The sequence below is a fragment of the Gordonia sp. (in: high G+C Gram-positive bacteria) genome, from assembly GCF_047602025.1.
Lineage (GTDB): Bacteria > Actinomycetota > Actinomycetes > Mycobacteriales > Mycobacteriaceae > Gordonia.
In genome coordinates this window covers 1,584,907-1,640,784 of record NZ_JASGII010000001.1, presented here as the reverse complement: position 1 = coordinate 1,640,784, position 55,878 = coordinate 1,584,907, and the positions used below count along the sequence as shown (strand labels likewise).

The following is a 55,878-nucleotide window of genomic DNA, read 5'->3' as shown; positions in this document are numbered from 1 at the left end:
ACGGCGATTGCGCGTCGAGATCGGATTCGCTCGGAGCCGGGCGGACTGCGGACTTGGTCGACATGTGGCCTCCTGGGATCGGGTGCGTACAACCCGTTCAACGCCGGCGGTGCCCGGAATAGTTCCCCGGGTGTCTGAGAAGTGGCTGAGGACTTCGGTCAGTCGCCGGGGAGTTCGTGCGGCTCGTCGGCCGTGGCGTCGATGACCTTCGCCGGCGCCGGGATCGACGGTGCCGACTGCGCGCGGTGGGCGTACTTGTACTCGGCCACCTCGCCGCGTTTGCGGGCCGGACGGTCGTTGGCGATCAGCACGGCCACCCAGGGCAACGGGATCGACAGGGCCACGACGGCGAGTGCGAGCAGGCCGTTCTGCGTGGCGCCGTAGACGATGCACGCCAGGATCAGCGCCGGAACGCGGAAGGCCATCAGCGTCAGGTAGCGGCGCACGCGGGCCCGGTGCTGATCCTCCGGGCTGTTCTCGGCCCGGGTGATGAGGAAGGCCTCCTCGGCGGAGTGTGCGCGCATGACTCCACTCTGGCACTGAACGGCCGCCGATGCACCCTCGGGGCGGGCGACCGCGCTCGTCCACTTGGCGTCGCCGCGCCGGAGGGCCACAATGGTGGGCATGGCTACCGAGACGATTGAGCGGCCCGACGTCGACGAGCGGACCGACGAGGGCACCGACATCCCCAAGGTCTTCCACTATGTGAAGAAGGACAAGATCGCCGAGAGCGCGGTCATGGGCAACCACGTCGTCGCCCTCTGCGGCGAGGTCTTCCCGGTTACCGCGGCGCCGAAGCCGGGCTCGCCGGTGTGCGAGAAGTGCAAGAAGATCTACGACCGGATGCGCAAGGGCGACTAGCTAGTCACTCGACTCCGACGGCTGCGCGGTGCGGCCGCGCCGCGAGATCGGGCCGGTGCCCAATTTGCCGGGCAGCGCCTTGATGCCGTCGGTGATTCCCTCGGTGAGGTCGGCGCGCTGCTCGTCGATCCACAACCGCACTTTCGCGGTCCGCGACGGCGACGACGGCCAGAGCTGTTCGATGCTCGCGTTGAGTTCGGCGCCCAGCACGATGGCGAAGCCGAGGAAGAACGCGAAGAGCAGGAACGCGATCGGCGTTGCCAGGGCGCCGTAGGTGTAGCCGCTGCGGGTGAGCGCCGTCAGGTACAGGCGGAGCCCGAACGTCGCGATCCAGAAGACCGTCGCGGCGAGCGCCGCGCCGGGAAACAGCCGGTGCCACGGCAGCGGTCGGCGCAGCGCGATGTGGTACAGCGTGGTCAGCATCAGGACCAGCACGAATCCGACGAACGGGAAGTACCCGACGTTGATCGCCTGCGTCACCAGCGGGCTCCACGACGCCGGAACCAGTCGCCGCAGCAGATTCGGCCCGATCGCGACCAGCGGCAGCACGACGACCGCGGTGGCGAGGAAGCCCATGTTGACGAAGAGGGCGAAGAAGCGCTGCCACACCGGGTTGCGCTCGCCGCGCTGGCCGTGCGCGGTCATGATCGCGTCGACGTAGCACGACATCGCCGACGACCCGGCCCACAGCGAGATCACGAACGCGACCGACAGGATGCCGGCCTGCCCGCGGCTGAGCATGCTGTCCACCGTCGGCCCCACCAGGTCCTTCACGACGTCGGGGGTGAAGGTGCGTTCGGCCAGGCCGAGGAAGCGGTCGTGGATGATCGTCGTGATGTCCGGGTTCAGCCGACCGAGGAAGTACCCGATGCTGCCCAGCACCGCCAGCAACAGGGGTGCGAACGACAGCGCCTGCCAGAAGGCCGCCTGTGCCGACCAGCCGATGATGCCGTGGTCCCACGCTCCGACGGTCGTCCGCCAGGCCAAGGCGGGCATCGAGCGCAGCACGCCGCGCGGCGTCGCCCCGGGGGCGTTGCCGTCGGTGTGGGAGGGCGCGTCGACGGTCTCGTCGACGCCCGCAGCGGTGCTGTCGGTCATCGCGCCATCCACCTTTCCCGATCGGCACACCGTGGCGTGGGCAACGCGCCGCGCGGCGATGCCGCTAGTAGACTCGGACGGGTTGTCCGGTCGGGCGGCAAGTCCGGTGAGGAGTGTATTCGCGAGTGACGTCTGATGCCGTCTCGGCTATGCCGTTGCGCGCGTGGCAGCGCCGTGCGCTCACCAAATACCTGACCGCGGGGCCGCGGGACTTCCTGGCCGTCGCCACTCCCGGGGCCGGCAAGACCGCCTTCGGATTGCGCATCGCCGCCGAACTGTTGGCGGACCGGACGGTCGAGGCCGTCACCGTCGTGGCGCCCACCGAACACCTCAAGCACCAGTGGGCCGCGGCCGCCGCGCGCGTCGGCATCTCACTCGACTCAAACTTCTCCAACTCCGCCGGGGCGACCAGCTCCGACTACGACGGCGTCGTGGTCACCTACGCGCAGGTCGCCTCCCATCCGGCGCGACACCGCGTCCGCACCGAGAACCGGCGCACCCTGGTGATCCTCGACGAGGTCCACCACGCCGGCGACGCGAAGTCGTGGGGTGACGCGATCCGGGAGGCCTTCGACGACGCGGTCCGGCGGCTCGCGTTGACCGGTACGCCGTTCCGCTCCGACGACTCGCCGATCCCGTTCGTCGCCTACGAGCCGGAGCCGGGCGGTGGGGCGCGGTCGAAGGCCGACCACACCTACGGCTACGCCGATGCACTCGCCGACGGCGTCGTCCGCCCGGTCGTCTTCATGGCCTATTCGGGCCAGGCGAGCTGGCGCACGAGCGCCGGCGAGGAGTACACCGCGCGGCTGGGCGAGCCGCTGTCGGCCGAGCAGACCTCCCGTGCCTGGCGCACCGCGCTGGACCCGCACGGCGACTGGATCCCGGCGGTCCTGCGCGCCGCCCACACCCGGCTGATGCAGTTGCGGGCGTCGGGGGTGCACGACGCCGGCGGGTTGGTGATCGCCACCGATCAGACCGTCGCGCGCGACTACGCCGAGTTGCTGTCGGCGATCTCGGGGACGAAGGTCGCGCTGGTGCTCTCCGACGACCCGGGATCGTCCGCGCGCATCGCCCAGTTCGCCGAATCCGAGGACGAGTGGATGGTCGCAGTCCGCATGGTGTCCGAGGGCGTCGACGTCCCACGCCTGTCGGTCGGGGTCTATGCCACCAGCGCGGCGACGCCGCTGTACTTCGCGCAGGCGATCGGGCGGTTCGTGCGGTCCCGCCGGCTGGGGGAGACCGCCAGCGTGTTCCTGCCCTCCGTTCCGATCCTGCTCCAGCTGGCCAGCCAGCTCGAGGCCGAGCGGGACCACGTGCTCGGCAAGCCGCACCGCGACGACGGCTTCGACGATCAGGCGCTGATCGAGGCCAATGCGGTGCAGGACGAGGATGGCGAGGAGGAGGCCGCCTTCCACTCGCTGCACGCCGACGCGGAGCTGGACCAGGTGATCTTCGACGGATCGTCGTTCGGCACCGCGACCTATGCGGGCAGCGAGGAGGAGTCGGACTATCTGGGTCTGCCCGGCCTCCTCGACGCGGAGCAGGTGCGCGAGCTGCTGTCCCGTCGCCAGGAGGAACAACTCACCAAACGCGCCGCGGCGGGCGGCAACCCGCGGGCCGGTGCCGCGGAGACGGCGACGGCGGCGGCCACGCTCGCGTCGCTGCGCAAGGAGCTCAACTCGCTGGTGGCCCTGCACCACCACCGCACCGGGAAGCCGCACGGCGTGGTGCACCGCGAACTGCGCGAGCGACTCGGCGGCCCGCCGACGGCGATGGCGTCGGCCGATCAGCTCACCGAGCGCATCAGGGCGCTGCGCGAGTGGCGCTGACCCCCGGTTAGACCAAAGCGACGGCGCCGCGAGTCATCGACTCGCGGCGCCGTCGCCGTGTCTGGGTCCTCGCCTCGGTCAGACGAGCTCTGCGGTGGGCTCGGTAATCGTCGCCCCGCTCTTGACCAAGCCTGCTTCGTGCTCGGCGAAGTGGTGCTTGCAGAAGAGCAGCTCGCTGCCGGAGGGGAGCACCGCGATCACCTTGGCGGCCGCGCTGCAGCGGTCGCAGCGGTCAGCGGCGGTCAGGGTGGTAGTGGCACTCGTAGCGGTGGTGGTCATGGATCCTCCGTCCCGGGCAAGCAATCGTCCCTGTGAGCGTAGGCGAGGAATTTCCGCCTAGTCACACTCTGTCAGACGTTTGGGGCATCCGGTTTGTTCCCGGGTCCCGGTGTGTCGGATCCCACTGCGGGAAAATCCGACCGGCGCATGCCTAATCCAGGTAGTCGCGCAGGACCTGCGAGCGCGACGGGTGGCGCAGCTTGCTCATCGTCTTCGACTCGATCTGGCGGATGCGCTCGCGCGTCACGCCGTAGACCTGGCCGATCTCGTCGAGCGTGCGCGGCTGGCCGTCGGTGAGGCCGAACCGCAGTCGGACGACGCCGGCCTCGCGCTCGGAGAGCGTCTCCAGCACCGATTGCAGCTGGTCCTGCAGCAGCGTGAAGCTGACCGCATCGACTGCGACGATCGCCTCGGAGTCCTCGATGAAGTCGCCGAGCTGGCTGTCGCCCTCGTCGCCGATGGTCTGGTCCAGCGAGATCGGCTCACGCGCGTACTGCTGGATCTCCAGCACCTTCTCCGGCGTGATGTCCATCTCCTTGGCCAACTCCTCCGGCGTCGGCTCGCGGCCGAGGTCCTGGAGCAGTTCACGCTGGATGCGGCCGAGCTTGTTGATGACCTCGACCATGTGCACCGGGATGCGGATGGTGCGGGCCTGGTCGGCCATGGCGCGGGTGATGGCCTGACGGATCCACCAGGTCGCGTACGTCGAGAACTTGTAGCCCTTGGTGTAGTCGAACTTCTCGACCGCGCGGATCAGGCCCAGGTTCCCCTCCTGGATCAGGTCCAGGAAGGCCATGCCGCGGCCGGTGTAGCGCTTGGCCAGCGACACGACCAGGCGCAGGTTGGCCTCGAGCAGGTGGTTCTTGGCGCGGGTGCCGTCGTAGGCGACCTCGCGCAGCGCGCGGCGCTGGGCCATCGGCACCTTCTGGCCCGACGACTGCAGGCGCGTCAGCAGCTCGGCGGCGTACAGGCCGGCCTCGATGCGTTTGGCGAGGGCGACTTCCTCCTCGGCGTTGAGGAGGGCGACCTTGCCGATCTGCTTGAGGTAGGCGCGGACCGAGTCGGCCGACGCGGTGAGTTCGGCGTCCTTGCGGGCCTGGCGCAGCTGCTCGGACTCTTCCTCGTCCCAGACGAAGTCGCCGGACTCCTTGGCGTCCTTCTCGTCGTCCTTCGCGCCCTTGCCGTCCTTCGCCGGGGCATCGGCGTCGGCGATCTCGGCTTCGACGTCCTTCAGGTCGACCTCGGCGGCGATCTCCTCGATCGACTCGGGGCCGTCGAGCTCGGTCTCGTCCTCGGCGGGCTTCGTCGCATCCTTGGCCGCGGCCTTGGCGGGTGCCTTCTTCGCAGTGGTCTTCTTGGCGGGGGCCGCCTTCTTCGCGGCGGCCTTCTTCGCCGGTGCCGCCTTGTCGTCGTCCTTGGCCGCAGCCTTGGCGGGTGCCTTCTTGGCAGCGGTCGTCTTGCCGGTGGCCTTCTTGGCGGGGGCCGCCTTCTTCGCCGTGGCCTTCTTGGCGGGCTCAGCGGCCTTGGCGGGCGCCTTCGCGGCGGTTGCCGGCTCGGCCTCGGCCGCCTCCTCCGCCTTGCGCGGGGACGCCTTCTTGGCGGCGGCCGCGGCACGCGCGGTCAACTTCTTGGCCGTGCTCGCCGCCTTGCCGGCCGCGGTCTGGGCGGTCTTCGCGGAGGTCTTGCTGGCAGCCACGGACAACCTTTCGCAATCAAAGAGTGGTGTCGCGTCGCGGGCGGGCTGCTGCCGATCGGGCGGAGCTGCCTGCGGGCGTGCGCGGCGCGTGTGGTGGGTCTGGGGGTGGCGGCGGAGTCTGGCGTCCGTCGCAACGCGTTCCATTGTAACGAAACACTCAGGATTGAGTGGTAACCGCCTGGTCAGAGCCGGTGCGCCGTGGAGCGCGAAACACGTTCGGCGGTGTTCAGGGCCGCAACCCCTGCTCGGCGGCCATGGCCGCGCCCACGATCCCCGCGGTGTTGCGCAGCACGGCCGGTACCGCGGGCGTGGCGATGTCGAGCAGGTGGAGCCACTTGTCGGTCTTGCGGCTGATGCCGCCGCCGAGCACGAACAGCTTGGGGGTGAACAACTTCTCGTATTCGCGGAGCACCCGGGACAGTTCCTCGGCCCACTTCGCGTAGCTCCAGTCGTTCGCCTCCTTGATGCTGGCGGCTGCGCGCTTCTCCGCGATGGTCTTCCCGACCTGCAGGTGGCCGAGCTCGGTGTTCGGCAAGAGGTGCCCGCCGTCGAGCAGGACGGCAGAGCCGATGCCGGTGCCCAGCGTCAGCAGGATCACGACCCCCGCCAACTGTTCCGTCGACAAGCCGTAGCGCGCCTCGGCGAGACCGGCGGCGTCGGCGTCGTTGAGCACGGACATCGCCGGCGCCCGTACGTGCTGGGCGAACAGGGCGTAGGGGTCGGTGCCGATCCATGCCTGGTCGATGTTGGACGCGGTGCGCACGGTGCCCTCGGCGACGACGGCCGGGACGGTGCAGCCCACCTTCCCGGTCCACCCGAAATGGTCGACGATCGTGCCGACGGTCTCGGACACCGCCGCCGGGGTCGCCGGTTGCGGCGTCAGGATCTTGAGCCGGTCGCCGACGAGTTCGCCGGTGGACAGGTCGACGATCGCGCCCTTGACGCCGGAACCGCCGATGTCGACGCCGAATCCGTAGCGCGGGTCGGCGGGATCGATGTCGAGCTGGGCTGCTGTGGGAGGTGCGTCCGGCATGCCTTGAGGCTATCGGGGACAATGGAATCGTGACGACTTCTCCCGCGGGGCTGCCCGCCGAACTCGCCGAGGTCGCCGTTGCGGTGGCCGAGCGCGCCGCGGCGCACGTCCGCGCCCGCCGCCCAGAGATCTTCGGCGCGTCATCGTCGGCCGCCGACGACGCGGTGCGCACGAAGTCGGCGCCGACCGACCCGGTGACCGTCGCCGACACCGAGGCCGAGGAAGTGATCCGGTCCGAGTTGGCGCGCTTGCGGCCCGACGACGACATCCTGGGGGAAGAAGGCGGCGGTGAGCGGGAGGCGCCCGCCGGGATCCGCTGGGTAGTCGACCCCATCGACGGCACCGTGAACTTCCTCTACGGCATCCCCGCGTACGCGGTGTCGGTCGCCGCGCAGCTCGACGGCCGGTCGATCGCCGGCGCCGTCGTCGACGTGGCGCGCGGCGCCACCTATCACGCCTCGCTCGGGGGCGGCGCGTACCGGACCGACGGCGGCGGCACGACGCGGCTGTCGGCCAGCGCGGCGACCGACCCGGCACTCTCGCTGGTGGCGACCGGCTTCGCCTACGCCGCGGAGCGCCGCCGCGAGCAGGCCGCGATCCTGGTGGATCTGTTGCCGCGGGTGCGCGACATCCGGCGGATCGGCGCCGCCGCCATCGACCTGTGCCTGGTCGCCGAGGGTGCGGTCGACGCGCACTACGAACACGGCCTGTCGCCGTGGGACTGGGCGGCCGGCGCGCTCATCGCCGCGGAGGCGGGCGCCGTGGTGATCATCCCGGCGCCGTCGTCGCGGGCCGACGCCGGCGACGTCACCGCCGCGATGGCGCCCGGTGTGGCCGAACCGATGCGCGCGCTGCTCGCCGAGGTCGGCGCCCTCGGGGCGCTGCCGCTGTCGCGCGGCGCCGACTGCTAGTCGAACACCTAGCAGTGACCGTCGTGGACGGCCTTGATGAGGGTCGGGTCCACGCCGGTCTTCGGGTTGCGCGGGTCGGCGGACCGGAGGGCCTCCAGTGCGGCCTGGGCATCGGCGGATTGCTCGGTGCCGGTGAAGTACTGGCCGATGGCGAGGTCGACGTCGGTGCCCGAGCGGCCGTCCATCACCAGTTGGGCGCACGGGATCGCCAGCCACAATGCGGCGGCGCTCGCCTTGCCGGCCTGGCCGAAGCGGATCTGGCCGACGCAGTTCAGGTCGCGGTTCGGGTAGACGGCGTCGTCGCCGTACGGGTTCTCCTGAACGGGGGAGAAGCCCTGGGCGACGAGGTCGTCGGAGACGGATTGGGCCTTGCCGCGCTGGTTTGAGGCGTTGACCACGCGGACGCCGAACGTCGGCAGTGCGGCGGGCGACACCTCGAGCATCTCGCTGCGGTTCATGGCGGTGAGCTTGGTGGTGTGGTCCTTCGAATCCGACGCCTTCTTGTCGGCGGGCGGGGCGGACGGGTCGGCACTCGCCGCTGACGGCTGGTTGCAGTCGACCGGGACCTGGGTCGAGTCCCCGCGCGTCAGGGCGATGGTCCAGGCAAGGACGCCGCACGCCGCGAGGATGGCGACCGCGATGACGGCCGGGGTGGGGACGCGGCGCCGGAACGGACGCCCGTGATGGTCCTTGGAATAGCCGTTGGTGATGGAGGCGACCACGCTGGCCCACCCTTCCTGTTCCTCGTCGACACGGTCGGTGCGCCGGCCCCGCGGGGGGCTCGGCCGGTTCTGCGATCACTCTAGTCGCGCGCGGCCCGCATCCGCGGTGACGCGCCCGCGCGGTCACGATTGACTTCCCCTCGGGGGCGCGCTAGATTGCGGGCGCCTCACACAGCCGGATACTGCGCGCAGAACAGTCCAAATGTGACCAACATCACACCGGAAGCGCTCAGGGGGCAGGCACAAATCCGGGCGGTGTCCCGTTGAACATCGACACAGGCACCACAGACGCAAGGCCCAGCGTTCGACGCACGGATACCGGGGCAGAACAGGGGAGAGGGACGCGAGCATGGCAACCGACTACGACGCACCGCGGCGGACGGAATCCGACGACTTGGGCGAGGACTCGCTCGAGGAGTTGAAGGCGCGCCGCAGCGAGGCGCAGGCCGCGTCGGTGGACGTCGACGAGGCGGAGACCGCGGAGTCCTTCGAATTGCCCGGTGCCGACCTTTCCGGTGAGGAGCTGTCGGTCCGCGTCGTGCCCAAGCAGGACGACGAGTTCACCTGCAGCCGCTGTTTCCTGGTCTACCACCGCAGCCGCCTGGCCCGCGAAAAGGGCAATGAGCGCATCTGCGTCGACTGCGACTAGGCGTATTCGGTCGACGGTCCCGACCGCGGCCTGGTCCGAGTCCGCTTGCGCCGCAACAGCACCTTGCGGGACCCGTCCGGATAGAGGCGGGTCCGCTTCAACTCCCAGCCGCCGAACTCGGCCTGAATGGCCAGGCGCATCGTCGCATTGATGCGCGTCACCTCCGGCGGCAGCCGCAACAGCAGCGATTCGACGTCGTCGGCGAGCGTTTCCATTTCCCAGCCCGGCGGCAGTTGGCGCAGGCGCCGCACCCCGTCGAGCGGGTGCCCGCCGCTATCGGGCAACACGCTGCAGCCCGTCCCCGGTGGCCGACAGCACCACGACCGCGCCGGAGGTCGGATCCACGACGACCGAATCCGGCTGGCGGACCGAGGCGAACCGGGCGCGCTCGCGCGGCTCGCCCGACGAGAGGTCGTACGCGACGACTTGGTTCGCGGCGGTCTCGGTGACCCACAGCAGGTTCGCACGGTCGTCATAGGCCAGCCCCTGCGGTCCGTCGGGGATGGGGAAGCGGAACTTCATGATCAGCGGGTCGCCGTAGAACCCCAGGAGCTGCCCGTCGCGCGGGTTGGCCACGACGAGCCGGCCGTAGTGATCGGCCGCCAGCGCCGTGGCGCCGTTGCCCGCGCGCAGCGCCGCACCCCGCCCACCGGTGTCCGGCTCGACGGTGGTGATCAGCGACTGCGCCTTGTCGAGCACGGCGATCTGCCGCTTCCCGTCGTGGCGCGCGACCGCCACGGCGTCGACCGCGACGAAGCCGCCGGCCTCGGCTGTCCGCTTCAACGTCTCGTCGAGCGCGAGGAGACGGCCGTCGCCGGTGCCGACGAAGACCTCTCGGTCATCGGTGGCCACCGAGACTCCCGGCCCGTCGAGCGGGGCCGAGGCGACCGCGCCGTCGAGTCCGACGCGGACCACGGACTCGCGCCCGACCGCGACGAAACCCGTGCGGTCGGCCGCGATCGCCCCGACCTCGGGGACGACGACGACCTGCGGAGCACGCGCGAGGTCGCTCGCGCTGTAGAGGGCGATGGACTTGCCGTCGCGCGCGACGGCGGCGAGCCGGTCGTGCCCGATCGCCAGGGCGCGGCCCACCCCGGCTGCCGGAACCACGGTGCCCTCGGGGCCGGCGGTGAGCGGCGGCGCCGACAGCGGCGTCTGGGGCGTCACCGTCGGCACGTCGGGACCGTTGTCCTTATCGCTGGTGCCGCAGCCGGCGAGTCCGGTGACGAGGACCGCGGCAAGCGCGACGGACAGGACGGGCAGGCGCAGCGACATGCGGACCATCTTGCCACCGCGTCGGGAGGGCAGCCGGTCGGCCGTGAGTAGGATGGCCCGTCGTGGTGGACATGACATGGCTGCAGTTGATCGTGCTGAGCATCGTGCAGGGCTTGACCGAATTCCTGCCGATCTCCTCGTCGGGCCATATCTTCATCGTGTCGCGACTGTTCTGGAACGCCGACGCCGGCGCCTCCTTCACCGCGGTGACCCAGCTGGGCACCGAGGCGGCCGTGCTGGTCTACTTCGGCCGCGACATCTTCCGCATCATCCGCGCGTGGTTCGCCGGGCTGCGGAACCCGCGGGCGCGGGGGATGGACTACCGCATCGGGTGGGCCGTCATCGTCGCGACCATCCCCATCGGCATCATCGGACTGCTGTTCGCGTCGACGATCCGCGACGGCCTGCGCAACCTCTGGATCACCGCCATCGTGCTGATCGGGTTCTCCGGCGTGTTCTGGCTCGCCGAGCGCGTCGCCACCCAGCGGCGCACCCTCGAGGACGTGACCATGCGCGACGCGGTGGTCGTCGGCCTCGCGCAGTCGCTGGCGCTCATCCCGGGCGTGTCCCGATCCGGCTCCTCGGCCAGCGCGGGGTTGTTCCTCGGCCTGAACCGCGAGGCCGCCTTCCGCCTGTCCTTCCTACTGGCGGTGCCGGCCGTGTTGGCCTCCGGCTTCGAGGAGTTGCCCAAGGCCCTCGGCCCGAGCACCAAGGTCGGCGAGACGGTGCCGCTGATGACGGCGAGCGGGGCCCAGCTGCTGGCGTCGGTGGTCATCACGTTCCTGATCGGCTACGCGGCGATCGCCTGGTTGCTCAAGTTCGTCGAGCACCACTCGCTGAACTGGTTCGGCGCCTACCGCGTCGCACTGGGCGTGTTCCTGATCGTCCTGCTCGCGACCAATACGATCCCGGCACGCTGATCGTCGCGCCCGTAAGCTGAATCCATGGCGGTCATCCTGGTGCGGCACGGGCGCTCGACGGCGAACACGGCGTCGATCCTCGCCGGGCGCACCCCCGGCGTCGGCCTCGACGACACCGGTCGGAAGCAGGCGGCCGAGCTCCCGGCGCGCCTGGGCGATCGCGGCGCCGAGCTGGTCGCCGTGGCTCGCTCGCCGTTGCAGCGCTGCGCCGAGACCGTCGCGCCGCTGGTCGCCGAATGGGATCTCCCCGAGATCGTCGTCGATGACCTCGCCGAGGTCGACTACGGCCAGTGGACCAACCGTCCGCTGGCCGAACTCGCCAAGGAACCGCTGTGGCAGACCGTGCAGCGCCAGCCGTCGGCCGCCGTCTTCCCCGGCGGGGAGGCGATGGCCGCGATGGCGGCCCGGGCGGTTGGCGCGATCCGCGACCTCGACGCCCGCCACGGCGGCGAGGACGGCTCCCGGCTGTGGGTCGCGTGCACCCACGGCGACATCATCAAGGCGGTCATCGCCGATGCGATGGGCCTGCACCTCGACGGCTTCCAGCGCATTGTCGTCGAACCGGCGTCGCTGTCGGTGGTGCGCTATCACCCGCGGCAGACCGTGGTGCACACCGTGAACAACACCGCGAAGCTCTCGCTGCCGGCGCCCGGCGCCGAGCTGGCCGGCACCGCCGTCGGCGGCGCCACCGGAACCGACGACGAGCGGGGGGCGTAGATGTCGCGCGCCATCCACGTCTTCCGCAGCCCGGACCGCTTCGTGTCCGGCACCGTCGGCGAGCCGGGGGACCGGACCTTCTACGTCCAGGCCGTGCACGACGGCCGTATCGTCTCGGTCCTCGTCGAGAAGCAGCAGGTGGCCATCCTCGCGGACCGGATCGACGCCCTGCTCGACGAGGTCGGCCGACGGTTCGGCACCCCGATCCCGCCCGCCACCGGCGAGGTCGACGACCTGCAACCGTTGACGACGCCCATCGACGCGGAGTTCCGGGTCGGCACGATGGGCCTGGGCTGGGACGCGGGGGAGAACTCCGTCGTCGTCGAACTGCTCGCCGCGACCGAGGAGGCCCTCGACGAGAGCATCGTCCTCGACGACCGGGAGGACGGGCCCGACGCGCTGCGGGTGTTCCTGTCCACCGAGGACGCGCGACGGTTCGCCGCGCGCGCCGAGGCGATCGTGTCGGCCGGACGGCCGCCCTGCCCGCTGTGCACGGAGCCGCTGGACGCCGACGGCCACCTGTGCGTCCGAACCAACGGCTACAAGCGCGAGCCGGTGGACCTGGCGCCGTACGAGTTCGACGGGCAGGAAGCGTTCGGCGACGACGCCGGGGAATTCGACGCCGGCGACTCCGACTCCGACGATCCGAGCTGATCGGGCGTGGCCGACCAGACATCCGCGGTCCTGGCCCACGGCGACCTGACCATCGTCGGCCGCATCCCGCACGCGAGCAATGTGACCCTGGTGGCGACCGTCGACGCCGGGGCGGGCGAGCGACTGCGCTGCGTCTACAAACCGGTCCGCGGGGAGGTCCCGCTGTGGGACTTCCCGGACGGCACGCTCGCCGGCCGGGAGACCGCGTCGTACGCGATCTGCGCCGATCTCGGGTGGGACACCGTCCCGCACACGGTGCTCCGCGACGACGGGCCGATGGGGCCGGGCATGGTCCAGCGCTGGATCGACATCGCCGACCCGGCCGACCACCCGGTCGAGCCGGACCTGGTCGACCTGTGCGCTCCCGACGCGGTGCCCGCCGGCTACCGCACCGTCCTCACTGGCTTCGACGGTCGTGGGGAGGAAGTCGTCCTGGTGCACGCGGACGATCCGCGGCTGCAGCGAATGGCGGTCCTCGACGTCCTGCTCAACAACGCCGACCGCAAGGGCGGGCACATCCTGCCCGGCCTTGACGGCGTCGTCTACGGCATCGACCACGGCATCTGCCTGCACGCCCACGACAAGCTGCGCACCGTGCTGTGGGGGTGGGCCGGCACCCCCATCCCGGGCGCGCTGGTCGCCGACCTCGACGCCTTCGCCGCCCGTCTCGCCGACACCGACGGCCGGCTGGCGGCGGCGCTGTCCGACCTGATCACCGCGGAGGAGACCGGCGCGCTGCTGCGGCGCGCCCGCAACCTCGTCGACGATCCGGTCTTCCCCGAGCCACCGGCGAGTCGGGCGATTCCCTGGCCGCCGTTCTGAGGCCGCCCGTTGCGAGGCCGCCCGGGGACTGACCGCCGCGGCCGCCTAAGCTGGCGGCATGCAGTCGTGGTCCTTCCCGGCGGTGCCCGAGATCGCGGGGAAACCGCCCGCCCTCCGCCTCTACGACACCTCGGCGCGCCAGGTGCTGCCGGTCGCGCCCGGGCCCACCGCGACGATGTACGTCTGCGGCATCACCCCGTACGATGCGACCCACCTCGGACACGCGTCGACCTACGTGACCTTCGACTTGATCAACCGCCAACTCCGCGACGCCGGCCACGACGTCGCCTACGTGCAGAACGTCACCGACGTCGACGACCCGCTGTTCGAGCGGGCCGAGCGCGACGGCGTCGACTGGCGCGACCTCGGCGATCGCGAGATCCAGCTGTTCCGCGACGACATGACCGGATTGCGCGTGCTGCCGCCCAAGGAGTACGTCGGCGCCATTGAATCCGTCGACGAGGTCGTCGCGATGGTCGGCCGCCTCTTGGAGTCGGGGGCCGCCTACATCGTCGACGATCCCGAGTTCCCCGACGTGTACTACCGGATCGGCGCGACCGAGCAGTTCGGCTACGAATCCGGGTACGACCGGTCGACCATGGAGCGGTTCTTCGCCGAACGCGGCGGCGACCCCGACCGCCCCGGCAAGCGCGACAAGCTCGACGCCCTGCTGTGGCGCGCGCACCGTGCGGGCGAGCCGTCGTGGCCGGCCCCGTTCGGCGAGGGGCGCCCCGGGTGGCACATCGAGTGCTCGGCGATCGCCCTGAACCGGCTGGGTGCCGGCTTCGACATCCAGGGCGGCGGCAACGACCTGACCTTCCCGCACCACGAGTTCTCGGCGGCACACGCCGAGGCCGTCACCGGTGCCCGCCGTTTCGCGCGGCACTACGTGCACACCGGGATGATGGGGCTCGACGGCGAGAAGATGTCCAAGAGCCTGGGCAACCTGGTCTTCGTCCACAAGCTGCGCGAGGCCGGCGTCGACCCGGGAGCGGTGCGCCTGGCCCTCGCCGCCGAGCACTACCGGGCCGACCGGATGTGGACCGACGCCGTCCTCGACGAGGCCGTCGCCCGCCTCGGACGCTGGCGCACGGCGGCCGCCGCCGACCGCGGACCCGACCCGGCGCCGGTCGTCGACCGGGTGCGCGCCCACCTGGCCGATGACCTCGACACGGGCAAAGCCCTCGCCGCGCTGGACGCGTGGGCCGCGGACGTCGCGCTCGGCCTGGGGCAAACGGCGGGCGCGGGAGCCGAGATCATCGCCGCCGTCGACGCGCTGCTCGGCGTCGACCTGCGCTAAGGTGCTGCCGTGGCACAGGTGAGCAAGATCCCGTCGGACACCGACGAGGGCGTGTGGACGGTCGTGACCAGCACGTCGACCTACCTCTTGGACTTCGGTGAGATGACGCTGTTGCGCGCCCCGGGCGTCGGCGGCAGCGGCACCGGGACCTGGGAGGTCAGCGAGCTGCGCCGCGATTCCGAGGACATCCCGCTGCTGGGCGTCAAGGTGTGCGAGGTCGGCCACTCGGCCCAGTTCTGGGTGCGCGCCGTCGACGACCCGGACGTGCGCACCTGGCGGATCACCACCCCGGTCGTGTCGATCGAGCGGATCGGCTAGTCCGACCCGGGATTCCGGCGCCGCAGGTAGCGCTCGAAGTCGGCGGCCAATTGTTCGCCGTCGATCTCCGGCAGCGCATCCGGATCGGTCGACGTCGCATCGTCGGTCGCCTCGAGTTCCCGGATGTACTCGGCCATGTCCGCATCGTCGGCGGTCATCTCGTCGACGGTCCGCTCCCAGGCGTCCGCGCGCGTGGGCAACTGGTCCATCGGGATCTCCAGGTCGAGGATCTCCTCCAGCCGGCGCAGCAGCGCGAGCGTGGCCTTCGGATTCGGGGTGGACGACAGGTAGTGCGGCACCGAGGCCCACAGCGAGACCGACGGGATCCCGTCGGACGTCAGGCGGTCCTGCAGCACCCCGGTGATCCCGGTCGGTCCCTGGTATTGCGACTCGGCTAGGCGGTAGCGCTTGGCCGCCTCGGCGCTGTAGGCGGACCCGGTCACCGGCACCGGGCGCGTGTGCGGGGTGTCGGCCATCATCGAGCCCAGCATCACCGCCGACACCACGCCGGCCGCCTCGGCGATTTCGGCGATCTCCGCCGCGAAGGCGCGCCACCGCAGGTTCGGCTCGACGCCGCGGACCAGCAGCAGGTCGTGGTCGGATCCCGGCGGCGAGCACACGGCGAACGTGGTCGTCGGCCATTCGGTGCGCCGACTCACCCCGTCGACCAGGCGGATCGTCGGGCGGTTCACCTGGAAGTCGTAGTAGTCGTCGGGCTCCATCTCGTAGAGCTGCTGGGCGTCCCAGAACAGCTCGAGGTGCTCCACGCTGCCGGTCGCCGACTCGCCCGCGTCGTTCCAGCCCTCGAACGCTGCCACGAGCACCGGCTTGCGCAAGTCGGAGAGGCGGGGCGGAAGGGCGTCGGTCATGGGCCCAGCCTAGTCAAGCCCAGTTGGGCGCGCGGCGGTCCACGGTGCGATGATCGGGCGGTGAGCAGCGCACCGGCCCCCGCCGCCATCCTGTGGGACATGGACGGCACCCTCATCGATTCGGAGCCGATCTGGGACGTCGCCGTCGCCGACTTCTCCACCCGCAACGGATTGGTGATGGATGCCGAACTGCGCGAGGCGACGCTCGGCAACTCGCTGCCCGACGCGATGGGCAAGGTCTATGACGCGGCCGGCATCGCCGCGGCCGACCGGGACGCCGCCGCCGACTCGCGCTGGCTGATCGACCACGTCGCCGACCTGTTCGAGAGTGGTTTGCCGTGGCGACCGGGTGCCCGCGAGGCCCTCGACGCCGTCACCGACGCCGGGGTCGCCATGGTGCTGGTCACCAACACGGTGCGCGAGCTCACCGAAGTCGCCCTGGCCACGATCGGGCGCAGCCGCTTCACCGCCACCGTGTGCGGCGACGAGGTGCCGATGGGCAAGCCCGCGCCCTTCCCGTACCTGCGAGCCGCCGAACTGCTCGGCTACGAACCGCGGACCTGCCTGGTGGTCGAGGATTCGCCGACCGGGGTCGCGGCGGCGACTGCCGCCGGGTGCCCGACGCTGGTGGTGCCGTCGGCGGTGCCGATCGACGAGGGGCCCGGTCGGGTGTTCCGCGATTCGCTGGTCGGCGTCGGTGCCGACGATCTCGCGCAGGCGTGGCGCGCGGCGTTGGCGCAGAGTTAACCTTCCCGACGCCCGGCTTCGCCATAGTCGATGGGGTGAACCCCTTCGACGTCACCGGATTCCTCGGCACGGCCGGCCTCGTCGGCCTGCTGGTCCTGCTCTTCGTGGAGACCGGAATCCTGGTCGGCTTCATCTTCCCGGGGGACTCGGTCCTGTTCACCGCGGGACTCTTCGCCGCCCAACCCGACCCGTTCGCCCCGCTCTGGCTGCTGCTGATCGCCCTCCCGATCGCGGCCGCGGCCGGCGACCAGTGCGGGTACAGCATCGGCAAGCACTTCGGCCCGCGCGTGATGCGCGGTCGGTTGGCCCGCTTCATCGGCGACGAGCCGGTGGCGAAGACCGTCGAGTACTTCGACCGGTACGGCCCGGTGACGGTCGTATTCGCCCGGTTCATCGGCATCGTGCGCACCCTGGTGCCGCTGCTCGCGGGACTGTCGGGCATGAACCGGCTCCGATTCACCGCCTATTCGGTCGTCGGATCGGTGTTCTGGTGCGGGTCGCTGGTGACGGCCGGCTACTTCCTGGGCGGCATCGCGGTGCTGCGGGAGAACCTCGAGCTGTTGTTCATCGGTTCGGCGCTGACCGTCGTCGTCCCGATGGTCATCACGCTCGCGCGGCGGCGGCGCGCGGCGGCCCGAGCACGGTCGGCCCGGCTAGGCTCGGGGCCGACATGCGACGACTCCTCCTCATCGGCGCCCTTGCCGCGCTGATCGCGCCGATGGGCGCGCCGCCGCCGTCGGCCGGGGCGCTGCCCGGCCCGTGCTCGGCGGCGGTGGCCGCCATCGGCTACTCCGACGCCCTCGACAAGCAGTCGCGCCACGGCGAGCGTCTCGGCGGACTGTCCGCACTGGCCCACGACCCCCGCGGGCGGCGCTACCTGGCCCTGCCCGACCACGTCGCCGCCACGGCGCTGATCTGGCCGCTCACCGGACTCGACGACCTGCCCGCACTCCGGCCGCGGGTTGCCGCACCGCCGATCCGCCTCACCGACCGCGGCGGCCGTCCGGTGCCCGGTCGCGCCGACCACGAGGGGCTGGCGGTCCTGTCCGACGGCTCCGTGGTGGTCAGTTCCGAGCGGGGGCCGACGGTCACCGTCTACGGCCGTGACGGTCGCTGGCGCGATGACCTGCGCGTCCCGCCGCGCTACTCGGCGGGCGCCGAGGCCAACGGCTCTTTTGAGGGACTGGCGGCGACGCCGTCGGGCCGCCGACTGCTCGTGGCGATGGAGCGCCCGCTGCGCGGCGAGGACCCGCGGCTGCGCCGCATCATCGACTACCGGCCCGGCCCCGACGGCCGGCTGCGCCCGGTCGGCGAGCTCGCCTACCGCGTCCGTCCGGGAATGCGGATCGCCGAGATCGCTGCCTACGACGAGGACCGACTGCTCGTCCTGGAGACCGCGTACCGGCGCGACCGGGGATCGTCGGCGGTGCTGACCGCGGCGCGCATCGTCGGCCGGCGGGTGCTGCGCACCCCCGTCGCCGACCTGGCCGCCTGCCCGACGCTGGGCGCGCCCAGCCGCGAGGTGCAGCGCAATCCGCTGCTCGACAACTACGAGGGCATGACCGTCTCCCGCCGGGGCGTCGGGCACGTCATCCACCTGGTGTCGGACGACAACTACTCGCCCCGCCAGACCACCCGCGTGCTGACCCTGTGGGCGCGCCTGCCCTGATCCGCCCGCCCGGCCCGGCACATGGGAAGATGGACAACCGTGAAGACCTTCGAGGAACTGTTCGCCGAGCTGAGCGACAAAGCCGCCACCCGTCCGGCGGGCAGCGGCACCGTCGCCGCACTGGACTCGGGCATCCACACCCTCGGCAAGAAGATCATCGAGGAGGCCGGCGAGGTCTGGCTGGCCGCCGAGCACGAGTCCGACGAGTCGCTGGGCGAGGAGATTTCTCAGTTGCTCTATTGGCTGCAGGTGATGATGATCAAACGCGGGCTGTCGCTCGACGACGTGTACCGCCACCTGTGACCACGGCCCCCACCCCGACCCGAATCCGATAGGACCCGACAACGATGCTGCGCGTGGCAGTCCCCAACAAGGGCGCCCTCTCCGAGGCGGCCGGTGCCGTGCTGGCCGAGGCCGGCTACCGAAAGCGGTCGGACGCGAAGGATCTGACGGTCCTCGACACCGCCAACGACGTCGAGTTCTTCTTCCTGCGCCCCAAGGACATCGCGATCTACGTCGGCCAGGGCACCCTCGACCTGGGCATCACCGGCCGCGACCTCGCCGCGGACTCGGGCGCCCGCGTCGACGAGCAACTGGCCATGGGCTTCGGCGCGTCGACCTTCCGCTACGCCGCCCCGGCGGGACGGGAGTGGACGGTCGCCGACCTCGCGGGCAAGCGCATCGCCACGTCGTACGCGAACCTGGTGCGGGCCGACCTCGAGCAGCGGGGCATCGAGGCCGAACTCATCCGCCTCGACGGTGCCGTCGAGATCTCCATCCAACTGGGGGTGGCCGACGCGATCGCCGACGTCGTCGGCTCCGGCCGCACGCTGCGACAGCACGGGCTGGTGGCCTTCGGCGAGTCGCTCTGCGACTCCGAGGGCGTACTGGTGTCACGGTCCGGCGCCGAACTCGACAAGGCCGCGCGGCAGTTCGTCGCCCGTGTGCAGGGCGTCGTGTTCGGCCAGAAGTACGTGATGATGGACTACGACTGCCCGCGGGCCCTGCTCGATGCGGCCTCGAAGCTGACCCCCGGCCTGGAGTCGCCGACGGTGGCGCCGATGGCCGATCCGGACTGGGTCGCGGTGCGCGCCATGGTGCCGCGCAAGGGCCACCAGAACCTGATGGACGAGCTCGCCGAACTCGGCGCGAAGGCGATTCTCGCCACCGACATCCGGTCCTGCCGGTTCTAACGCCCGGCTACCCGGCGTCGACGGCCGCGAGCAGCGAGGTCTGCGCGGACCGGCCCACGAAGCCGGACGTGTCGTACAGATCGGCGAACGATGCGGCGTACCCGTCGGCGCCGGCCGCCATCTTCGCGTCGATGCCCACCCAGCCGCCGGTCGGTTGCCGCACCAGGTGCACGGTCGTGTCGGTGTTCATCCACGACCACCGCGTCGGATCGAGGTCACCGGCGCCCAAACCGTTGGCCACGTCGATGACGGTGAACGCCCGGGCGAGATCGCTCGTTTCCTCGCCGGCCACCAGCGGCAAGCGGGGGCGCAGCCAGACGGCGGTCGAGTCGCCGAGCCGGCCGGGCTGGGCCGCCACCGTGACGGTTCCGATGAAGCCCATGTGCCGCCAGGCCTCCGGGATCTCGACGGATTCGGGGAAGCCGGTGTTCTGCGGCAGGTCGTCGGGCAGCTCCGGCAACGGCGGCCGCGGGAGATCCTGGATCGCCGACGAGTCGCTGGACCGTAGTCGCCAGGCCGTCGTGCGGGCGACGCTGCGGTAGGTCCCGTCGGCGCCGCGGACCTCGAGTTCGGCGCACACCTGGGAGATCTGCCGGCCGGGCCGGGGGATCCAGGTGCGCACGCGGTTCACCCCGAGGCCGATGGCGCCGAGGATCTCCATCGTCACGCGGGAGAATTGCTGCCCGTCGCCGGGGTCGACCGCCTTCTCCATCGCCCGCACCAACAGCCCCGTCGGCGGTCCGCCGTGCTGGATCTGCGGCGACCACACGCTCACCACGGCGACCGTCGGCTGGAAGTACGCGTACTCCGGATCGTCGCCCGCGGGCGGCGCGATCGGCTCGAAGTAGGCGGTGAACTCCGACTCGCGCGGCGGATCGGTTACCTGGCTGGACGTCATACCCCCACGTTATGACAGAGTTGACGACACCCGATCGGCACCCGTGCCGGGCGCTGTTACGAAAGAGGAACCACACCACGATGGCGACCACCGGCCCCTTCGCCGAGGGCGACCGCGTCCAGCTCACCGACGCGAAGTCGCGCAAGTTCACCGTCGTCCTCGAAGCGGGCAAACAGTTCCACACGCACCGCGGCGCCATCGCCCACGACGACCTCATCGGCTCTCCGGAGGGCTGCGTCGTCGCCGCCACGTCCGGCACCGAATACCTGGCCCTGCGGCCGCTGCTCACCGACTTCGTGCTGTCGATGCCGCGCGGCGCGCAGGTGATCTACCCGAAGGACTCGGCGCAGATCATCGCCGAGGGCGACATCCACCCGGGCTGCCGGGTCATCGAGGCCGGCGCGGGATCGGGGGCGCTGAGCTGTTCGTTGCTGCGGGCGGTCGGCGACGGCTCGGTCCTCTCCTACGAAATCCGTGACGACCACGCGGACTACGCCCGCAAGAACGTCGAGACCTTCTTCGGCGGCGCGCCCGACAACTGGGAACTGCGCGTCGGCGACCTCGCCGACCACGACCCGGCCGACCAGGCCGACCGCATGATCCTGGACATGGTGGCGCCGTGGGAGCCCCTCGACACGGTGAAACAGACGCTGCGGCCGGGCGGGGTGCTCGTCGTCTACGTCGCGACCGTCACGCAGCTGTCCCGGATCGTCGAGGCGCTGCGCGATCAGGAGTGCTGGACCGAACCGCGGGCGTGGGAGTCGTTGCTGCGCGAATGGAGCGCCGTCGGATTGGCCGTGCGGCCCGAACACCGGATGCAGGGCCACACCGCCTTCCTGGTCACCGCGCGCCGCCTGGCCGACGGGCAGACCACCCTGCGGCCACACCGGCGCCCCACCGGACGGGCGAACAAGCCCGATTCCGGTAGCGTGGAAGGTGCGCAGCAGAAGGAGCAGTCGTGACCGAGGATCAGACCGGGACGGGCGGGTCGCGCCCCACGGGGACGGCCGAGCAGTTGCAGGAGCGCGTCGACAACCTCTCCGAGCGCAACGCAAAACTCCTCGACACCCTCAAAGAGGCACGTCAGCAGCTCGTCGCCCTGCGGGAAGAGGTCGACCGCCTGGGCCAGCCGCCGAGCGGCTACGGCATCCTGCAGTCGGTCTATGAAGACGATGCGACCGTCGACGTGTTCACCTCCGGCCGCAAGATGCGCCTGACCGTGTCGCCCAACCTCGACGTCACCGAGATGCGCGTCGGCCAGACGCTGCGCCTCAACGAGGCGCTGACGGTCGTCGAGGCCGGTGAGTTCGACGTCGCCGGCGAGATCGCCACGCTGCGCGAGGTCCTCGCCGACGGCACGCGCGCCCTGGTCGTCGGTCATGCCGACGAGGAGCGCGTCATCGTCCTCGCCGAGCCGTTGCGCGCCGTCGATGACGATTCGACCGAGAATCGGCGCAAGCTGCGCCCGGGTGATTCGCTGCTGATCGACAACAAGGCGGGCGTCGCCTTCGAACGCATCCCCAAGGCCGAGGTCGAGGACCTGGTCCTGGAGGAGGTGCCCGACGTCGACTACTCCGACATCGGCGGCCTGGGCCGGCAGATCGAGCAGATCCGCGACGCCGTCGAGCTCCCGTTCCTGCACAAGGAACTGTTCCGCGAGTACTCGCTGCGCCCGCCCAAGGGCGTGCTGCTCTACGGGCCGCCCGGCTGCGGCAAGACGCTCATCGCCAAGGCGGTCGCCAACTCGCTGGCCCGCAAGATGGCGGAGGCGCGCGGCGACAACGCCCACGAGGCGAAGTCGTACTTCCTCAACATCAAGGGTCCCGAACTGCTCAACAAGTTCGTCGGCGAGACCGAGCGGCACATCCGCCTGATCTTCCAGCGCGCACGGGAGAAGGCCTCCGACGGCACGCCGGTGATCGTGTTCTTCGACGAGATGGACTCGATCTTCCGCACCCGCGGCTCGGGCGTTTCCTCCGACGTCGAGACCACGGTCGTGCCGCAGCTGCTCAGCGAGATCGACGGCGTCGAGGGGCTGGAGAACGTCATCGTCATTGGCGCCTCCAACCGCGAGGACATGATCGACCCGGCCATCCTGCGCCCCGGGCGCCTGGACGTGAAGATCAAGATCGAGCGCCCCGACGCCGAGTCGGCCATCGACATCTTCAGCAAGTACCTCACCGAGGACCTGCCGATCCACCCCGACGACGTCGCCGAGTTCGGCGGCGACCGGGCGGCCTGTGTCCGCGCCATGATCGAGCGCGTCGTCGACCGGATGTACGCCGAGAGCGACGACAACCGCTTCCTCGAGGTGACCTACGCCAACGGCGACAAAGAGGTCATGTACTTCAAGGACTTCAACTCCGGTGCGATGATCCAGAACGTCGTGGACCGTGCCAAGAAGTACGCCATCAAGGCGCAGTTGGACACCGGGCAGCCGGGTCTGCGGATCGGGCACCTCCTCGACTCGATCCTCGACGAGTTCGCCGAGAACGAAGACCTGCCCAACACCACGAACCCGGACGACTGGGCGCGCATCTCCGGCAAGAAGGGCGAGCGGATCGTCTACATCCGCACGCTGGTCACCGGCAAGAGCAGCGGTGCCAGCCGGGCCATCGACACCGAGACGTCGACCGGCCAATACCTGTAGCCGGCGGGTCACTACGCTGGTCGACATGCAGCGAATCATCGGGATCGAGGTCGAGTACGGGATTTCCGCACCGGATGATCCGACGGCGAACCCGATCATGACGTCCACCCAGGCGGTGCTCGCGTATGCGGCCGCCGCCGGGGTGCCGCGCGCCAAGCGCACCCGCTGGGACTACGAGGTCGAGTCGCCGATGCGCGACGCCCGCGGCTACGACCTGGGCCGCGGCGGCGGGCCGGCGCCGATCATCGACGCCGACGAGATCGGCGCCGCCAACATGATCCTCACCAACGGCGCCCGGCTCTACGTCGACCACGCCCACCCGGAGTACTCCGCGCCCGAGGTGATCGACCCGATGGACGCGGTGATCTGGGACAAGGCCGGTGAGCGCGTCATGGAGGCAGCCGCGCGCCACGTCGCGAGCGTCCCCGGCGCCCCCCGGCTGCAGCTCTACAAGAACAACATCGACGGGAAGGGCGCCTCCTACGGCACCCACGAGAACTACCTGATGGAGCGCGACACCCCGTTCGCCGACGTCGTGACCGGGCTGACCCCGTTCTTCGCCTCCCGCCAGGTGATCTGCGGCTCGGGCCGCGTCGGCATCGGCCAGTCCGGCGACGAGGTCGGCTTCCAGCTGTCCCAGCGCGCCGACTACATCGAGGTCGAGGTCGGCCTGGAGACGACGCTCAAGCGCGGCATCATCAACACCCGCGACGAACCGCACGCCGACCCCGAGCGCTACCGCCGCCTGCACGTCATCATCGGCGACGCCAACCTCGCGGAGACGTCGACCTACTTGAAGGTCGGCACCACCGCCCTGGTCCTCGACCTGATCGAGGCCGGCGTCGACCTGTCCGACCTGGAGTTGGCCCGCCCGGTCGAGGCGGTGCACGCGATCAGCCACGATCCGACGCTCGCCGCGGCGGTCGCCCTCGCCGACGGGCGCGAGCTCACCGGACTCGCGCTGCAGCGCGAATATCTCGCCCGCTGCCAGCAGTTCCACGATCTGCACCACTCCGACGACGACCGGGCCGCGCACGTGCTGGCCACCTGGGCCGACGTGCTCGACAAGCTGGAGCGCGACCCCGCCGAGTGCGCCGACATCCTCGACTGGCCGGCGAAGCTGCGGCTGCTCGACGGCTTCCGCCAGCGCGAGGGGCTCGGCTGGTCGGCCCCGCGCCTGGCGCTGATCGACTTGCAGTACAGCGACGTCCGCCTCGACAAGGGGCTCTACAACCGCCTGGTGGCGCGCGGATCGATGAAGCGGCTGGTCGACGAGGCACAGGTGCTCGAGGCGATCACGACGCCGCCGCCGGACACGCGCGCCTACTTCCGCGGCGAGTGTCTGCGCAGGTTCGGCGCCGACATCGCCGCGGCCAGCTGGGACTCGGTCATCTTCGACCTGGGCGGGGATTCGCTCATCCGGATCCCGACGCTGGAACCGTTGCGCGGCAGCCGTTCCCACGTGGGCGAACTGCTCGACTCGGTGGAGTCGGCCGCACAACTCGTCGACGAGCTCACCGCCAAGTAGCCGAGAGCCGACGGGCAGGTTTCCGATAGGGTGGGAACCAATTCGCGTGAATGGGAGACGGCATGGCGCAGGAACAGAAGCGATCCGGTGGCGGGGGCGACGACGGCGACCTCGGTCCCGACGGCTCGGCCGGTCAGGAGCGCCGCGAGAAGCTCGCCGAGGACACCGACGATCTGCTGGACGAGATCGACGACGTGCTGGAGGAGAACGCCGAGGACTTCGTGCGCGCCTATGTGCAGAAGGGCGGCCAGTGAACCGGTCGCAGGGCCCGGACATCTCCTCGTTCACCGAGTACCTAGCCACCAACGCTCCCGAACTGCTGCCGGGCCGCCGGGTCGAGCGGCACGGGGTGGCCCCCGGTTCCGCCGACTCGGTGCCGCACGGCACCACGATCGTCGCGGTGTCGTACCCGGGCGGCGTCGTCATCGCCGGTGACCGGCGCGCCACCGCGGGCAACCTGATCGCCACCCGCGACATCCAGAAGGTCTTCATCACCGACGACTATTCGGCCGCCGGCATCGCCGGCACCGCGGGGATCGCGGTGGAGATGGTGAAGCTGTTCACCGTCGAACTCGAGCACTACGAGAAGATCGAGGGCGTGCCGCTGACCCTCGACGGCAAGGTGTCGCGAATGGCGGCGATGGTCCGCGGGAACCTCGGCGCGGCGTTGCAGGGCCTGGCGGCGATCCCGCTGCTCGTCGGATTCGACTACGACGCCGAGCCGACCGCGCGCGGCCGGATCTTCTCCTTCGACGTCGCCGGCGACCGCCACGAGGAATTCGGCGGCTACCAGGCCATCGGTTCGGGCTCGGTGTTCGCCAAGTCCTCGCTTAAGAAGCTCTACCGCGGCGACCTGACCGCCGACGAGGCCCTCGCCATCGCGATCGAGGCGCTCTACGACGCGGCCGACGACGACTCGGCGACCGCCGGCCCGGACACCGTCCGCAAGATCTTCCCGACGGCCGTGACCGTCGGGCCCGACGGCGCCGACGAGGTGTCCGACGAGAAGATCGCGGCGGCGGCGCGCGAGATCATCAGCAGCCGTGAGCAGCAGTACACGCGCGACGGATCGGGGGAGTAGCGATGACCTTCCCGTATTACGCCAGCGCCGAGCAGATCATGCGCGACCGGTCCGAACTGGCGCGCAAGGGCATCGCGCGCGGCCGCAGCGTCGTCGCGCTGACCTACGCCGACGGCGTCCTGTTCGTCGCCGAGAACCCGTCGAACACGCTGCGCAAGGTCTCCGAGATCTACGACCGCATCGGCTTCGCCGCCGTCGGCAAGTACAACGAGTTCGAGAGCCTGCGCCGTGCGGGCATCCAGCTCGCCGACCTGCGCGGCTACAGCTATGACCGCGCCGACGTCAGCGGACTGTCGCTGGCCAACGCCTACGCGACGACGCTGGGCACGGTGTTCACCGAGCAGCCCAAGCCCTACGAGGTCGAGCTGTGCGTCGCCGAGGTCGCCAAGCCGGGCAAGGACACCCCGTCGCAGCTCTATCGGATCGGCTACGACGGCTCGGTCGTCGACGAGACCCGCTTCCTGGTGATGGGCGGGCACACCGACGCCATCTCGGCCGCGCTCGGCGAGTCCTTCCAGCCCGATCTGACGCTGGCCAAGGCCGTGCAGACCGCGGTGGCCGCGCTGGCCACGCCGGTCACGGGCGGCGACGGCAACGGCGAGGCGGCCGCGACCGGACCGCGCGAACTGGCCGCCGCCGACCTCGAGGTCGCCGTCCTCGACCGCACCCGGCCGCGCCGTGCCTTCCGCCGGTTGAGTCACGACGAAGTCGCCGGTCTCCTCGGCGGCGCCAAGAAGAAGGGCTGATCGTGCAGCGCCGGATCATGGGCATCGAGACGGAGTTCGGGGTCACCTGCACCTTCAAGGGGCATCGTCGACTCAGCCCCGACGAGGTCGCCCGCTACCTGTTCCGCCGTGTTGTGTCGTGGGGTCGCTCGTCCAACGTCTTCCTGGACAACGGGTCCCGGCTCTACCTCGACGTCGGCTCGCACCCGGAGTACGCGACGGCCGAGTGCGACGACCTGCTGACCCTGATCAACCACGACCGCGCCGGTGAGCGGATCCTCGTCGACCTGCTGGTGGACGCGCAGAACCGGCTCGCCGACGAGGGCATCGGCGGGGACATCTACCTGTTCAAGAACAACACCGACTCGGCCGGCAACTCCTACGGCTGCCACGAGAACTTCCTGGTGGTCCGGTCCGGCGAGTTCTCCCGCATCTCGGACGTGCTGCTGCCGTTCCTGGTGACCCGCCAGCTCATCTGCGGCGCCGGCAAGGTGCTGGCCACGCCGAGTTCGGCGCAGTTCTGCCTGTCCCAACGCGCCGAGCACATCTGGGAGGGCGTCTCCAGCGCGACGACCCGCTCGCGGCCGATCATCAACACCCGCGACGAACCGCACGCCGACGCCGAGAAGTACCGCCGCCTGCACGTCATCGTCGGCGACTCCAACATGGCCGAGCCCACCACCATGCTGAAGGTCGGCTCGGCGCTGCTGGTGCTGGAGATGATCGAGGCCGGCGTCAGCTTCCGCGACTTCGCCCTCGACAACCCGATCCGGGCGATCCGCGAGATCAGCCACGACCCGAGCGGCCGGCGCACCGTCCGCCTCGCCGGCGGTCGCGAGGCCAGCGCGCTGGACATCCAGCGCGAGTACTACGCGCGGGCCGTCGCCCACCTGGCCAACCGCCACCCGGATCCGCTGATGGACAAGGTCGTCGACCTGTGGGGCCGGATGCTCGACGCCGTCGAGTCGGACGACTTCTCGTCGGTCGACACCGAGGTCGACTGGGTCATCAAGCGCAAACTGTTCAACCGCTACCTGGACCGCTACGACATCGAGCTCGGTGACCCGAAGATCGCCCAACTCGACCTCGCGTACCACGACATCCTGCCCGGCCGCGGCGTCGCCGACGTGCTGACGCGCAAGGGCCTGATCTCGCGGGTGACGACCGACGACGCGATCGACGAGGCCGTGCACACGCCGCCGCAGACGACGCGGGCCAAGCTGCGCGGCGAGTTCATCAGTGCCGCGCAGGCAGCCGGCCGCGATTTCACCGTCGACTGGGTGCATTTGAAGCTGAACGACCAGGCCCAGCGGACCGTGCTGTGCAAGGACCCGTTCCGGTCGGTCGACGAGCGCGTCGATCGTCTGATCGCCTCGATGTGAGCCGTACCCTGTAGTCCGTGCCCAAACGCGAAAAGGTTGAGCGCCAACTCAACCTCGTCATCTGCCTGTTGTCGACGCGGCAGTACCTGTCCGCCGACTACATCCGCAAGAACGTGGGCGGCTACTACGAGAACGACAGCAGCGACGAAGCCTTCTTCCGCATGTTCGAGCGCGACAAGGCCGATCTGCGCGACCTGGGCATCCCGCTGATCACCGGTCCGGCCTCCGGGTACGGCGAGGCCGAGGACGGCTATCGCATCGATCGCGAGCGCTATGAACTCCCCGACATCCACCTGGAGTCCGACGAGGCGGCCGCCGTCGCGCTGGCCACCGCCCTGTGGGATAGCGCCGAGGTCGCGGCCATCGCCCAGAGCGCGACGCTGAAGCTGCGCGCCGCCGGCATCGACGTCTCCGCCGATCAGGAGTGGGAGGTCAGTCCGGCCGCCGGCGGGCGCGGCATGGGCGACGAGCAGGTGCTCCGCGACCTGTTGGAGGCGAGTCAGCGGCGCCAGGCCGTCGAGATGACCTACCGGCGCCCGGGCGGTCGGCCGGCCCGGCGCCTGCTGGAACCGTGGGGCGTGGTGACCCACCGCGGCCGCTGGTACGTCGTCGGCCACGATCGCGACCGCGACGAGCGGCGCACGTTCCGCCTCTCCCGGATCACCGCGGTGGCGCCGATCGGCGAGACCGAGGCCTTCACCGTCGACGCCGAGCCCGGCTCCCTGCGTGACCTGGTCGCCGAGTCGGTCGACTCGGCGTTCCGCGAGGAGATCGGCCGGGCGACGATCTGGGTCGCGGATGGGCGCGCCGCGGGGCTGCGGCGCCTCGCGATGTCGTCGTCGGCGAAGGACTTCGCCGGCGAGGCCGGTGACGAGCTGATCATCGAATACGACTCGACCCCCGCGCTGGTGCGCGCCGTGCTGGGCGCGGGACCGGACGCGGTGGTCCTCGAGCCGGCACCGCTGCGCGAGGCGGTCATCGCCGCCCTCGACGGATTGGCGGTGTCGTAGATGGCGGGCGCGTCGGTCTCCCGGTTCTCCAGGCTCCTGGCGATGGTGCCGTACCTGGCGGCGCGTCAGGGCATCGCCGTCAGCGAGGCGGCCGCCGAGCTCGGGATCTCCGAGTCGCAGCTGACGAAGGACATCGAGCAGCTGTTCGTGTGCGGCTACCGCCAGAACGGCTTCGAAGACCTCATCGACGTCCAGTACGACTCGGGCTACGTCCGCGTCGCCTTCACCGCCGGCATGGACCGGCCGCTGCGCCTGACCGGTGCCGAGGCGGCGCTCCTGCAGACCGCGCTGGCGACGCTGGCCGACATCCCCGGCGTCGACGCCGATGCGACCCGTCGCGCCATCGCCAAGATCGAGGCGGCCATGGCCGCGCCGGTCCGGGCGAAGAAGAAGGGGCTGCGGGCCCGGGGCAAGGAACTCGAGCGGGCCGCCGCCGAACGCGCCGCCGCCGGAGACGAGACCGGGGCAGCGGCGCCCAGCAACGGGCGCGAGGCCGTCTACGACACGGTGCGGGACGCGGTGCGCGACCACCGGGCGCTGCGCCTGCGGTACTACACGCCGGCGCGGGACGCGGTCGGCGAGCGCGTCGTGGACCCGATCGCGGTCCAACTGATCGACGGCAAGGCCTATCTGCAGGCGTGGTGCCGCCTGTCCGAGGGCACCCGGCTGTTCCGGTTCGACCGGATCGAGGCGGCCGAGCAGCTCGACGAGCCCGCCGCCCCGCCGGAGCGGGCGGTGGCGGCCAGCGCCCCCGCCGGGTGGGCCGCGCAGAACCTGCTCACCGCCGAGTTGGCGATCGACCGGTCGGCGCTCTGGGTCGTCGAGAACTACCTCGTCGACCTGGTCGACGATCCGCCGGCGGACGGATCGGACCCGGTGCGGGCCCGGGTGCACTACGGGTCGCCGGAGTGGCTGGTGCGCTTCCTGTCCGGCTTCGGCGGCGCCATCCGGGTCGTCGATCAGCCTGACATCGCCGATCAGGTCCGCGAGCTGGCCGCCGCGGCGCGGCGCCGGTACGCGTAGCCGGTACGCGTAGCCGCCGCTATCCGTCGCTGCTGCCGAGCTCCGGAATCGGGCCGCGGTCGCCGACCACCCGGTCCAGCGAGACGAACTCCCAGCCGGCCGCTCGCATCCGCGGGAGGATGACCGCCAGGGCGGCCGCCGTGCCGGAGCCGGGCCGGTTCATGTGTGCCAGGACGATCGACCCGGGGCGCGCGGCCCGCAACTTCGCCTCGACGCCGGCGACGGACTCGGTGCCGCCGGCATCGGCGTTGACGGTGAACCCGACCGGCGTCTCGCCGTGTTCGGCCACGATGCGCACGGCGACGTCGTCATAGTGCGCGGTGCCGGTGCGGAACCAGCGCGGCGCCCGCCCGGTGAGCCGTGCGATCTTGGTGTGGTTGCGGCTGACCTCGGTGGCGGCCCCGGCGGGGGAGGCGGTGCCGGCGATGCCGTACGCGCTGCGGCCGGTGACCGACAGTGGCACGTGCCTGGTGCCGTGGTTGCCGATGGTGAACAACGGGTCGCGGGCGAGCGCCCGCGTCTCGCGCGGATGTGCGTCGATCCAGTGCGCGTTGAGGAACAGCACCGCGGGAATCCGGTGGCGGCGCAGCACGGCGATCAGGGCGCGGTCGTAGCCGCCGGCGCAGGCGTCGAAGGTGAGCGCGATCTGGCGGCCGCGCGCCGGGAACGCGGTCACGATGCCGGGCATCGCCGTGCCCCACCGGCGGGGCTGCGGGTAGCCGGTGCGGCGGGCCTCGGCCGGGGCCTCGCCGACCAGGACGGGGCCGAGGAGGCCGCCGAGCAGTGCGGCCGCGCCGAGGCGCACCATGTCTCGTCGGGTGTGCATAGCCGAATCGTAGGGCGCCGCCGCCGCGGATCCGCGGAGGTGGTCGCGTAGACTTTCCGGTGAGTCCTTCCGAACGAGCAGGAGTTGTTTCTCATGGGAGCTTTGAGCCCGTGGCACTGGGCGGTTGTCGCCATCATCGTCGTGGTGCTGTTCGGCGCCGGGAAGCTGCCCGCGGCGGCCCGCAGCCTCGGCCAGTCGCTGCGCATCCTGAAGAGTGAGATCGGCGAGATGGGCAAGGACGGCAAGGACGACGGCCAGCGCGAGCTGCCGCCGGGCGAGCAGGCCGACACCAAGGCCGCCGACTCCTCGTCGGAGAAGAAGTCGGCCTAGCCGCGCCGCCTCCACGTGCGCATCACCCTCGACCCGCGCCGCCGCCGCAGCAAGGTCAACCCCGACGGCACCATGCCGCTGGTGGACCACCTGCGCGAGCTGCGCACCCGCCTGATCATCGCGCTGATCGCGATCGGCCTCACCACGATCATCGGCTTCCTCTGGTACTCCTACGGACCGGGCCGGCTCCCGTCGCTCGGCGAGCTGCTGCGCGGGCCGTACTGCCAACTGCCCGACGACTTGCGCGCGTCGATCACCGCCGACGGCCAGTGCCGACTGCTGGCGACGGGTCCGTTCGACCAGTTCATGCTGCGTCTCAAGGTCGGTCTGACCGCGGGTGTCGTACTGGCCGCGCCGGTGTGGTTCTACCAGCTGTGGCGGTTCATCACGCCGGCGCTGCACCAGGGCGAGCGACGCTATGCCGTCGGTTTCGTCGTCACCGCGAGCGTGCTGTTCGTCGCCGGTGCCGCGCTGGCCTACCTCGTCGTCGCCAAGGCCTTCAAGTTCCTGCTCAGCGTCGGCGGCGACGTGCAGACGACCGCGCTGGCCGGCGACAAGTACTTCTCGTTCATCATCAACCTGCTGGTCATCTTCGGCATCAGTTTCGAACTCCCGGTGCTGCTGATCGCGCTCAACCTGATCGGCGTGCTGACCTATGCGCGCCTCAAGCAGTGGCGCCGCGGCCTCATCTTCGCGATGTTCGTGTTCGCGGCCGTCGTGACGCCGGGGCAAGACCCCTTCACGATGACCGCCCTCGCGCTCGCGCTCACGGTCCTGCTGGAGGCGTCGATCCAGTTCGCCCGCATCCACGACAAGCGGCGCAACCGCAAGCGGGCCTCCGTCGACGAGGTGCCCGCGGACCAGGCGTCCCCGCTGGCCGAACCGGGACCCATCCCGGCGCCGACGAACCGGGAATCGGTTCGCCAGCCCGAGGGCTTCGATGACATCCTGTAGCCGATGACGACCGGATCGCCCCCGAGCAGTGCCGACGTCGCGGGTGCCCTCTCCGATTTCACCGCGCGGCTCGACTTCTCGCTAGACGACTTCCAGCGGCGCGCCTGCGAGGCGCTGGCCGCCGGCCACGGCGTGCTCGTGTGCGCTCCCACCGGCGCCGGCAAGACCATCGTCGGCGAGTTCGCGGTGCACCAGGCGCTGGCCAGCGGAACCAAGTGCTTCTACACCACGCCGATCAAAGCGCTGAGCAACCAGAAGTTCCACGACCTCGTGGAGGTCCACGGCGCGGGCAACGTCGGCCTGCTCACCGGGGACAACTCGATCAATGCGGACGCGCCCGTCGTGGTGATGACGACCGAGGTCGTGCGCAACATGATCTACGCGGAGAGTCCGGCCCTGGACGGCCTGGCCTACGTCGTGATGGACGAGGTGCACTTCCTCGCCGATCGGTTCCGCGGTGCCGTCTGGGAAGAGGTGATCCTGCACCTGGACCCGTCGGTCCGCGTCGTGAGCCTGTCGGCGACGGTGTCGAACTCCGAGGAGTTCGGAGCGTGGATCCAGACGGTGCGCGGCGACACCACGGTCATCGTCGACGAGGTTCGCCCGGTGCCGCTCTGGCAGCACATGCTCGTCGGAAACCGGATCTTCGACCTGTACGACCGCAACTCGCTGGCCGCGGGTAAGTCCCAGGTCAATCCGGAGCTGACCCGCTACATCGCGCACCGCGACCTGCACACCACCGACGACCGCGACGATCGACGGGGTCGCGGTCGCGGCGGTCGGCAGCGGGGCCGCGGCGGCTCCGGCCGCCAGCGCAGTCGGGGCGGCCGGCCGCTCTCGCGCCCGGACATGGTCGTCCGCCTCGAGCGCGAGGGCCTCCTGCCGGCCATCGACTTCATCTTCTCCCGCGCCGGATGCGACGGCGCGCTGGCGCAGTGCATCCGGTCGGGCATCAACCTGCTCGACGACGAGCAGCGCGCGGCCGCGCTCGTCATCGCCGACCGGCACCTGGCCGAACTCTCCCCGGTCGACGCCGACGTGTTGGGCGCGGACCAATGGCGGCTCGGCATCAGCCGCGGCTTCGCCGCGCACCACGCGGGACTGCTGCCGACGTTCCGCCACGCGGTCGAAGAACTGTTCGCCGCCGGGTTGGTCCGCATGGTGTTCGCCACCGAGACGCTGGCGCTGGGCATCAACATGCCGGCCCGGTCGGTCGTGCTCGAGCGACTGGTCAAGTACAACGGCGAGGCGCACGTCGACCTCACCCCGGGCGAGTTCACCCAGCTGACCGGGCGCGCCGGCCGACGGGGCATCGACACCGAGGGGCACGCGGTCGTGGTGTGGACGCCCCAGCTGCAGGTGAACGAGGTCGCCGGCCTGGCCGGCGCGCGGACCTTCGCGCTGCGCAGCTCGTTCGCACCCGAATACAACATGGCGGTCAACCTGATCGAGCGCCTTGGCCAGGACGGTGCGCGCGAGTTGCTGTTGCGGTCGTTCGCCCAGTTCCAGGCCGACCGATCGGTTGTCGGGCGGGCGCGCAAACTCGACGCGCGGCGCCATGAACTGCGCAAGACCGATGGCGAACTGTCCCGCGCCGCGGCCGAGCGCGGCATCGACAACGCCGATGCCGACGGCGACTACTCGGGGTTCGTCGGCTACATGGAGCTGCGCGAAGACATCCGGCGGCGCGAGCGGGAACTCAAGTTCGCCCGTCGCGGGGACGTCCAGGTCGAGGTCGCCGAAGACCTGGCCGCCCTCAAGCGCGGGCAGATCATCGGGCTGTACGGCAACCGTCACCGCGGGGTCGCGGTCGTCGTCGAGGTCGCGGGCGACATCGTCGACCCGAAGCCCATGGTGCTGGCCGAGGACGGCTGGTGCGGCCGCGTCGGGGTCCGCGACTTCCTCAACCCGCCCGCGGTGCTGGGCAACATGCGCCTGGCCAAACAGATCGACCGACGGACCGGGCGCGGCCGGCGCGACCTCGCCAACGCGCTGCGCGCCACCGGCGTAAGTCTGCCCAAGGGCAAGCAGCGCAAGCGCGCCGCGGCCGCCGACGACCCGGAGCTGACCGCGCTGCGGGTGCGGTTGCGCGAGCACCCGGCACACAGCGCCACCGACGTCGACGACCTGGTCCGCCTGGCGCAGAAGCGCAACCGGCTGCTCCGCGAGGTGCGCGGACTGGAGGCCGAGATCGCTGAGCGGACCTCGGAGCTGAGCACCACCTTCGACCGGGTCGTCGCGGTCCTCGTCGAACTCGGCTACCTCGCCCGCTCCGCCGATGGCGAGGTGACCGTCACAGACGTCGGCCTGCGGTTGCGCTCGATCTACAGCGAGAGCGACCTCCTCGTCAGCGAGTGCCTGCGCGAGGGGGTGTGGGAGGACCTGTCCTTCGACGAACTGGCGGCCGTCGTGGCCAGCCTCGTCTACGCCTCGCGCCGGGACTCGGCCGCCGCCGCGGACCGCATGCCCGGTTCGGCGGCGCTGCGCGGCGCCCTCGCCGACACCACCAGGATCTGGCGCGACCTCGTCGGCGTCGAGACGCGGCACCGGGTGACGCCGACGCGCGAACCGGACACCGGGTTCTCCGTGGCCGTCGCGATGTGGGCCTCGGGTCGGTCGTTGACCGAATCCCTGATGGCCGCCGGGGATGCCGGCCAACTGCTGTCGCCCGGGGATTTCGTCCGGTGGAACCGCCAGGTCATCGACCTGTTGGATCAGATCGCCGGATGCGCCGGCCCCGGGGATCGCGTCGGCCGGACCGCCGTCGCCGCCATCAACGCCATTCGACGAGGTGTGGTCGCGGTCGAGATCGGTTGATGTGGGGTAGGTTGGGTGCCATCTGCTGCCGCGGCACGTCCGCGGCGCGCCGTGCCAGAGCCTGACGAGAGGGAGATGCCATGACCGAGCCGCAGGAGCCGCAGTCGGGTGACAACGCCACCGACCCGAGCGAAGAGGTGACCCAGGTCGTCCAGACGCCGTCGGCGGACGAGGTGACGCAGGTCGTCGAAAGCCCGGCCGCCCCCCAGCAGCAGTACCAGTACACGGTGCCCGGTGCGGCGCCGCAGCAGCCGGTCGCTCCGCCCGCGGGTCAGCCGGGCGTGCAGTACCCGGTGCCGCCGGGTGCCGCGGCCCCGCAGCCCGGCCAGCCGTACGGCGCCCCGCTGCAGCCGGGCCAGTACCCGCAGCCGGGCCAGCCGGGTCAGTTCCCGCCGGTCGGCCAGCCGTTCCCCGGTGCGCCCGCCAAGTCCGGCAATACCGGCAAGATCCTGACGATCTCGGGCCTGACCGTCCTCGCCATCGCCGCACTGCTGGCCATCACCGCCTTTTTCGTGCCGGGCTGGGCGCCCAAGAAGCTGTCGCAGGCCGGCGCCGAGAAGGGCGTCACCCAGATCCTCAAGAACGACTACCAGGTGCAGAACGTCTCCAACGTCCGTTGCCCCGCCGAGGCGCAGAAGGTGAAGAAGGGCGAGTCCTTCAGCTGCACGGTGACCGTCGACGGTCGACGTCAGCGCGTCACGCTCACCTTCATCGACAACAAGGGCGGCTTCGAGGTCGGCGCGCCGACCAGCTGACCGGGCTCAGGCCCAGTTCAGTGCTTCGCCCAGGCGGCGCAGCGATGACTCGACGCCGAGTTCGGCGCCCAGCGCGGTGAGAGCGGACGGGTCCGCCGGCCGTGCGGGCAGTGCGTCGCCGCCCTCCTCGACGACGTCGGCGTCGGTCTTGACGAACACCACGGTCCGCGCCGCCTGCAGATAGTCGGCCGACTCCTGCAGCGCGGCGGCCGCCCGGGGTTTCACCGCGGGGTCGCCACCGGCGGCGGCGCTCTCGAGGGCGTCGAGGCTGCCGAATTCGACGAGCAGCTTCGCCGCGGTCTTCTCGCCGATGCCCGGCACCCCGGGCAGGCCGTCCGACGGATCGCCGCGCAGCATCGACATCTCCGCGTAGTCGGTGCCGGCCCGCGCCGGCGACAGCCCGTACTTCTCGGCGACCTCGACCGGCCCCATCAACTGGGCCTTGGCCAGCCCCTGGCCGACGTACAGCACGCGGACCGGCACCGGATCGTCGGCGACGACCTGCAAGAGGTCGCGGTCGCCGCTGACCACGAGCACCGGATCGTCGGCCTCCGCGAACGCCAGGGTGCCGATCACGTCGTCGGCCTCGCACCCGGGAGCCCCGGCGGTTGCGATCCCCGCCGCCCGCAGCGCCGCCATGATCATGTCCACCTGCGGGGTCAGCGTGTCCGGCACCTCCTCGACGTCGCCGCCGGCGCCGGCCGGAGCGGCCTGCGCGACGCGGTGAGCCTTGTACGACGGGATCAGGTCCGTGCGGAAGGCCGGTCGCCAGTCCAGATCGAGGCACACGACCAGACGCGACGGTCGGTGGGCGGTGACGAGCGAGGAGATCGTGTCGAGAAACCCGCGGACGGCGTTCACCGGGCGCCCGTCCGGCGACGTCACCTTCTCCGGGATCGCATAGAACGAGCGGAACCACAGGCTTGCGCCGTCGAGCAGCATCAGGGAGGCCATGGCTCTCAGTGTGGCACGGCGCCGAACAGCCAATGGCCCGCGAGTAGCGTGGAGTCCATGGGATTGCGGGACTCGAGGATGTTCGCCTCGCTGTCGAACCGCAACTACCGGATCTACTTCGCCGGCGCCCTGGTCTCCAACATCGGCACCTGGATCCAGCGCGTCGCCCAGGACTGGCTGGTGCTGGAGTTGTCCCACGGTTCGGCGATGGCGGTCGGCCTCACGACCGCGCTGCAGTTCCTGCCCGCGCTGGTGCTGTCCCCGGTCGGCGGCCTGCTCGCCGATCGGATGGACAAGCGCCTGCTCCTGGCGATCACGCAGACCTGGATGGCGGTCTCCGCGGCGGTGCTCGGGCTCCTGGCCATCAGCGGGCACGCCCAGACCTGGCACGTCTACATCGTCGCCTTCGTGTTCGGCATCGGGGCGGCGGTCGACGTGCCAGCCCGCCAGTCCTTCGTCACCGAGGTGGCCGGTCAGGGGAACCTGACGAACGCGATCGGCCTGAACAGCGCCTCCTTCAACGCGGCCCGCCTCATCGGTCCGGGCATCGCCGGCCTCATCATCGGGGAGTGGGGCAGCGGGTGGGCCATTCTGACCAACGCGATCAGCTATGTGGCCATGCTGGCCGCACTCCTGCTGCTGCGTCCCGACCGCCTCAATCGGACCGAGCCCGTCGCGCGGGCCAAGGGCCAACTCCGCGAGGGGTTCCGCTACGTGGCCAGCCGGCCGGATCTGATGATCGCGCTGGGCGTGGGATTCGCCGTCGGCACCTTCGCCCTGAACTTCCAGCTCACCAACGCCGTGATGGTCAGCAAGGAGTTCGGCCTCGGCGCACAGTCCTACGGCTGGGCGGGATCGGCGATGGGAGTCGGCTCGCTGGCCGGCGCCCTGCTCGCCGCCCGCCGGTTTCGCGCGCCGGCGCTGCACTACGTCGTCGGCGCCGCGGTCGTGTTCTCGGTGCTGCTCGCGCTGCTCGGGTTCATGCCCACCTACCACGCGTACCTCGTCGCACTGCCGCTCGTCGGTCTGACGGGCCTGCTGACGATGACGGCCTGCAACATGTTCGTGCAGACCACCAGCGCCGCCGAACTACGCGGGCGCGTCATGGCGCTCTACGCGATGGTGATGATGGGCGGCACGCCGCTCGGCGCGCCGACGATGGGCTGGCTGGCCGAGACGTTCGGGCCGCGCGCACCCCTGATCGGCGGCGGGATCCTCTCGGTGGTGACCATCGCGGCGGTGGTCGTCGTGGTGCGGCTGACCGATCAGCCGAAGAGTGCGCGGCCGCCGGCGACCAAGTCCCTGCGCAGGTAGCACTCCCAGCCGAGGAGGGCCTCCCGCACCGGCTCGTCGAGCGCCCGGATCGCACGCAGTGTCCGGCTGCGCTCGAACTCGGTCCGATGCTGCTGCAGGGCGCGCCACTTGAGGTCGAGCACGCCGCGGACGTCGACCACCTCGTCGATACGGTCGTCGGGGCTGCCGAAGGCGAATGCGGGATCAGCGTCGGCGCCGCGGGCCGCCATCACCCGCTGCCAGGCACTGCCCGATCGTGACTCGCTCACCGTGACCAGGTAGACCGACGACACCTGCCACGCGGGCCCCGCGGCGGGGTAGAGGTGGCGCTCGGCGGCCGCCTCGGCAGCCGCCAGCGCGAGCCGGTGGGTGTGGATGTGGTCGGGGTGTCCGTAGATGCCGAACGCGTCGGTGGTGAGGATGACCTCCGGTCGCAGGTGCCGGATGTGCGCGGTGAGCTCGGCGACCTCCTCGTCGAACGGGGCGGCGACGAGGGCCGGGCGGTCGGCGGAATCGGCGACGCCGCCGTCGGCGTAGCCGAGCATGACCGGTTCACGGTCGACCCCGAGGGCCCGCAGCGCGTCGACGAGCTCGAGGTGTCGGGGCTTGCCGGGCGCCCAGGTCGTCGTCACGAGGTCGACGACGGCGCCGTCGGCGCGGAGCCGGGCCATCGTGCCGCCGGTCCAGATCGTCTCATCGTCCGGATGTGCTTGGACGCACAGCACACGCGGCGGCGACGGGGACATGGCCCCAGCATAGGCAGGCTTACAATGTGCCGCGAAACCACAGCGACGGAGAGGAGAACCCACGCCCATGGCCACCGCACGATCCGATGCCCCCGAGACCCGCGAGTTCCAAGCCGAGACGCGGCAACTGCTCGACCTGATGGTGCACTCGGTCTACTCGAACAAAGACAGCTTCCTGCGCGAGTTGGTGTCCAACTCCTCCGACGCCCTCGACAAGCTGCGCCTGGAGTCGTTGCGCGACAAGGACCTCGACGTCGACACCGACAACCTGCGGATCACGCTGACGCCCGGCTCCGACGGTGACGTGCGCACGCTGGTCGTCGCCGACAACGGCATCGGGATGTCGCGCGAGGAAGTCGTGGACCTGATCGGAACGTTGGCGAAGTCGGGGACCGCCGACCTGCGGCGCAAGCTCGTCGAGGCCAAGGACGCGGCCTCGTCGGAGGCACTCATCGGGCAATTCGGCATCGGCTTCTATTCGACGTTCATGGTCGCCGACAAGGTCGTGCTCGTGACCCGCAAGGCGGGGGAGTCCACGGGGACGCGGTGGGAGTCGACCGGCGACGGCACCTACACGTTGGAAACCGTCGACGACGCGCCGCAGGGCACCAGCGTCACGCTCACCCTCAAGCCCGCCGACGACGAGGACCACCTGCACGACTACGCGGACCCGGCGCAGCTGCGCGCCCTGGTGAAGCGCTACTCGGACTTCATCAGCTGGCCGATCCAACTGCCCGGCACCCCCGGCGAAGACCAGGCGGTCGAGTGGGAGACGCTCAACTCCGGCAAGGCGCTGTGGGCCCGACCGCGCGACGAGGTCTCCGACGACGAGTACGCCGAGTTCTATCGTCACGTCGCCCATGCCTGGGACGCCCCGCTGGAGGTGATCTCGGTCAAGGCCGAGGGCACCTTCGAGTACGAGGCACTGCTGTTCCTGCCCACCCAGCCGCCGCTGGACATGTTCGCGCCGCAGGGTCGCGGCGGGATCCACCTCTACGTCAAGCGCGTCTTCATCATGGATGACGCGGACCTGCTGCCCGAGTACCTGCGGTTCGTCAGCGGCGTCGTCGATGCCGCTGACCTGTCGCTCAACGTCTCCCGGGAGATCCTCCAGCAGGACCGGCAGATCCGCGCGATCCGCCGGCGCCTCACGAAGAAGGTCATCGCCACGGTCGGGGACCTGCGCGCCGGCCGCCCCGACGACTACCGCACCTTCTGGACCGCCTTCGGCCGCGTGTTCAAGGAGGGGCTCGTCAATGATCCCGACAACCGCGAGGCCATCCTCAAGGCGAGCGTGTTCGCGTCCACCAACGCCGATGCCGACGACGCCACGGGCGGCCTGACGACGCTCGCCGACTACCTCGGCCGGATGAAGCCGGGCCAAGAGGCGATCTATTACATGACCGGCGAATCGCAGCAGCAGATCCGCAATTCGCCGCACCTGGAGGCCTTCACCGCAAAGGGCGTCGAGGTGCTCACCCTGGCCGACCCGGTCGACGAGGTGTGGGTGGACGCGGTCGGCGAGTTCGACGGCCACCGATTCGTCTCCATCGCCAAGGGCAGCGTCGACCTCGACGCCGTCGGGTCCGACGAGGACAAGGCCGCCGCGGCCGAGGAGCTGGCCAAGCAGTCCGCGGAGTACGCCGACCTGCTGTCCTGGCTCGGCGAGGTGCTGGGCGAGGACATCACCGAAGCGCGCCTGTCGTCGCGACTCACCGATTCCGCGGCCTGCCTGGTGGGCGACGAGTTCTCGATGTCGCCGCAGTTGGAGAAGCTCTACCGCGCCTCGGGCCAACCGGTGCCGCACGTCAAGCGGGCGTTGGAGTTGAACCCCGCGCACCCGCTGGTGGGCGCCCTGCGCTCGGCGGTCGCCGACGAGAAGGCGCGCGCCGACCTGGTGCCGACCGCAGAACTGCTCTACGGGCTGGCCCTGCTGGCCGAGGGCGGCGACCTCAAGGACCCGGCCGGATTCGCCAAGACCCTGGCCGACGCGCTGGGCGCGCAGCTCGGCGGATAGTCAGGCGCCGGCGTAGGCGACCAGCGGCGCGATCGGGTGGTCGGCCGGCAGGTCCAGCAGTAGCGAGGCGCCGTCGAGCGGGATACCGTAGGGCTCGGCCGTCGTGACCCCGGGGTGGGCCCCGGTGACCAGTTCGCAAAACTTGGCCCGCAGACGCGGATTCGTGGTGACGACCTTGCCCATCCAGCTGACCCGCCACTTGTCGCCGCTGCGCCACCCGGCGCCCCGCAACGCGGCGCCGATGGAGGTGGCCAGTTCGGCGGCGGCGCCGTCGAGGATGCCGCGGGCGACCTCGTCGCCGGCGTCGGCGGCCGCCGCGACCACCTTCGCGAAACCGGCGGTGCGACGCACGCGCAACGGATCGGCCTGCACGACCATGTAGATCTCCGGCAGCGCGCCGAACTCCTTCTCGGCCAAGCCGGTGAGGGAGGTTGTCGGGCCCCGGCCGTCGAAGGCGCGCAGTGCAGCCGCCACGCCCTGGCGGCCGATCCAGTAGCCGCTGCCGTCATCGCCGAACATGCCCCAGCCGTCCACCTTGGCCGTCGCGGTGCCCGAGCCGAGGGTCACGACCCCGGTGCCCGCCGCCACCACGGCACCCGGCTCCAGCCGGTTGGCCGCGAGGAAGGAGGTGACCGAGTCGTGCGCCAGGGCGACGCGGGTCACGCCGAGTTTGGCGCTGGCGGTCAACAGCTCGTCGGGCCGGGTGGCCCCCGGCGTCAGACCCGAGACCCCGGCGGCGAGCTCGGCGTCGGGGAGGGTGCGCCCCTGCAGCGCGCTGGCCACGATGTCGGCGACCTGCGGCACCACGGGCTGGTCGGTGCGGACGCCCGGCAGCTCGACGACGACCGGATCGCCGGCCGTGTGATCGCTGATCCGCACACGCGCGCCGGTCTGGCCGCAGTCGATGGCGAGGCGGGGACGCCCGGGGCTCGTCACGACTACCTGCCCTGGAACTTCGGCGGGCGCTTCTCGAACACGGCGCCGGTGGCCTCGGTGAGGTCCTCGCTCGGCAGGAACGCGGCGTTCCACGCGGCGACGTAGCGCAGCGAGTCCTCGATCTGGGCGCGCCGGGTGTGGTCCAGCACGGTCTTGGTGCCCTGGACGACCAGGGGCGGCAGGTCGGCGATCTCGCGCGCCGCCGCCCGTGCCCCGGTGAGCAGGGCGTCCCGGTCGGCGAACACGTCGTTGACCAGGCCGATCTGCTCGGCTCGTGCGGCGTCGATGTCCTTGCCGGTCAGCGCGAGCTCGCGCACGTGCCCGTCGCCGATGATGCCGCCGAGTCGGGCTAGCGAGCCCATGTCGGCGACGATGGCCACGCGCACCTCGCGGACCGAGAACTGGGCGTCGGCACTGGCGTAGCGGATGTCCGCCGCCGAGATCAGGTCGACGCCGCCGCCGATGCACCAGCCCGCCACGGCGGCGATGACCGGCTTGCGGCAGTCGGCGACGGCGTTGATGCCGGCTTGCATCCGCTTGATGGTGTCGTGGAACTCGGTGCGCGGTCCGGCCTTGGCGCCGTCGGAGAGGACCTTCCCGAAATCACCGGCCATCGCGGCCAGGTCGAGGCCGTACGAGAAGTGTTTGCCGGCGCCGGTCAGCACGGCCGCCCGGACGCCGGGGTCGGTGTCCAACGCGCCGAACAGCGGCACCAACTCGCTCCAGAAGTCCGGTCCCATGGCGTTGCCCTTGCCGGGGCCGATCAGGGTCACCTCGGCGATGTGGTCGGCGACCTTGACGTCGAACGCCTTCCATTCCTGCACGTATGTCATGCCTCGTAACGCTACCCGGTGAGATCGACGGGATAGTGCCGACGCCGCGCAGCAGAGTTGTAACGTGTTCTAGAAATGCGGCCCGTTGCAACGGGCGCGGAGGAAGGCGAGAGATGTCGGTATTCGAGGGGCACCGGTCGGACCCGAAGACGCCCGAGGAGATCGAGGCGGAGGCGCAGCTCTTCGGCCCGGTCACCCAGGCGGTGCGCGGGTTGATCGACGCGACGGTGATGACCGATGCCGACCCGGCGGACATCGAGCGCGCGCGGGCCCTGGTCGACGAGGCCGCGGCGCTGTTGAACTCGCGGCGCATGGCCGCGCCGTTCGGGGTGGCGTGGAACGCCGACGGCTCGCGCCGATCGTGGGGCAACGCCGTCGTCGGGCTCCGGAACCCGATCGCGCCGCCGCTGGTCGTGCACCACGACGACGGGGTGGCGTGGGCCGAGGCCGAGCTCGGCCCGGCCTATGAGGGCCCGCCCGGCCTCGTGCACGGCGGAATCGTTGCCCTCCTCCTCGACCAGGTGCTCGGCGCCGCCGCCGACCACGCGGGCGTGCCCGGCATGACCGGCACACTCACCGTCCGCTACCGCAAGGGCACCCGGCTCGGGCCGGTGCGCGCCGAGGCCCGCGTCGACCGGGTGGAGGGCGTCAAGACCTTTGCCGTTGGTCACGTGCAGACGCCCGACGGGCTGTGCGCGGAGGCCGAGGGCATCTTCGTCCTCCCCAAAGAGGTGCGCGACCTCGGCGAGAAACTGGGCCGCCCGCAATGACCGGGCCGAGCGCGGTCGTGCTGCTGCCGGTCGGCGCTCCCGAGCGGTCTTGCGCGGCCTACGCCCGGCTACTCGGCGCGGGGACGGGCGACGGCGCGGCCCATCAGTGGCAGGTCGGCACCACCCGGCTGGTCCTGTGCGCGGGGGACAGTCAGCCACGCCTGTTGGTGCCCGCCGCCGAACTCGTCGGGCACGGGGCTGATGGCTTTGCCGCGGCGCAGAAGCTCTTGCGCCGCCGGTCCTGCGCGGTCGACCCGGTCGCCACGGTCGGCGGTGCCCCGACGGCGGTGGCCGCGGACCTGCCCGTCGGACTGATCGACGCCGCCGCACTCGACCACGTGCCCGCCGTCGACGGCGACCTCGTCGCACTCGACCATGTCGTCATGGCCAGCGGATCGCGGGACCGCGCCCTGGCGCTGTTCGCGGCGGTGCTCGGCTTCGACTTCCGACTCGAGCAGAAGCTCGACCTGCCCAAACTGGGGACCGTGCACCAACTGTTCCTGCGTGGCGCCGGAACGATCGTGGAGGTGTTGGTCGACGGGCCGGGCGACGCGCCGATCGGACTGTGGGGCCTCGCGTGGGCGAGTGGGGACCTCGACGCCACCCACGCGCGCCTGGCGGCGGCGGGCGTCGCCCTCAGCCCCATCCGCAGCGGGAACAAGCGCGGCACCCGGGTGTTCACCGTCCGCGACGACGACCTCGTCGTGCCGACGATCGTCATCGGGGCCTAGGAATCAGGCGACGCACTACATGGTTGTGCCAGACATGGAATCCTCGTTCGACCCCACGATCGTCGCCGGACCGGAAATCGAGCTCGGCCTGGACACCTTCGGCGACATGAGCGTTGGGGAGGACGGGCGACCGCTGACCGGCGCGCAGGTCCTGCGCGACGTCGTCGAGGAGGCGGTCCTCGCCGACGAACTCGGCGTCGACTTCATCGGCCTGGGGGAGCACCACCGGGACGACTACGCCATCAGCGCACCCGACGTCGTCCTCGCGACGATCGCCGGCAAGACCGGCCGCATCCGCCTCGGCAGCGCCGTCACGGTCCTGAGCTCGGACGATCCGATCCGCGTCTACGAACGCTTCGCCACGCTCGACGCGCTCTCCGACGGTCGCGCCGAGGTGATCCTGGGGCGCGGTTCGTTCACCGAGTCGTTCCCGCTGTTCGGCTACGACCTCGCCGACTACGAGATGCTGTTCGACGAGAAGCTCGACCTGTTCGCGCGGCTGCGCACCGGGGAACCGGTCACCTGGTCCGGTTCGCACCGGCCGCCGTTGACCGCCCAGCACGTGTATCCGAAGACCGAGTCCGGCCTGGTCGCGTGGATCGGTGTCGGCGGCAGTCCGGAGTCGGTGGTGCGGTCGGTGACCCACCAGATCCCGATGATGCTCGCGATCATCGGCGGCGCACCGGGCCGATTCCGCCAATACGTCGACCTCTACCGCCGCGCGCAGGTGCAGCTGGCGCCCGAAACCGGGCAGACGGCGGCGATGCCGCTCGGCGCCCACTCGCCCGGACATCTCGCCGACACCGACGAGCAGGCCATCGACGAGTATTGGCCGCACTACCGCCGGATGAACGACCGCATCGGCCGGGAGCGCGGTTGGCCGCCGGCGACGAAGGACAAGCTGATCGCCGAGGCGCGCACCGGATCGCAGTACGTCGGCTCGCCGGAGACGGTGGCGCGAAGAATCGCCGACACCGCGCGGACCCTGGGCCTGACCCGGTTCGACTTCAAGTACGCGTCCGGGCCGATGCCGCACGCCACGCTGATGCACAGCATCGAGCTGTACGGCACCCGCGTCATCCCGCTGGTCCGCGACCTGCTCGCCGCGGACTAACCCTTGAAGCGCCGCAACCGCAGGCTGTTGGCGACGACGAACACGCTGGAGAACGCCATCGCCGCGCCGGCCAGCATCGGGTTGAGCAGCCCGAGCGCGGCCAGCGGGATCGCGGCGACGTTGTAGGCGAAGGCCCAGAACAGGTTCTCCTTGATCGTCCGCAGCGTCGCGCGCGAGAGCTTGATGGCCTTCGGCACTCCCCGGAGGTCGTCGTTGACCAGGGTGATGTCGGAGGCCTCGATCGCCACATCGGTGCCCGCGCCCATCGCCAGCCCGAGGTCGGCCTGGGCGAGCGCGGCGGCGTCGTTCACGCCGTCCCCGACCATGGCGACCACCTTGCCCTTGGCCTGCAGGTCGGCGATGGTCGCCACCTTCTCGGCGGGCACCACCTCGGCGATCACCTCGTCGATGCCGACCGCTGCGCCGACGGTCCGCGCCACCGCGGCGTTGTCGCCGGTGAGCAGGATCGGCGACAGGCCCAGGTCCTTGATCTGCCGCACCGCCTCCGTGCTGGTCGGTTTGATGGAATCGGCGACGCCCAGCAAGCCGGCCGGCTTCCCGTCGATGCCGACGGCCACCACCGTCTGGCCCTCCTCCTGGGCCGCGGTGAACGCCGCGGCGAGGTCGTCGGGGAGTGCGATGGACCAATCGGCGAGCAGTGCCGGGCGGCCGATGACGACGGCCTTGCCGTCGACGACGCCCTGGACGCCGTTGCCGGCGAGGTTGGCGAAGCCCTCGGGCGTCGGCAGGTCGCCGACCTCCGCGCGGGCGCCCCGCGCGATGGCGGCGCCGATGGGGTGTTCGCTGGCGTCCTCGACAGCGCCGGCGGCGCGCAGCAGCTCGCCGCGGTCGAACCCGGGGGCGGGCAGGACGTCGGCCAGCGCCATGTCGCCGGTGGTGACGGTCCCGGTCTTGTCCATCACGATCGTGTCGATCTGCCGGGTCGACTCCAAGGTCTCGGGCCCCTTGATCAAGATGCCCAGCTGCGCGCCGCGCCCGGTGCCGACCAGCAGGGCGATCGGCGTCGCCAGGCCCAGGGCGCACGGGCAGGCGATGATCAGGACGGCGACGGCCGCGGTGAACGCCGCCGTCGGACCGGCGCCGGCGCCGAGCCACACGCCGAGCGTCGCGACCGCGATGCCGATGACGATGGGGACGAACACCCCGGCGATCCGATCGGCGAGCCGGGCCACGGGTGCCTTCCCGGACTGGGCCTGGGTGACCAGCCGCGCCATGCTGGCGAGCGTCGTATCCTCGCCGACCCGGGTGGCGCGGACGACCAGCCGGCCGCCCGCGTTGACCGTCGCGCCGGTCACCGTCGAATCCGGGCCCACCTCGACGGGGACCGACTCGCCGGTGAGCATTGATTCGTCGACGGCGGACGTGCCGCTGACGACGACCCCGTCGGTCGCGACCTTCTCGCCCGGTCGGACGACGAACTCGTCGCCGACCGCCAGATCCTCGATGGGGATGCGTTCTTCGGTGCCGCCCCGCAGCACCGCCACGTCCTTCGCGCCGAGGTCGAGCAGGGCCCGCAGCGCCGCGCCGGCGTCGCGCTTGGCGCGCTTCTCGAAGTAGCGCCCGGCGAGGACGAACATGATGACCCCGGCCGCCGCCTCCAGGTAGATGTGCGACGTGCCGTCGCCGCGCTCGACGGAGAAGGAGAACGGGTGCTTGAGCCCCGGTTGCCCGGCGGTGCCGAAGAACAGGGCGTACAGCGACCACAGGAAGGCCGATAGCGTGCCGACGGAGACCAGCGTGTCCATCGTCGCGGCCCCGTGGCGCAGGTTGATCCAGGCGGCGCGGTGGAACGGCCATCCGGCCCAGATGACGACCGGGGCCGCGAGGGTCAGGCTGGCCCACTGCCAGTAGGTGAACTGCCAGGCCGGGACCATCGCCATCGCGATCACCGGCACCGAGAGCACGACGGCGCCGATCAGTCGGTTGCGCAGCGCGGTGAGCTCGGCATCGCCCTCGGCGGCGGGCTCGACGTCCTCGTCGTCGGCGCGCCGCTTGGGCGGCTCGGGCAGGCGGGCCGTGTAGCCCGTCTTCTCGATCTCGGCGATCAGGGCGGCGGGATCGAGGCCCGCCGGTGTGGCCACGTGGGCGGTCTCGGTCGCGTAGTTGACCTCGGCGGTGACCCCGTCGAGCTTGTTGAGCTTGCGCTCGATGCGGTTGGCGCAGGACGCGCAGGTCATGCCGCCGATCGCGAGGTCGACGGTCGTGGTGTCGCTGTCGGATGCGGTGGTCATGGATCTCCGGTCAGTGTTGGGCGTCGAGGACGAATGTCGCGGTGTGCACCTGGCCGTCGACCTGGAAGTCGAGGTAGGCGAGATAGCGACCGGCCGAGGGTGCGCCGGCGTGGAACGACACGTCCGAGCCCGTCGAACCCATGGGGTGGACGTGGGTGTAGGCGAGGTCGCCCGCCCGCAGGAGCACCAGGTGGCCCATCGCGCCGAGGTACGGCTGCAGCGCCACCTGGGCGCCGCCGCGGCGGACCTGTGCGGTGAGCATCGACGACCCGCCGTTGTCCAGGTTTCCGTCGAGGGTGACGGTGAACCCGTCGACGACGGCGGTGCGATTCAGGACCGGGGTGACCGGGTCGAAGTCCCCGGCGACCTCCAGGGTGCTGGACAGGACCAGCGGCGCGGCGCCGTCGCGGTCGCCGGGCACGAAGTCGGCGAAGACGCAGTAGGTGCCGCCGGCGGGTGCGCGCCAGTCGACGCTCCACTTGCCGGCCGCATCCCGCTGCGGGTGGACGTGGGCGAAGTGGGCGCCGTCGGAGCGCACGATGATCAGGTGCAGCTGCTTCTCGTGGGAGTCGGTGAACCGTGTCAGCGCGCCCCCGTTGGCGCCGGTGACGGTGAAGGTGACCGGTCCGGCCTCGCCCGCCCGCGCGGGGCCACTCAACTCGGTGAGGCGGTAACCGTCGGCGGTGCTGGTGGTGCCCAGTGCGGCCGCGCCGGCCGCGCCGGCCGCGGGATCATCGTGACCGGCGTGGTCATCGTGCCCGGCATGCCCGCCGTGCGCCGATGCGGTGGCGGAGACCCCGGACTGGTCGGGCACGAGGTAGCGCCCGACGAGCAGGGCAGCGCCGAACACGGCGATCAGCCCGACGGCGAACAGCGACAGGCGCGCGGGGGCGTTCACGGCCGGTCCGCTCAGGCCGGGCTGGCGCTGTAGCCGGCCTCGGTGACGGCGGCCAGGACGGCCTGATCGTCGATGGGGCCGTCGGCGGTGACGGTCAGCTCGCCCGACTTGGCGCTGACGTCGACGCCGGTCACGCCGGCGATCTCGCCGACCTCTTCGCGCACGGACGTCTCGCAGTGCCCGCAGGTCATCCCGGTGACGGTGTACTTTGCTGTGCTCATACCCCGAAACTATACCCTAGGGGGGTATAGCGCAAGGTGTTCCGCGACACGGTGTGAGCCGCGGTCACGGCACCAGGATCGCGCGGCCGGGCAGCGTGCCGGCCTCCAGGTCGGCGAAAGCCTTCGCGTAGTCGTCCAGTCGATAGTCGGTCGTCTCGACGTGGATCAATCCGCGCCGGGCGAGGGCCACGACCTCGTCCAGGTCGGCGCGCGTCCCGCCGTACGAGGTCTGCACGGTCACGCCCCACGGGACCGCGTTGACCCCGTTGAGCGTGTAGGCGAAGGAACCGCCGCCCAGGCCCGCCAGACGCAGGTGCCCCTCGGGCGCGACCGTCTTGGTCGCGAGGTCCACGGTGGCGTCGACGCCGGCGAAATCGAACACCACGTCGGCGCCGAAACCCTCGGTCTCGTCCAAGATCCGGGCCGCGGTCTGGTCGTCGGCGAGCAGGGCCAGGTCGGCGCCGAGGCGGGTGGCCTGCTCGACCTTCGCCGGATTCGCGTCCACCGCAATGATCCGGGCGGCGCCGACCGCGCGCAGGATCTGCAGCGCCATGTGGCCGAGTCCGCCCAATCCGATGACGACGACGGTGGCGCCGCCGTCGAGTCGGCCGCGCACCGTGTTGATCGCGTGCATCGGGGTGACCGCGGCATCGGCCAGCGGCGCGATCCCGTGGGGGTCCAGGGCCGGCAGCGGGCCACCGTCGAGCGGTACGACGTGGCGCACGTCGGCGACGAGGTAGTCCGCCATCGTGCCGTCCGGCCCCAACCCGGGCGTGGTGGGGAACATCCAGCGCGTCCCGTTCACCTGACAGGCGTTCGACCGGCCCTGCACGCACTGCCGGCAGTGGCCGCAGGACCACAGCAGGTCGATGATGACCGGTTGTCCCTCGCGCACCGCGGTCACCCCGGTGCCGAGCGCGTCGACGTGGCCGGCACCCTCGTGGCCGATGGTGATGCCGTGGAAGGGCGAGCCCTCCGCGCCGGCCGCCATGATGGTGACGTCCGAGTGGCACAGCCCGGCCCCGGCGATCTTGACCCGCACCTGGCCGGGCCCCGGCTCGGGCACCGGCACTTCCCGGAGCTCGAGCCGGTTGGTGTCGACGAGCTTGAGTGCGCGCATCACGGGTCAGTCGCGGATCTCGACGACGTCGTACGCGCCATCGGCGTACTCGGCGCGGATGCGCTTCTTGTCGAACTTGCCGACCGACGTCTTGGGCACCTCGGTGACGAACGCCCAGCGCTCGGGCAACTGCCAGCGCGGCACCGACTCGGCGAGGTGGGCGCGCAGTTTCGCCGGATCGGCGTCGGCCTCGTTGCCGACGACGGCGAGCACGAACGGGCGCTCGTCCCATTTATCGTCCGGCACGGCGACGACGGCGGCCTCGGTGACCGCCGGGTTGGCCATGATGGTGTTCTCCAACTCGACCGAGGAGATCCACTCGCCGCCGGTCTTGATTAGGTCCTTGGTGCGGTCGACGATCGTCATGAAGCCGTCCGGCGTGATCGAGGCGACGTCGCCGGTGCGCAACCACCCGTCGACGAACTTGTCCGGATCGACCGCCGGCCCGTCCGGCGAGTAGTAGGCACCGGTGATCCACGGCCCGCGGACCTGCAGCTCGCCGAAGGCCTCGCCGTCCCACGGCAGCTCCTTGCCCTCGTCGTCCATGATGCGGGCGTCCACGGAGGCGGGGAAGCGGCCCTGCGTCACGCGGTAGGCGAAGATCTTCTCCTCGTCGTCGACGCCGAACGGCGGCCGGGCGACGGTGCCGAGCGGGGAGGTCTCGGTCATGCCCCAGGCGTGCACGATGCGGGTGCCGAACTCGTCGAACTGCTTGATCATCGACGGCGGCACCGCGGCACCGCCGACGACGACCTCGCGCAGGTGGCTGATGTCCTGCGGTGCGGCGGCCAGCTGGGCGGCCACACCCTGCCAGATCGTCGGCACGGCGGCGGCGAACGTCGGCTTGGCCGCCGCCATGATCGCCAGCAGCGGCTCGGGCTGCAGGAAGCGGTCCGGCATGACCAGCGTCATGCCGTTCATCATCGCGGCGAAGGGCAGGCCCCACGACATCACGTGGAACATCGGCACGATCGCGAGGACGGAGTCGCTGTTGCCCAGCGCCATGCCCGACGTCGAGTTGACCTGCATCGAGTGCAGCCAGATGCTGCGGTGGCTGTAGACGACGCCCTTCGGGTCACCGGTGGTGCCCGAGGTGTAGCACATGACGGCCGCGTCCTTTTCGTCGATCTCCGGCCACTCGTACGTCGTCGACTCGCCCTTGATCAGGTCGTCGAAGGCGTGCACGGCGATGCCGTCCGGTGCTTCGAAGGCGTCGGCGGGGCCGTTGGTGACGATCACGTGCTCGACCTTCGGCGTCGCCTTGACGTACTGCGCGAGCATCGGCGCGATCGAGGCGTCGACGAGAATGACCTTGTCCTCGGCGTGGTTGATGATGAACACCGCCTGCTCGGGCGAGAGGCGCAGGTTGAGCGTGTGCAGGACCGCACCCATCGCGGGCACCGCGCCGTAGGCGATCTGGTGCTCGTTGTTGTTCCACATGAAGGTGGCGACGCGGTCGCCACGCCCGATGCCGAGCTTGGCCAGCGCGTGGGCCAACTGGGCGCTGCGATCGCCGAGTTCCGCATACGACATGGGCCGCAACTCGGTGCCGGTCCAGGTCGTCACCCCCGCCTCGGGGAAGGTTTTGCGGCTGTACTCCACCAGCCGGGCGATGGTGAGCTCGCCGGTCTGCATGGTCGATGCGATCACAGGGATGGCCTCCTCGTCGGGGTTGTGTGACTCAACCTACCCCCGACGGGCCCGCCCGCGAGGCCGTCCCGCTAGATGTTCGCGGCGGCTTTGCGATCCAGGAACCAGACCGTGTCGACGGTGCCGTGCGCACCCGCGCACGGCCAGTCCGCCGCATCGGCCCCGTGGACCCCGGCGGCGACCGCTTCGGCCTTGTCGGCGCCCGCGACGAGGAACCACACGTGGCGCGACGAGTTCACCGCGGGCAGCGTCAGACTGATGCGCCGCGGCGGCGGTTTGGGCGAATCGAGCACCGGCACGACGGTCCTCGTCCGCTCCGCCACTGCGGGCGTGTGCGGGAACAGCGAGTTGATGTGGCCCTCGCCGCCCATGCCGAGGAGGTGGACGTCGAATACCGCGCCATCGGGCCCCGCGTCGAGCCCGTCGATCAGCTTCTCGTACGCGGCCGCGGCGGCGTCGATGTCGTCGCCGAACTCGCCGTCGGACGGCGCCATCTCGAAGACTTGCGCGCCGGCGGCGTCCGGGTCGTCGAGCAGAGCCGCGCGCGCCTGGCCGACGTTGCGGTCGGCGTCGTCGGCGGGGACGAAGCGGTCGTCGCCGAAGTACAGGTGCAGCGCGGGGAAGTCGATCTCGTCGGCCCGGCCGACGAGGGCCTGCAGGAGTGCGATCCCGTTGCTGCCGCCGGTGAGGACGACGCGGGCGATGCCGCGGTCGCGCTGGGCCTGCGCGATGGTGGCGACCAGGCGGTCGGCGGCAGCGGCGACCAGGTCGGCCGCCGAGTCGTGGACCCGGGTCTCGGGGGTCGGTGTCGTCGGCATCGTCACCTCGTGGTGTGCAGGAGTCGTTTGGTGCCGCGCAGGGCGCGCGCATAGGTCTCGTCCGGGTCGAGGCGCCGCAGCTCCTCGGCGAGGCACTCGCCGGTGGTGCGTTCGCGCCACGGGGTGCGCGCGTCCGGGCGCCCCGGGTCGCGCACCAGGGTGTCCTTGCCGTCGGCGGTCAGCGACAACAGGCCGTCGGCGCAGTCGATCTCCACGCCCAGCTCGCCGGTCAGTCGCTCGGTGGGCACGCGCAGGCACTCGGCGAGCCAGCCGGCGAGGAGGTCGAGGCCGACCGACGGCCCCGGGCCGGAGACGCGGACCTGCGTCGGCTTGCGGGCCGGCGCGCGGTCGAAGGCGGCGGCGAGCAGCGCGCGCCACGGGGTGATCTGCGCCCAGGCGATGTCGGTGTCGCCGGGGGAGTAGCTCGCCAGGCGCTGGGCGAGCACGCCCTGGGCGTCGAACCGGTTGGTGCCGTCGAGGATGCGGCGACCGGCGAGCGCGCCGAGCCGGTCCTTGGCGGGGTTCTTGGGCGCGGTGCCGGGCCACCAGGTGACGACCGGCGTGTCCGGCAGCAGGAAGGGGGTGACGACGGCGTGCGCGTGCGCGCCCAGGTCGCCGAACAGGTGCAGCACGACGACCTCGGACGCGCCGGCGTCACCGCCGACACGGATCTCGGCGTCCAGGCGGGCCTTGCGGCGACGGTCGGCGGCCGCCGCGACGATGACGCGACACGGGTGTTCGCGGCTCGCCTCGTTGGCCGCGGCGATGGCCGCTTCGAGGTCGTCGCCGGGCTCGGTCTTGACGATGAGGGTCAGGACGCGGCCCAGCGTGACGGCACCGCCGCTGTCGCGCATGCGCACCAGCTGCTTGGAGACCTCGGTCGTCGAGGTGTCGTCGAGGTGTTTGATCATGGTCGCCTCCAGCTGCGGCCGGCGCGGGCCATCATCTCGTCGGCGCTCTTGGGCCCCCACGAACCGGACTCGTAGGTCTCGGGCTTGCCGCTGCGGGCCCACTGGTCGAGCACGGGGTCGAGGATCTCCCACGACAGCTCGACCTCGGCGTTGACCGGGAACAGCGACGGTTCGCCGAGCAGGACGTCCAGGATGAGGCGCTCGTAGGCCTCCGGCGAGGATTCGGTGAACGCCTCGCCGTAGCTGAAGTCCATGTTGACGTCGCGGACCTCCATCGAGGAGCCGGGCACCTTGGACCCGAATCGCAGGGTCACGCCCTCGTCGGGCTGCACGCGGATGACGAGGGCGTTCTGGCCGAGCTCGGCGGTCATCGTCGAGTCGAAGGGCAGGTGCGGGGCGCGCTTGAAGACCAGGGCGATCTCGGTGACGCGGCGGCCCAGACGCTTGCCGGTACGCAGGTAGAACGGCACGCCCGCCCAGCGGCGGGTGTCGACCTCGAGGGCGATGGCCGCGTAGGTCTCGGTCGTGGAGTCCTTGGCGAAGCCCTCCTCGTCGAGGAGCCCGCAGACCTTCTCGTTGCCCTGCCAGCCCGGGCCGTATTGGCCGCGCGCCGAGTTTTCCGCCAGGGGGTGGATGTTGCGGGTCGCCGAGAGCACCTTGATCTTCTCGGCCTGCAGTTCGGCGGGAGCGAAGGAGACGGGCTCCTCCATGGCGACCAGGGCGAGGAGCTGCAGCAGGTGGTTCTGGATGACGTCGCGGGCGGCGCCGATGCCGTCGTAGTAGCCGGCGCGCCCGCCCAGGCCGATGTCCTCGGCCATGGTGATCTGCACGTGGTCGATGTAGTGCGCGCTCCAGACCGGGTCGAACAGCTGGTTGGCGAAGCGCAGCGCCAGGATGTTCTGGACCGTCTCCTTACCCAGGTAGTGGTCGATGCGGAACACCGAGTCCTCCGGGAAGACGCTGTTGACGACGGCGTTGAGTTTGCGCGCGCTCTCCAGGTCGTGGCCGAACGGCTTCTCGATGACGACGCGGCGCCAGCGCCCGTCGCGCGGCTTCGCGAGTTCGGAGCGCTTGAGCTGGTCGCAGACGACGGGGAACGACGCGGGCGGGATCGACAGGTAGAACGCGTGGTTCCCATCGGTGCCGCGCACCTCGTCGAGGGCCAGCAGCGTCTGGGAGAGGCGGTCGAAGGCCGCGTCGTCGTCGAAGGAGCCCTCGACGAAGCGGATGCCCTTGGCGAGCTCGCGCCACACCTCCTCGCGGAACGGGGTGCGGGAGTTCTCGCGGACGGCGTCGTGCACGATCTGCGCGAAGTCCTCGTCGGCCCAGTCGCGGCGGGCGAAGCCGACCAGCGCGAAGCCGGTGGGCAGCAGCCCGCGGTTGGCGAGGTCGTAGATCGCCGGCATCAGCTTGCGGCGCGCGAGGTCGCCGGTGACGCCGAAGATCACCATGCTGCAGGGCCCGGCGATCCGCGGCAGGCGCTTGTCGCGCTCGTCGCGCAACGGGTTGCGGTGCCGCCGGGTACCGCGTGCTGTCGCCACCGCGGTCAGGCCTTGGCGCCGAGTTGCTCGGACGTCGCTGCCAAGAGCTCGGTCCAGGCGTCGATGAACTTGGTGACGCCCTCGTCCTCGAGCTGGGCGAACACGTCGTCAAGGTCGACGCCGACGGCGGCTACCTGCTCCATGACCTCCCGTGCGGCGCCCTCCTGGCCGATGATCGACTCCGTGTCGACCCAGCCATGGTCGGCGAAGGCCTCCATGGTGGCGCCGGGCATCGTGTTGACGGTGTCCGGCGCGACGAGCTCGGAGACGTAGAGGGTGTCGGGGTAGTCGGCGTTCTTGGTGCCGGTCGACGCCCACAGGGGGCGCTGGGTGCGGGCGCCCTGGGCGGCCAGATCCGGGAAGCGCACCTCCTTGGTGAACACCTCGAGGTAGCGGGCGTAGGCCAGGCGCGCGTTGGCCAGGGCGGCCTTGCCGCGCAGGGCGAGCGCCTCGTCGGTGCCGATCGCGTCGAGGCGCTTGTCGATCTCGGTGTCGACGCGGGAGACGAAGAAGGACGCGACCGAGTGCAGGTCGGCGATGTCCTTGCCGCCTGCGAGCGCGGCCTCCAGCCCGGCGAGGTAGGCCTCGATGACCTCGGCGTAGCGGTCGACGCTGAAGATCAGCGTGACGTTGACGCTGATCCCCTCGGCGAGCACGCGGGTGATGGCCGGCAGGCCCGCCTTCGTCGCGGGGATCTTGATGAGCAGGTTCGGGCGGTCGACCGTCTGCCACAGCTCGATCGCCTGGGCGACGGTGCCGTCGGTGTCGTGCGCCAGGCGCGGGTCGACCTCGATGGACACGCGGCCGTCGACACCGTCGGACTCGACGAAGACCGGCGTGAAGACGTCGCACGCGTCCCGCACGTCGTCGGTGGTGATGGTGCGGATCGCGGCGTCGACATCGGCGCCGGCGGCGGCGAGGGTGGATACCTGGTCGGCGTAGCTGTCGCCCTTCGACAGGGCCGCTTGGAAGATCGACGGGTTGGTGGTGACGCCGACGACCGAGCGGGTCGCGATCAGTTCGGCGAGGCGACCGCTGCGCAGGAGTTCGCGCGAGAGATCGTCGAGCCAGACGGAGACTCCGGCCTCACTCAGCTGCGCCAGGCGCTCATTGGTGCTCATGGTCCAATCCTCGCTTACCTACTTGGTGTTCGCCACCGACCGCTGTGCGGCCTCGGCGACGGCATCGGCGGTCACGCCGAACTTCTCGTAGAGCACCTCGTAGCCCGCGGAGGCGCCGTAGTGCTCGATGGACACGATCTCGCCGGCGTCGCCGACGAAGCGGTACCACGGCATCGCGATGCCGGCCTCGACGGCGACGCGGGCCTTGACCTGCGGCGGGAGGACCGAGTCGCGGTAGGCCTGCGGCTGCTCGTCGAACCACTCGATGCAGGGCATGGAGACGACGCGGGCGGCGATGCCCTTGGCGGCGAGCTGCTCGCGCGCGGCCACCGCCAGCTGCACCTCGGACCCGGTGCCGATGAGCACGACGTCGGGCTTGCCGCCCTCGGCGTCGACGAGCACATAGCCGCC

At 71.0% G+C, this 55,878-nt stretch carries 59 protein-coding genes (2 of these 59 cut by a window edge); 33 read left to right on the top strand and 26 right to left on the bottom strand.

Going from position 1 to position 55,878, the window contains the following annotated elements; all coding sequences use genetic code 11:
* Both QM728_RS08150 and QM728_RS08145 read right to left on the bottom strand, forming a co-directional pair.
* Positions 1-64, bottom strand: partial view of a sigma-70 family RNA polymerase sigma factor gene (locus QM728_RS08150; protein WP_415031524.1) — the 5' end (the start) only. Its footprint begins 905 nt before the window's first position; the window shows 64 of its 969 coding nt (coding positions 1-64); the start codon lies at positions 62-64; its stop codon lies off the left edge, out of view.
* A gap of 94 nt (positions 65-158) precedes the next feature.
* Entirely contained in the window at positions 159-524 is a 366-nt protein-coding gene (locus QM728_RS08145) for a DUF3099 domain-containing protein (protein WP_415031523.1), read from the bottom strand.
* Between the two features lie 100 nt (positions 525-624).
* Between QM728_RS08145 and QM728_RS08140 the strand changes: the two genes are divergently transcribed.
* A complete protein-coding gene (locus QM728_RS08140; protein WP_415031522.1) occupies positions 625-861 on the top strand; it encodes a DUF3039 domain-containing protein in 237 nt (78 codons plus the stop codon).
* Here QM728_RS08140 and QM728_RS08135 read toward each other — a convergent pair whose 3' ends face one another.
* A complete protein-coding gene (locus QM728_RS08135) occupies positions 862-1,959 on the bottom strand; it encodes a YihY/virulence factor BrkB family protein (RefSeq protein ID WP_415031521.1) in 1,098 nt (365 codons plus the stop codon). It lies immediately after the preceding gene.
* 149 nt (positions 1,960-2,108) lie between these two features.
* Between QM728_RS08135 and QM728_RS08130 the strand changes: the two genes are divergently transcribed.
* Complete coding sequence (locus tag QM728_RS08130; protein WP_415032860.1) at positions 2,109-3,788, top strand: DEAD/DEAH box helicase; 1,680 nt, start codon at positions 2,109-2,111, stop codon at positions 3,786-3,788.
* A 78-nt stretch (positions 3,789-3,866) separates the two neighbouring features.
* Here QM728_RS08130 and QM728_RS08125 read toward each other — a convergent pair whose 3' ends face one another.
* From QM728_RS08125 to ppgK, 3 genes are all read right to left on the bottom strand, one after another.
* Positions 3,867-4,067: a hypothetical protein gene (locus tag QM728_RS08125; protein WP_415031520.1), complete on the bottom strand. Its 201-nt coding sequence runs from the start codon at positions 4,065-4,067 to the stop codon at positions 3,867-3,869.
* Positions 4,068-4,218: 151 nt separating this feature from the next.
* Positions 4,219-5,769 carry an RNA polymerase sigma factor gene (locus QM728_RS08120; protein WP_415031519.1) on the bottom strand — a complete coding sequence of 517 codons (1,551 nt, stop codon included), beginning with the start codon at positions 5,767-5,769 and terminating at the stop codon, positions 4,219-4,221.
* A 220-nt stretch (positions 5,770-5,989) separates the two neighbouring features.
* On the bottom strand, positions 5,990-6,796 hold the full coding sequence (ppgK, locus tag QM728_RS08115; protein WP_415031518.1) for a polyphosphate--glucose phosphotransferase: 807 nt from the start codon (positions 6,794-6,796) through the stop codon (positions 5,990-5,992).
* A 29-nt stretch (positions 6,797-6,825) separates the two neighbouring features.
* Between ppgK and QM728_RS08110 the strand changes: the two genes are divergently transcribed.
* Positions 6,826-7,707, top strand: a complete 882-nt coding sequence (locus tag QM728_RS08110; protein ID WP_415031517.1) for an inositol monophosphatase family protein — start codon at positions 6,826-6,828, stop codon at positions 7,705-7,707.
* Between the two features lie 8 nt (positions 7,708-7,715).
* Here the strand turns inward: QM728_RS08110 and cei are convergent, their stop codons facing one another.
* Positions 7,716-8,429: an envelope integrity protein Cei gene (gene cei, locus QM728_RS08105; protein WP_415031516.1), complete on the bottom strand. Its 714-nt coding sequence runs from the start codon at positions 8,427-8,429 to the stop codon at positions 7,716-7,718.
* Between the two features lie 349 nt (positions 8,430-8,778).
* Here cei and QM728_RS08100 point away from each other — a divergent pair, with 349 nt between their 5' ends.
* On the top strand, positions 8,779-9,078 hold the full coding sequence (locus tag QM728_RS08100) for a DUF4193 domain-containing protein (protein WP_415031515.1): 300 nt from the start codon (positions 8,779-8,781) through the stop codon (positions 9,076-9,078).
* On the opposite strand, the gene QM728_RS08095 is transcribed toward QM728_RS08100, so the two are convergent.
* Positions 9,075-9,293 carry a DUF5703 family protein gene (locus QM728_RS08095; RefSeq protein ID WP_415032859.1) on the bottom strand — a complete coding sequence of 73 codons (219 nt, stop codon included), beginning with the start codon at positions 9,291-9,293 and terminating at the stop codon, positions 9,075-9,077. The two genes, QM728_RS08100 and QM728_RS08095, sit on opposite strands and share 4 nt — an antisense overlap.
* A gap of 58 nt (positions 9,294-9,351) precedes the next feature.
* A complete protein-coding gene (locus tag QM728_RS08090; RefSeq protein ID WP_415031514.1) occupies positions 9,352-10,353 on the bottom strand; it encodes a PQQ-binding-like beta-propeller repeat protein in 1,002 nt (333 codons plus the stop codon).
* 71 nt (positions 10,354-10,424) lie between these two features.
* Between QM728_RS08090 and QM728_RS08085 the strand changes: the two genes are divergently transcribed.
* Genes QM728_RS08085 through QM728_RS08060 form a run of 6 tightly spaced genes read left to right on the top strand, consistent with a single transcriptional unit; the run spans position 10,425 to position 15,084 of the window.
* Positions 10,425-11,273 carry an undecaprenyl-diphosphate phosphatase gene (locus QM728_RS08085; protein ID WP_415032858.1) on the top strand — a complete coding sequence of 283 codons (849 nt, stop codon included), beginning with the start codon at positions 10,425-10,427 and terminating at the stop codon, positions 11,271-11,273.
* Between the two features lie 24 nt (positions 11,274-11,297).
* The gene (locus QM728_RS08080) at positions 11,298-11,990 is read left to right on the top strand and encodes an MSMEG_4193 family putative phosphomutase (protein ID WP_415031513.1); all 693 of its coding nucleotides are present in this window, start codon (positions 11,298-11,300) and stop codon (positions 11,988-11,990) included.
* Positions 11,991-12,644, top strand: a complete 654-nt coding sequence (locus tag QM728_RS08075; RefSeq protein WP_415031512.1) for a DUF3090 domain-containing protein — start codon at positions 11,991-11,993, stop codon at positions 12,642-12,644. It begins immediately after the preceding gene.
* Positions 12,645-12,650: 6 nt separating this feature from the next.
* Positions 12,651-13,466 (top strand): SCO1664 family protein, encoded by an 816-nt coding sequence (locus tag QM728_RS08070; protein ID WP_415031511.1) that lies wholly within the window; start codon positions 12,651-12,653, stop codon positions 13,464-13,466.
* A gap of 58 nt (positions 13,467-13,524) precedes the next feature.
* Positions 13,525-14,766: a cysteine--1-D-myo-inosityl 2-amino-2-deoxy-alpha-D-glucopyranoside ligase gene (gene mshC, locus QM728_RS08065; protein ID WP_415031510.1), complete on the top strand. Its 1,242-nt coding sequence runs from the start codon at positions 13,525-13,527 to the stop codon at positions 14,764-14,766.
* A gap of 9 nt (positions 14,767-14,775) precedes the next feature.
* On the top strand, positions 14,776-15,084 hold the full coding sequence (locus tag QM728_RS08060) for a hypothetical protein (protein ID WP_415031509.1): 309 nt from the start codon (positions 14,776-14,778) through the stop codon (positions 15,082-15,084).
* Here QM728_RS08060 and QM728_RS08055 read toward each other — a convergent pair.
* A complete protein-coding gene (locus QM728_RS08055) occupies positions 15,081-15,953 on the bottom strand; it encodes a PAC2 family protein (protein WP_415031508.1) in 873 nt (290 codons plus the stop codon). The two genes, QM728_RS08060 and QM728_RS08055, sit on opposite strands and share 4 nt — an antisense overlap.
* Positions 15,954-16,013: 60 nt before the next feature.
* Here QM728_RS08055 and QM728_RS08050 point away from each other — a divergent pair, with 60 nt between their 5' ends.
* The 5 genes from QM728_RS08050 to hisG are packed head-to-tail and all read left to right on the top strand — an operon-like array spanning position 16,014 to position 19,562.
* Positions 16,014-16,700, top strand: coding sequence for an HAD family hydrolase (locus tag QM728_RS08050; RefSeq protein ID WP_415031507.1), 687 nt, complete (start codon positions 16,014-16,016; stop codon positions 16,698-16,700).
* A 35-nt stretch (positions 16,701-16,735) separates the two neighbouring features.
* Entirely contained in the window at positions 16,736-17,410 is a 675-nt protein-coding gene (locus tag QM728_RS08045; protein WP_415031506.1) for a DedA family protein, read from the top strand.
* On the top strand, positions 17,371-18,369 hold the full coding sequence (locus QM728_RS08040) for an esterase-like activity of phytase family protein (protein WP_415031505.1): 999 nt from the start codon (positions 17,371-17,373) through the stop codon (positions 18,367-18,369). The genes QM728_RS08045 and QM728_RS08040 overlap by 40 nt, the downstream gene beginning before the upstream one ends.
* A 39-nt stretch (positions 18,370-18,408) precedes the next feature.
* The gene (locus QM728_RS08035; RefSeq protein WP_415031504.1) at positions 18,409-18,672 is read left to right on the top strand and encodes a phosphoribosyl-ATP diphosphatase; all 264 of its coding nucleotides are present in this window, start codon (positions 18,409-18,411) and stop codon (positions 18,670-18,672) included.
* Positions 18,673-18,716: 44 nt separating this feature from the next.
* Positions 18,717-19,562 carry an ATP phosphoribosyltransferase gene (gene hisG, locus QM728_RS08030; RefSeq protein WP_415031503.1) on the top strand — a complete coding sequence of 282 codons (846 nt, stop codon included), beginning with the start codon at positions 18,717-18,719 and terminating at the stop codon, positions 19,560-19,562.
* Between the two features lie 7 nt (positions 19,563-19,569).
* On the opposite strand, the gene QM728_RS08025 is transcribed toward hisG, so the two are convergent.
* The gene (locus QM728_RS08025) at positions 19,570-20,460 is read right to left on the bottom strand and encodes a thioesterase family protein (RefSeq protein ID WP_415031502.1); all 891 of its coding nucleotides are present in this window, start codon (positions 20,458-20,460) and stop codon (positions 19,570-19,572) included.
* 80 nt (positions 20,461-20,540) lie between these two features.
* Here QM728_RS08025 and QM728_RS08020 point away from each other — a divergent pair, with 80 nt between their 5' ends.
* From QM728_RS08020 to QM728_RS07980, 9 genes are all read left to right on the top strand, one after another.
* Positions 20,541-21,422, top strand: a complete 882-nt coding sequence (locus QM728_RS08020; protein WP_415031501.1) for a tRNA (adenine-N1)-methyltransferase — start codon at positions 20,541-20,543, stop codon at positions 21,420-21,422.
* Complete coding sequence (arc, locus tag QM728_RS08015; protein ID WP_415031500.1) at positions 21,419-23,110, top strand: proteasome ATPase; 1,692 nt, start codon at positions 21,419-21,421, stop codon at positions 23,108-23,110. Before QM728_RS08020 ends, arc begins: the two co-directional genes overlap by 4 nt.
* 25 nt (positions 23,111-23,135) lie before the next feature.
* Complete coding sequence (dop, locus tag QM728_RS08010) at positions 23,136-24,638, top strand: depupylase/deamidase Dop (RefSeq protein WP_415031499.1); 1,503 nt, start codon at positions 23,136-23,138, stop codon at positions 24,636-24,638.
* A 62-nt stretch (positions 24,639-24,700) separates the two neighbouring features.
* A complete protein-coding gene (locus QM728_RS08005; RefSeq protein ID WP_124246511.1) occupies positions 24,701-24,892 on the top strand; it encodes a ubiquitin-like protein Pup in 192 nt (63 codons plus the stop codon).
* Positions 24,889-25,719 (top strand): proteasome subunit beta, encoded by an 831-nt coding sequence (gene prcB / locus QM728_RS08000; protein ID WP_415031498.1) that lies wholly within the window; start codon positions 24,889-24,891, stop codon positions 25,717-25,719. Before QM728_RS08005 ends, prcB begins: the two co-directional genes overlap by 4 nt.
* 2 nt (positions 25,720-25,721) lie before the next feature.
* A complete protein-coding gene (gene prcA / locus QM728_RS07995) occupies positions 25,722-26,465 on the top strand; it encodes a proteasome subunit alpha (protein ID WP_415031497.1) in 744 nt (247 codons plus the stop codon).
* 2 nt (positions 26,466-26,467) lie between these two features.
* Positions 26,468-27,826 (top strand): Pup--protein ligase, encoded by a 1,359-nt coding sequence (gene pafA, locus QM728_RS07990; RefSeq protein ID WP_415031496.1) that lies wholly within the window; start codon positions 26,468-26,470, stop codon positions 27,824-27,826.
* A 17-nt stretch (positions 27,827-27,843) separates the two neighbouring features.
* A complete protein-coding gene (locus tag QM728_RS07985; protein WP_415031495.1) occupies positions 27,844-28,836 on the top strand; it encodes a helix-turn-helix transcriptional regulator in 993 nt (330 codons plus the stop codon).
* Positions 28,837-29,859 carry a helix-turn-helix transcriptional regulator gene (locus tag QM728_RS07980; protein ID WP_415031494.1) on the top strand — a complete coding sequence of 341 codons (1,023 nt, stop codon included), beginning with the start codon at positions 28,837-28,839 and terminating at the stop codon, positions 29,857-29,859.
* Between the two features lie 19 nt (positions 29,860-29,878).
* Here QM728_RS07980 and QM728_RS07975 read toward each other — a convergent pair whose 3' ends face one another.
* Positions 29,879-30,685 carry a polysaccharide deacetylase family protein gene (locus QM728_RS07975; RefSeq protein WP_415031493.1) on the bottom strand — a complete coding sequence of 269 codons (807 nt, stop codon included), beginning with the start codon at positions 30,683-30,685 and terminating at the stop codon, positions 29,879-29,881.
* 93 nt (positions 30,686-30,778) lie between these two features.
* On the opposite strand from QM728_RS07975, the gene tatA reads away from it, so the two are divergent.
* The 4 genes from tatA to QM728_RS07955 all read left to right on the top strand — a co-directional run bounded on the left by tatA (position 30,779) and on the right by QM728_RS07955 (position 35,541).
* Positions 30,779-31,015 carry a Sec-independent protein translocase subunit TatA gene (gene tatA, locus QM728_RS07970; protein WP_415031492.1) on the top strand — a complete coding sequence of 79 codons (237 nt, stop codon included), beginning with the start codon at positions 30,779-30,781 and terminating at the stop codon, positions 31,013-31,015.
* 15 nt (positions 31,016-31,030) lie between these two features.
* Positions 31,031-31,969, top strand: a complete 939-nt coding sequence (gene tatC / locus QM728_RS07965; RefSeq protein ID WP_415031491.1) for a twin-arginine translocase subunit TatC — start codon at positions 31,031-31,033, stop codon at positions 31,967-31,969.
* 3 nt (positions 31,970-31,972) lie between these two features.
* Complete coding sequence (locus QM728_RS07960; protein WP_415031490.1) at positions 31,973-34,786, top strand: DEAD/DEAH box helicase; 2,814 nt, start codon at positions 31,973-31,975, stop codon at positions 34,784-34,786.
* A gap of 80 nt (positions 34,787-34,866) precedes the next feature.
* Entirely contained in the window at positions 34,867-35,541 is a 675-nt protein-coding gene (locus QM728_RS07955) for a DUF4333 domain-containing protein (protein WP_415031489.1), read from the top strand.
* 6 nt (positions 35,542-35,547) lie between these two features.
* Here the strand turns inward: QM728_RS07955 and QM728_RS07950 are convergent, their stop codons facing one another.
* Positions 35,548-36,483: a 5'-3' exonuclease gene (locus QM728_RS07950; RefSeq protein ID WP_415032857.1), complete on the bottom strand. Its 936-nt coding sequence runs from the start codon at positions 36,481-36,483 to the stop codon at positions 35,548-35,550.
* 69 nt (positions 36,484-36,552) lie between these two features.
* On the opposite strand from QM728_RS07950, the gene QM728_RS07945 reads away from it, so the two are divergent.
* A complete protein-coding gene (locus QM728_RS07945) occupies positions 36,553-37,809 on the top strand; it encodes an MFS transporter (RefSeq protein ID WP_415031488.1) in 1,257 nt (418 codons plus the stop codon).
* On the opposite strand, the gene QM728_RS07940 is transcribed toward QM728_RS07945, so the two are convergent.
* Positions 37,761-38,534 (bottom strand): PIG-L family deacetylase, encoded by a 774-nt coding sequence (locus QM728_RS07940; protein WP_415031487.1) that lies wholly within the window; start codon positions 38,532-38,534, stop codon positions 37,761-37,763. The genes QM728_RS07945 and QM728_RS07940 overlap by 49 nt on opposite strands.
* Positions 38,535-38,601: 67 nt before the next feature.
* Here QM728_RS07940 and htpG point away from each other — a divergent pair, with 67 nt between their 5' ends.
* Positions 38,602-40,551: a molecular chaperone HtpG gene (htpG, locus tag QM728_RS07935; protein WP_415031486.1), complete on the top strand. Its 1,950-nt coding sequence runs from the start codon at positions 38,602-38,604 to the stop codon at positions 40,549-40,551.
* Here the strand turns inward: htpG and QM728_RS07930 are convergent, their stop codons facing one another.
* Positions 40,552-41,487 (bottom strand): BadF/BadG/BcrA/BcrD ATPase family protein, encoded by a 936-nt coding sequence (locus QM728_RS07930; protein ID WP_415031485.1) that lies wholly within the window; start codon positions 41,485-41,487, stop codon positions 40,552-40,554.
* Between the two features lie 2 nt (positions 41,488-41,489).
* Entirely contained in the window at positions 41,490-42,320 is an 831-nt protein-coding gene (locus QM728_RS07925; RefSeq protein ID WP_415031484.1) for a crotonase/enoyl-CoA hydratase family protein, read from the bottom strand.
* Positions 42,321-42,433: 113 nt separating this feature from the next.
* Here QM728_RS07925 and QM728_RS07920 point away from each other — a divergent pair, with 113 nt between their 5' ends.
* The 3 genes from QM728_RS07920 to QM728_RS07910 are packed head-to-tail and all read left to right on the top strand — an operon-like array spanning position 42,434 to position 44,935.
* Positions 42,434-43,090 carry a PaaI family thioesterase gene (locus QM728_RS07920; RefSeq protein ID WP_415031483.1) on the top strand — a complete coding sequence of 219 codons (657 nt, stop codon included), beginning with the start codon at positions 42,434-42,436 and terminating at the stop codon, positions 43,088-43,090.
* Positions 43,087-43,821, top strand: a complete 735-nt coding sequence (locus QM728_RS07915) for a VOC family protein (RefSeq protein WP_415031482.1) — start codon at positions 43,087-43,089, stop codon at positions 43,819-43,821. The genes QM728_RS07920 and QM728_RS07915 overlap by 4 nt, the downstream gene beginning before the upstream one ends.
* 34 nt (positions 43,822-43,855) lie before the next feature.
* Positions 43,856-44,935 carry an LLM class flavin-dependent oxidoreductase gene (locus QM728_RS07910; RefSeq protein WP_415031481.1) on the top strand — a complete coding sequence of 360 codons (1,080 nt, stop codon included), beginning with the start codon at positions 43,856-43,858 and terminating at the stop codon, positions 44,933-44,935.
* Here the strand turns inward: QM728_RS07910 and QM728_RS07905 are convergent.
* From QM728_RS07905 to tkt, 10 genes are all read right to left on the bottom strand, one after another.
* On the bottom strand, positions 44,932-47,187 hold the full coding sequence (locus QM728_RS07905; RefSeq protein WP_415031480.1) for a heavy metal translocating P-type ATPase: 2,256 nt from the start codon (positions 47,185-47,187) through the stop codon (positions 44,932-44,934). The genes QM728_RS07910 and QM728_RS07905 overlap by 4 nt on opposite strands.
* 10 nt (positions 47,188-47,197) lie before the next feature.
* Positions 47,198-48,085: a heavy-metal-associated domain-containing protein gene (locus QM728_RS07900; protein ID WP_415031479.1), complete on the bottom strand. Its 888-nt coding sequence runs from the start codon at positions 48,083-48,085 to the stop codon at positions 47,198-47,200.
* An 11-nt stretch (positions 48,086-48,096) separates the two neighbouring features.
* Complete coding sequence (locus QM728_RS07895) at positions 48,097-48,306, bottom strand: heavy-metal-associated domain-containing protein (RefSeq protein ID WP_415031478.1); 210 nt, start codon at positions 48,304-48,306, stop codon at positions 48,097-48,099.
* A 64-nt stretch (positions 48,307-48,370) separates the two neighbouring features.
* The gene (locus QM728_RS07890; RefSeq protein ID WP_415031477.1) at positions 48,371-49,426 is read right to left on the bottom strand and encodes an NAD(P)-dependent alcohol dehydrogenase; all 1,056 of its coding nucleotides are present in this window, start codon (positions 49,424-49,426) and stop codon (positions 48,371-48,373) included.
* Positions 49,427-49,432: 6 nt separating this feature from the next.
* Positions 49,433-51,076: a long-chain fatty acid--CoA ligase gene (locus tag QM728_RS07885; protein WP_415031476.1), complete on the bottom strand. Its 1,644-nt coding sequence runs from the start codon at positions 51,074-51,076 to the stop codon at positions 49,433-49,435.
* 71 nt (positions 51,077-51,147) lie between these two features.
* Entirely contained in the window at positions 51,148-51,894 is a 747-nt protein-coding gene (pgl, locus tag QM728_RS07880; RefSeq protein WP_415031475.1) for a 6-phosphogluconolactonase, read from the bottom strand.
* 2 nt (positions 51,895-51,896) lie between these two features.
* The gene (locus QM728_RS07875) at positions 51,897-52,805 is read right to left on the bottom strand and encodes a glucose-6-phosphate dehydrogenase assembly protein OpcA (RefSeq protein WP_415031474.1); all 909 of its coding nucleotides are present in this window, start codon (positions 52,803-52,805) and stop codon (positions 51,897-51,899) included.
* On the bottom strand, positions 52,802-54,346 hold the full coding sequence (gene zwf, locus QM728_RS07870) for a glucose-6-phosphate dehydrogenase (RefSeq protein ID WP_415031473.1): 1,545 nt from the start codon (positions 54,344-54,346) through the stop codon (positions 52,802-52,804). Before zwf ends, QM728_RS07875 begins: the two co-directional genes overlap by 4 nt.
* 5 nt (positions 54,347-54,351) lie before the next feature.
* A complete protein-coding gene (tal, locus tag QM728_RS07865; protein ID WP_415031472.1) occupies positions 54,352-55,467 on the bottom strand; it encodes a transaldolase in 1,116 nt (371 codons plus the stop codon).
* Between the two features lie 18 nt (positions 55,468-55,485).
* Positions 55,486-55,878, bottom strand: the 3' portion of a protein-coding gene (gene tkt / locus QM728_RS07860) for a transketolase (RefSeq protein ID WP_415031471.1). It continues 1,695 nt past the right edge of the window; the window shows 393 of its 2,088 coding nt (coding positions 1,696-2,088); its start codon lies off the right edge, out of view; the stop codon is at positions 55,486-55,488.

Bases quoted from the DNA above. Each gene is read 5' to 3' on its own strand.
- QM728_RS08085 (WP_415032858.1), top strand. From the start codon at position 10,425: ATGACATGGCTGCAGTTGATCGTGCTGAGCATCGTGCAGGGCTTGACC.
- htpG (WP_415031486.1), top strand. From the start codon at position 38,602: ATGGCCACCGCACGATCCGATGCCCCCGAGACCCGCGAGTTCCAAGCC.
- QM728_RS08055 (WP_415031508.1), bottom strand. From the start codon at position 15,953: ATGACCGACGCCCTTCCGCCCCGCCTCTCCGACTTGCGCAAGCCGGTG.
- QM728_RS08080 (WP_415031513.1), top strand. From the start codon at position 11,298: ATGGCGGTCATCCTGGTGCGGCACGGGCGCTCGACGGCGAACACGGCG.
- QM728_RS08140 (WP_415031522.1), top strand. From the start codon at position 625: ATGGCTACCGAGACGATTGAGCGGCCCGACGTCGACGAGCGGACCGAC.
- tal (WP_415031472.1), bottom strand. From the start codon at position 55,467: ATGAGCACCAATGAGCGCCTGGCGCAGCTGAGTGAGGCCGGAGTCTCC.
- mshC (WP_415031510.1), top strand. From the start codon at position 13,525: ATGCAGTCGTGGTCCTTCCCGGCGGTGCCCGAGATCGCGGGGAAACCG.
- QM728_RS08130 (WP_415032860.1), top strand. From the start codon at position 2,109: ATGCCGTTGCGCGCGTGGCAGCGCCGTGCGCTCACCAAATACCTGACC.
- QM728_RS08135 (WP_415031521.1), bottom strand. From the start codon at position 1,959: ATGACCGACAGCACCGCTGCGGGCGTCGACGAGACCGTCGACGCGCCC.
- QM728_RS08075 (WP_415031512.1), top strand. From the start codon at position 11,991: ATGTCGCGCGCCATCCACGTCTTCCGCAGCCCGGACCGCTTCGTGTCC.
- QM728_RS07950 (WP_415032857.1), bottom strand. From the start codon at position 36,483: ATGCTGCTCGACGGCGCAAGCCTGTGGTTCCGCTCGTTCTATGCGATC.
- QM728_RS08125 (WP_415031520.1), bottom strand. From the start codon at position 4,067: ATGACCACCACCGCTACGAGTGCCACTACCACCCTGACCGCCGCTGAC.
- QM728_RS07905 (WP_415031480.1), bottom strand. From the start codon at position 47,187: ATGACCACCGCATCCGACAGCGACACCACGACCGTCGACCTCGCGATC.
- QM728_RS08095 (WP_415032859.1), bottom strand. From the start codon at position 9,293: ATGGAAACGCTCGCCGACGACGTCGAATCGCTGCTGTTGCGGCTGCCG.
- QM728_RS08005 (WP_124246511.1), top strand. From the start codon at position 24,701: ATGGCGCAGGAACAGAAGCGATCCGGTGGCGGGGGCGACGACGGCGAC.
- QM728_RS08040 (WP_415031505.1), top strand. From the start codon at position 17,371: ATGCGACGACTCCTCCTCATCGGCGCCCTTGCCGCGCTGATCGCGCCG.
- QM728_RS07910 (WP_415031481.1), top strand. From the start codon at position 43,856: ATGGAATCCTCGTTCGACCCCACGATCGTCGCCGGACCGGAAATCGAG.
- tatA (WP_415031492.1), top strand. From the start codon at position 30,779: ATGGGAGCTTTGAGCCCGTGGCACTGGGCGGTTGTCGCCATCATCGTC.
- QM728_RS07915 (WP_415031482.1), top strand. From the start codon at position 43,087: ATGACCGGGCCGAGCGCGGTCGTGCTGCTGCCGGTCGGCGCTCCCGAG.
- QM728_RS08145 (WP_415031523.1), bottom strand. From the start codon at position 524: ATGCGCGCACACTCCGCCGAGGAGGCCTTCCTCATCACCCGGGCCGAG.
- QM728_RS07960 (WP_415031490.1), top strand. From the start codon at position 31,973: ATGACGACCGGATCGCCCCCGAGCAGTGCCGACGTCGCGGGTGCCCTC.
- QM728_RS07940 (WP_415031487.1), bottom strand. From the start codon at position 38,534: ATGTCCCCGTCGCCGCCGCGTGTGCTGTGCGTCCAAGCACATCCGGAC.
- QM728_RS08090 (WP_415031514.1), bottom strand. From the start codon at position 10,353: ATGTCGCTGCGCCTGCCCGTCCTGTCCGTCGCGCTTGCCGCGGTCCTC.
- QM728_RS07920 (WP_415031483.1), top strand. From the start codon at position 42,434: ATGTCGGTATTCGAGGGGCACCGGTCGGACCCGAAGACGCCCGAGGAG.
- QM728_RS07875 (WP_415031474.1), bottom strand. From the start codon at position 52,805: ATGATCAAACACCTCGACGACACCTCGACGACCGAGGTCTCCAAGCAG.
- QM728_RS07945 (WP_415031488.1), top strand. From the start codon at position 36,553: ATGGGATTGCGGGACTCGAGGATGTTCGCCTCGCTGTCGAACCGCAAC.
- QM728_RS07890 (WP_415031477.1), bottom strand. From the start codon at position 49,426: ATGCGCGCACTCAAGCTCGTCGACACCAACCGGCTCGAGCTCCGGGAA.
- QM728_RS07895 (WP_415031478.1), bottom strand. From the start codon at position 48,306: ATGAGCACAGCAAAGTACACCGTCACCGGGATGACCTGCGGGCACTGC.
- QM728_RS08025 (WP_415031502.1), bottom strand. From the start codon at position 20,460: ATGACGTCCAGCCAGGTAACCGATCCGCCGCGCGAGTCGGAGTTCACC.
- hisG (WP_415031503.1), top strand. From the start codon at position 18,717: ATGCTGCGCGTGGCAGTCCCCAACAAGGGCGCCCTCTCCGAGGCGGCC.
- QM728_RS07980 (WP_415031494.1), top strand. From the start codon at position 28,837: ATGGCGGGCGCGTCGGTCTCCCGGTTCTCCAGGCTCCTGGCGATGGTG.
- QM728_RS07955 (WP_415031489.1), top strand. From the start codon at position 34,867: ATGACCGAGCCGCAGGAGCCGCAGTCGGGTGACAACGCCACCGACCCG.
- QM728_RS08020 (WP_415031501.1), top strand. From the start codon at position 20,541: ATGGCGACCACCGGCCCCTTCGCCGAGGGCGACCGCGTCCAGCTCACC.
- QM728_RS07975 (WP_415031493.1), bottom strand. From the start codon at position 30,685: ATGCACACCCGACGAGACATGGTGCGCCTCGGCGCGGCCGCACTGCTC.
- QM728_RS07925 (WP_415031484.1), bottom strand. From the start codon at position 42,320: ATGACATACGTGCAGGAATGGAAGGCGTTCGACGTCAAGGTCGCCGAC.
- ppgK (WP_415031518.1), bottom strand. From the start codon at position 6,796: ATGCCGGACGCACCTCCCACAGCAGCCCAGCTCGACATCGATCCCGCC.
- dop (WP_415031499.1), top strand. From the start codon at position 23,136: ATGCAGCGAATCATCGGGATCGAGGTCGAGTACGGGATTTCCGCACCG.
- QM728_RS08100 (WP_415031515.1), top strand. From the start codon at position 8,779: ATGGCAACCGACTACGACGCACCGCGGCGGACGGAATCCGACGACTTG.
- prcA (WP_415031497.1), top strand. From the start codon at position 25,722: ATGACCTTCCCGTATTACGCCAGCGCCGAGCAGATCATGCGCGACCGG.
- pgl (WP_415031475.1), bottom strand. From the start codon at position 51,894: ATGCCGACGACACCGACCCCCGAGACCCGGGTCCACGACTCGGCGGCC.